The organism is Rhizobacter sp. (assembly GCF_046595475.1).
In the GTDB taxonomy this organism is placed as follows: Bacteria; Pseudomonadota; Gammaproteobacteria; order Burkholderiales; family Burkholderiaceae_C; genus Rhizobacter.
The window spans coordinates 54,422-112,092 of sequence record NZ_JBKJOQ010000090.1; the positions used below are offsets into that span (position 1 = coordinate 54,422).

The window sequence follows — 57,671 nt, forward strand, 5'->3', positions numbered from 1 at the left end:
CCTGGACGCCAGCGCGCTCGAGTGCGGCGTGCACTGGCCCTCAAACGAAGCCGCGGCGCGCGCGCTGGCGGCGCGCGGTGAGGCGCCACATGCGCTGCACAACAACTGCTCAGGCAAGCACGCGGGCTTTGCCTGCATGGCCTGCGCGATGTCGGGCGGTGTAGCCCTGCGCCAGTACCTGCTGGGCTATGTGCAGCCAGACCACCCGGTCATGCGCGAGGTGACGGCAGCACTGCAACGCAGCACCGGCGCCGACCTGTCAGCCGCCCCACGCGGCACCGATGGCTGCGCCATTCCCACCTTCGCGATTCCATTGCGCCAGCTCGCACTGGCCTTTGCGCGCATGGCCACCGGCCAGGGCGTGTCGGCAGACGATGCCCACGCCGCCCGGCGCCTGCGCCAGGCCGTGGCGCGCGAGCCATTCATGGTGGGCGGCACCGGCCGCTTCGACACCCGCGTGATGGAGCGGCTGGGCGAGCGCGCCTTCGTGAAGGTAGGGGCCGAAGGCGTCTACTGCGCGGCCCTGCCCGAACAAGGGCTGGGTGTGGCCCTCAAGATCGACGACGGCAATACAGCACGCGCCGCTGAGGTCGTGATGGCCGCGGTGATCGCAGCGCGCGTGGCGCTCAGCGACGATGAGGCCGGCTTCATGCACCGCCTGAGCCACCCGGTCTTGCGCAACTGGAACGGCACCGAGGTGGGCGGCCTGCGCCCTAGCTTCGCCTCACCTCATGGGTGACGTGCCTCTGCTGCGCCCCCTGTTCGGGCTGAGACTGTCGAAGCCGGCGCCGAGCTTCGCCTACCCTTCATGAACGACCTGGCATTTGACGACCTGAAGCTCTTTGCCCGCGTGGCCGCGCTGGGCACGCTTTCGGCCGTGGCGCGTGAGCGCGACGTGCCGGTGAGCCAGGTGTCGAGGGCGCTCGCCCGCATCGAGAAAAATGCCGGCGTGCGGCTGATCCACCGCTCCACGCACGGCCTGGCGCTCACGGTCGAGGGCGAGACCTTTCTCGACTACTGCCACCGCCTGACGGCCACGCTCGAAGAGCTGGAAGGCGAATTTGCCAGCAAGTCGCGCGAGGCCAGCGGCGTGGTGCGCGTGGCCGCCAGCAGTGTGATCGCGCAGTACCAGCTGCTGCCCAGCCTGGCGGGCCTGAGCCAGCGCCACCCCCTGCTGCGCGTAGACCTGGAAGTGAGCGACCGCCTGGCCGACATTGCGCGCGACGGCATCGACATCGCCATCCGCACCAGCGCCACCCTGCCCGACACCCTGGTGGCCAAGCAGATCGGCACGCTGGGCCGCGGCCTGTATGCAGCGCCAGCTTATCTGGCCACCGCCGGCATGCCCCATCACCCCGACGAGCTGCGCCTGCACCGCCTGGTCACCAACAGCGCAGCCACCCAGCTCAACCTGTGGCCCTTCATCGTGGACGGCAAACCGCTGAAGCTGGCGGCGCAAGGCGACTGGCGCGCCAACGACACCAGCCTCGCTGCCAACATGGTGGTGCAAGGCCTGGGCATAGGCCGCCTGGCCACCATCGCAGCGGAGCCGCTGGTGCAGCGCAAGCTGCTGGTGCCGGTGCTGGCCGAGTTCGTCGACCTGCAACCCTCACCGGTCTACGCGGTGATGGCCGGAGCGCGCCAGCGCCTGCCGAAGATCAAGGCCTGCATCGACTACTGGGCAGCCTGGTTTTCAAGATAAGCGCACACATGAAACAAGCCACCACAATGCTGACCTGGATGCTGGCCTTGCTCGTCACCGGTTGTGGGGGCAGCACCTCATCGCCACCGGCCACGCGGGTGCCCATCAATACCGCCACAGGCTGGTCAGACTCGCCTTTCATCTCGCGCGACGGGCAGCGGCTCTACTTCATGTACTCGCGCTACGACTTCGGGCCGTGGATCCTGAGCGGCGGAACCGTCGAGCCGCAAGCCACCGGGCCCGATCGCCCAGGGCTGCACAAGAGCATGGTGAACGCGTTCGACGAATCCGACATTTACGTGTCCACCAAGAACCCCGATGGCTCGTGGTCGGAGCCGGTCAATTTGGGGTTGAACGGCGCCTACGGCGATTCGAGCGGCATGGAGATCGACAACGGCAACACCTTCGTCTGGCTGCAGGGCAATGGCGTGACCGCGAACGATCTCGTGATGGCCAGCAAGACCGCGGGCGGCGGCTGGAGCGCGCCCGTCGCTTTCGGTGGCGGCATCAACGACCATTCCGCAGGCACCTTCCAGGACAACCCGCACATCTCGCCCGACGGCAACGGTCTGTGGTTCACCTCGAACCGCGCCAACGGATACGGCGGCCGCGACCTTTGGTTCTCGCTCAAGTCGGGCGGCGTGTGGTCAACGCCGGTCAACCTGGGCGCCGACTTCAACGCCCACGGCGATGAAGACCAAATGTGGGTCTCGCCAGTCACACCCGACCTTTACTGGAAAACCGATCGAGGCCTGATGAACTGCACCTGGAACGCCAACACCGGCAGCTGCAGCGCCGCAGCCGTGGTGGTGACGATCCCCGGCTGCTCTTACACCGCCGAGGTGTCCATGCCCGACAGCGGCACCGTCATGTACTTCGGCTGTGGCGACTTCCGCACCGGCCGCGTGCGCATCATGTATTCGGTGAAGCAGCCCAACGGGCAGTGGGGCACCGCAACGCCGGTAGATTGACGCCGCGCATCACTCGAACCACAGCTCGATCTCGTAGCCATCGGGATCGGCGACATAGGCGAACGGAAAGCCTGGCGAGAACTCGCCCTGGCGCAGCAGCGTGCCGCCGGCGCGCTGCACCTCGGCCACGGCGAGCGTGATGTCTTCGGGCTTCTTCAGGCGAAACCCGAAGTGGCCGATGCCACCGGCGACGCCTGCCTTTTCAGGCGCACGCTCGAAAGCCAGCACGTCAAACGGGCCCGGCCCCTGCACCTGAATCTGCTGCTCGTCGCGAAAATACTCGCGCACGCCAAACGCCTGCGAATAGAAATCAAGCGATCTCTGCGGGTCGCGCACCGCGAGGCTGATGTGAGTGAGACCCTGTGTTTCAACCATGCTGCACCTCCACAACCAAGGTGTGAGCCTACGCCAGTGGGCTGAAGTCTGTCTCGAAGAGCTGGGTGTCCGAGCCGTCGTCGTTGTGCCGCAGGCCTGCCTTCTGCATGCCGGCCTTCATCAACACGCGGTGCGAGGCCTTGTTGTCGGGCGCGGTGGTCGCAATCACCTTGTCAAGGCGGAAAGCCGTTGCCCCATAGGCCAGCAGCGCAGTTGCGGCCTCGCTCGCGTACCCCTGGCCCCACGCCTCGCGCCGCAGTGCGTACTTGATCTCGCAAAGCGCCTGCCCATCGGGGTGCACGAGCCCGCAGAAGCCGATCACCTGGCCGGTGGCGCGCTCGACCAGCGCAAACATGCCGTAGCCGCGCGTGGCGTAGTTGCGCTGGGTGACGGCCACCCATTCCTCGCACTGCGTGCGGCCCAGGGGCTGGCCGTTGCCGACCCAGCGCATGGCATCGGCATCGCTGTAAACGGCATACATGGCGTCGACATCGCCAGGCTCGATGCGCCGCACCTGCAGTCGTACGGTCTCGAAGAGGATGGGGGAAGCAGGGGTCGTCATGTGGGGCCTCAAGCTGCCATGCGCAACACGTCGCGCATGGTCACGAACTCTTCTGCGCCGGTGGGGTGTATGCCCAGCGTGCGGTCGAACACCGCCTTCGTGAGCCCGCCCTGGAGGGCCACGGCAAAGCCCTGAATCACATCGCCGGCATCGACCCCCACCATGTGCATGCCCACCACGCGATCTGAGGCGTCATCGACCAGCAGCTTCATCAACGTGCGCTCGGTGCTTTCGGAGAGCGTGTGCTGCAAGGCCTTGAACTCCGCGCGGTACACGCGCACGCGGCCATGCTTTTGCTTCGCCGCCTCTTCGCTCAGGCCCACGGTGCCGATGTTGGGGTGGGTGAAGACAGCCGTGGCCACCAGGTCGTAATCAATCGGCTGGCGCGCGGCCTTGCCAGCGGCCGGGCCGAAGAGCTGATCAACGAGGTACATGGCCTCGGCCAATGCCACCGGCGTGAGCGCCTTGCGGCCGATCAGGTCGCCGAGTGCGTACACCGAGGGAACCTTGGTTTGCAGGTGTTCGTCGACGGGAAGCGAGCCATCGGGGTTGAGCGTGAGGCCCAGCTCGGCCAGGCCCAGGCCGTCGGTGCGGGCGCGGCGGCCGGTGGCGTGCAGCACCGCATCGGCCTCGATCACGCTGCCGTCACTCAGCTGCACGCGCTGCACATCGCCCACTTTTTCGACCCCGGTGACGGTGGTCTGCAAGTGCACGGTGACGCCTTTCTTGCGCATTTCGGCGATGAGGAAGTTAGCCACCTCGGCGTCGAAGCCGCGCAACAGCTGCGGGCCGCGGTGCAGCTGCGTCACCTGCGCGCCCAAGCCCTGGAAGATGGAAGCGAACTCGCACGCGATGTAGCCCGCACCCACCACCACCAGCCGCTTGGGGAAAGGCGACAGGTCGAACATCGCGTCGGAGTTGAGCGCCCATTCGGCGCCGGGCCCCGTGGCCGGCGTCGGGTGTCCGCCCGTGGCCAGCAAGATGTGCTTGGCCGTGAGGCGCTGCCCGCCGCCTTCGCAATCGACCTCGACGGTGTGCTCGTCCACCAGGCGCGCCCAGCCGCGCAGCAGCTGCACGCCAGCGCCGCCCAGCAGGCCTTCATAGACACCGTTGAGCCGCTTGATCTCGGCCGCACGCCGCTGCTTGAGCAGAGCCCAGTCGAACTGTGGCTTCTCGGCCTTCCAGCCGAAGCCATGCGACTGCTCAAACATCTCGCCATAGTGCGCCGCGTAGCTGTACAGCTTCTTCGGAATGCAGCCCACGTTGACGCAAGTGCCGCCCAGCGGGCCGGCTTCGGCCACCACCACGCGGGCACCGCGCTGCGCCGCCATGCGGGCCGCGCGCACACCGCCACTGCCCGCGCCCACCACGAAAAGGTCACAGTCAAAGTTGCTCATCGCCCTCGCCTCGCAAGTTCATCAAAGCCTGCAGTGTCGCCAATGTGTCGGCTTCGTGCAGTGGCTTGTCATTTCGGATGCGCAGCATGCGGGGGAATCGCACCGCAATGCCACTCTTGTGCCGCGGGCTCGCGTTGAGGCCCTCGAACCCCAGCTCGAACACCATGCTGGGCTTGACGCTGCGCACCGGGCCGAATTTTTCCAGCGTGGTGGCGCGTATCACGCGGTCGACGTCACGAAACTCTTCGTCGGTGAGGCCTGAATAAGCCTTGGCAAAGGCCACGAGCTGCAGCGCATCGGGCTGCGCCGGCTCGCGGCGCTCGATGGCGTCGACGACGGCCTGCGCTTCGGCTGCATCTTTCGGCTGACGGCTCCACACCGCAAAGGTGTAGTCGGTGTAGACGCTGGCGCGGCGGCCGTGGCCAGCTTGCGCATAAATCAGCACCGCATCGACGCTGAGTGGGGCAACCTTCCACTTCCACCAGGTGCCGTCTGCCTTGGTTCGGCCGCTGCCGTAGCGCGATGCGCAGTGCTTGAGCATGAAGCCCTCGACACCCCGGGCGCGCGATTCTTCTCGCAGCGCGGCGAGTGCTTGCCAGCTAGAACGCTGCTCCGTGGGCGAGACCTTGAGCGTGCTGGTGCGGGCCAGCTCCAGCAAGACTTCACGGCGCTGCCACTGCGGCTGATCACGCAGGTCAACGCCTTGCCATTCGAGCAGGTCATAGGCCATGAAGGTAACTGGCGCGTCGGCCAGCACGCGTTTGTTGAGTGTCTTGCGGCCTATGCGCTGCTGCAGCAGGTTGAAAGGCGCGGGCCGCCCGTCTTTCCACACCAGGATCTCGCCATCGACCACGGTGCCGTCGGGCCATTGGCCGGCGAGGGTCACCACCTCCGGGAAGCGCTCGGTGACCAGCTCTTCGCCGCGCGACCAGACCCAGATGTTGCCGGCGCGGCGCACCACCTGGGCACGGATGCCGTCGTACTTCCACTCCACCAACCAGTCACTCGGTGGCCCGAGCCGGGTGTCGAAATCGGACAGCGGCAGCTCGATCGCGTGCGCCAGAAAAAAGGGATACGGCTGGCCCGAATCAGCCTGCACAGCGGCGTCGTGCGTCAGCAGGTTGCGATACAGGGCTGCACTGGGGCGCGCCGCCTTGTCGGTGTAGCCCATCATGCGCTGTGCCACCAGCTTGGCGTCGAGCCCGGCGTGGGCGGCCAGGGCGCGCTGCACCAGCAGCTTGCTCACCCCCACGCGAAAGCCACCGCCAATCAACTTGGTGAGCAAGAAGCGGGCGGTGGTGTCGAGCTCGTCCCAGTAGGCGGCGATGCGCTCGGCCTGTTGCTGGGGCGAGGCCTCACGCAAGGGCAGCAGGCGCCGCTCTACCCACTCGGCCAGGCCCACATCGCTGATGCTGGTCGCCGCGGGCAGCACATGCGCGATGGTCTCGGCCAGGTCGCCCACCGCTTGGTAGCACTCATCGAACAACCAGTCGGCAATGCCGGCGCGCTGCTTGGCGAGCGTGCTCAGCACTGAGGTGGGCACCACCTGCCTAGGCTTGCCGCCCGACAAAAAGTACACCGCCCAGGCCGCATCGGCATCGCTGGCTTGCGCAAAGTAGCGCTTGAGCGCGTCGACCTTGGCGGTGGTGGCCGTGCTGGCGTCAAGCTCGTTGAAGAGCTGGCTGAAGCGCTTCATGTGCAGCGCATCACTCGTTGCTCTGCGCGTCGCCCGCAGGCTTCTGCACGTCGGCGCGCTCGTCGTCGTACTCGGTCTCGAACGCACCCGCTTGCAAGCCTTGCTCTTCGAGCCAGCGCACCATGATGGCCTCGTAGCCATGGGTCACGATCACGCGCTGCGCGCCGGTGGCCGTGATGGCGCGTTGCAGGCCGGGCCAGTCGGCGTGGTCGCTGAGCACGAAGCCTCGGTCGACGGCGCGGCGGCGGCGCGCACCGCGCAGCTGCATCCAGCCGCTGGCAAAAGCATCGCTGTAGTCACCAAAGCGCTTGCTCCAGGCCGAGCCCTGCACTGAAGGCGGCGCGATCACCAGCGCCTTCGACAGCGCCGCCTTGTCGAGCTCGTTGATGTTGAGCGTGGCCGGCAGCGCCACGCCGGCCTCCCGATAGGCGCGGTTCAGCGGCTCGACGGCGCCGTGCACCACGATGGGCCCAATGGACGCATCCACCCCCGCCAGGATGCGCTGCGCTTTGCCGAAGCTGTAGCCCATCAAAAGGCTGGCGCGACCGGCCCCGGCGTTGCCGCGCCACCAGGCGTCGATGTCGGCGAACACCTCGCGTTGCGGCTGCCAGCGGTAGATGGGCAGGCCGAAGGTCGACTCGGTGATGAAGCAATGGCAGCGCACCGGCTCGAAGGGCTCGCAGGTGCTGTTGTCTTCTCTGGGGTCACCGTCGGCACCCGAGACGAAGTAGTCGCCAGAGGCCACCCACACCTGGCCGCCGTGCTCGATGCGCACCTGCGCCGAGCCCAACACATGGCCAGCAGGGTGCAGGCTCAGGCGCACGCCGTGGTGGTCTATGGCCTCGCCGTAGCGCAGCGTCTGCAGCGTGATGTCGCCCAGGCGCGAGCGCAACACGCCTTCGGACTTGGTGGTGGCGAGGTAGTGGCCGTGGCCGGTACGGGCGTGGTCACTGTGGGCATGGGTGATGACGGCACGGTCCACCGGGCGCCACGGGTCGATGTAGAAGTCACCGGGCGGGCAGTAGAGGCCTTCGGGGCGTTGGACGATCAGATCCATCTTGCTTAGTCGCGTGGATGTCCGGCGCCGGGCCGCCCCAAGCCAGACGACACCCCTTGGGGGCAGGAGTGAAACGACTGGGGGGCCATCAATAGCGGCCACTCGCGCCGGCAATGCGCAGGTACACATGGGCACACCACGCGACAAAGCCGCGTCGCAGCACGCTTTGCAAAGGCCGCTGACGCGCTTGCGCTGAATCAATTTCGACCGACGCCGCCACCGCAAGATCGAACTGCGCCGCCAAAGCGTTGGTGAACACCGGGTCGCGAATCAAAACGTTGGCTTCGAGGTTGAGCAGCAGCGACAGGGGGTCGATGTTGGAGCTGCCCACCGTGGCCCACTCATCATCGACCAGGCCGATCTTGGCGTGCAAAAAGGCGGGCGTGTACTCGAACACGCGCACGCCGTTGCTGAGCAGGTCGTCGTACAGCGCACGCGCGGCCAGGGCGGCAATGCGGTAGTCGATCTTGCCCTGCAGCAGCAGGCGCACCTGCACGCCGCGCCGGCCCGCCGAGCGCAGCACGCGCATGAAGGCGCGGCCGGGGTAGAAGTAAGGCGAGATCAGGTCGACGCGGGTGCGCGCGTTGCGTATCGCGTCGATGTAGCTGCGCTCGATGGCGCGGCGCTGGCGAAAGTTGTCGCGCATCACGAAGGCGGCGCGCACCGGTTGCAAATCAGACAGCTGCGCCGCCACCTTGCTGCCCTTGGGCATGCGCAGACGGCGCAGCATGCGGCGTGCACGCGCCACCGGCTCGGCGCTGCGGGCCAGCGCTGCCACTTCCTTGCCCAGGTGGCCGCCGAGCTGCGCACGCGCCCACAGCGCGCTGGTGGCCTTCTCTACCGGCGCAACCACGGGGCCGCGCAGCTCGACCGCGTAGTCGAGCCGTGGCTCGTCGCTCCAGCCATGCACCTGGTCAAAGCGGTCGTCGAGCAGGTTGATGCCCCCCACGAAGGCCAGCTCACCATCGACCACGCACATCTTCTGGTGCAGGCGGCGCAGATGGCCAGGCTGAAACCAGCTCCACCAGCGGTGCATGGGCCGAAACACCGTCATCAACACGCCGGCATCGCAGAGCAGCCTGCGCAATTCAGCGAGGCTGGTGCGCGAGCCGAAGCCATCGACCACCAGCTTCACCTGCACGCCACGGCGGGCCGCATCGGCCAGCGCGTGTGTGATGCTGGCCACGCTGCCGCTGTTGTCGTAGATGTAGGTCGCGAGCCAGATCTCGTGACGCGCCTGTTCGATGGCCCGCACCATGGCCGGAAACAAGGCTGCACCCCCCTTGAGCAGCGTGGCCTGGTTACCGCCGCTGTAGACGGCGCGGCGCACCACGCGCATCAGCGAATCGTGCTCGGGGCCCTGCTCGCCTGCCATCAGGTCATCTCGAGGTCGGCCACCAAGGGCAGGTGGTCGGACATGCGCGCCCAGGCCGGCCCGCGCGGCACGAAGGTCGCGTTGCAGCGAAAGCCGCGCGTGTAGATGCGGTCCATCGAAAAAAGCGGCACGCGCGAAGGAAAGGTGCGCTGCGAGGCGCTGCCGGCATGCTCGGCGCGCACCAGGCCCATGGCGCGCATGGGGGCGTCGAGCTTTTCGCCCCAGTCGTTGAAATCACCGGCCAGCACCACCGGCTCATGGTGAGGCACCTTGTGGGCCAGGAAGGCTGCGATGCGCTCCACTTGTCGCACGCGGCTTGCATGCATCAGCCCGAGGTGGGCAACGATGGTGTGCACTGGCGTGCCGTTCCAGTGGGCCAGCACGTGCAGCAGGCCACGCTGCTCGAAGCGGTGGTCAGACACATCGTGGTGGCCGATGTCTTCACCCAGCGGCCAGCGCGAGAGCAGTGCGTTGCCATGCTCGCCGTCGTGGGTGACCGCATTGGTGCGATAGGCCACGTCGTAACCCTCGGGCGCGAGGTGGTTGGCCTGCGGCACGCGGGGCCAGCCGAAATGCGTGTCGGGAAAGCGCGCCGCCTCACCATGGTTGAAATTGCGCACCTCTTGCAGAAAGATCAGGTCGGCGTCGAGTGCTTCCACGCCGAGGCCGATGTTGTGGATTTCGAGCCGCTTGCGCGGGCCGATGCCGCGCACGCCTTTGTGGATGTTGTAGGTGGCCACCCGCAAGATATGGGTGGGGTGCATCGTCGATGAAGCAGCACCGCGTGTCATGCAAACCTTGGAAGTTGAAGAATGGCCTCGGCGTTCGAGGGTGAGAAACATTGGTCGGCTGCTTCACGCCAAGGCAGCCACTGGTAGCGCAAATGCTCGCGTGGCGCCAGGGCAATCGGTGTGCCGGCCGGCACGCACAGGCCGAACACGTGCTCAGTGTTGTGCATCACGCCCGGGGCATAGCGGTGCTGCCACTGCGGGTAGATTTCATAGACGTTGCGCAAGTTCCAGTCGCGCAGGGCCAGCGGCACCTGCGGCGAGCCGATCACGATGCCGGTTTCTTCAACGACCTCGCGGGTGGCGGTCTCGGTGAGCGGCTCGTCGAGTGCGTCTTTGGAGCCGGTCACGCTTTGCCAAAAGCCCGGGTGGTCGGCGCGCTCGATCAGCAGCACTTGAAGGTCGGGTGTGTGGATGACCACGAGCACGGATTCTGGAATCTTGAGAGGCTGGGTCACGGCGCACAAGAAAAAGGGCGCGAAATTCGCGCCCTTTGATTCTGCATCAGCGTTGGTGGCAACCGCTTCAGCTGGCCACCCCCTGCGGGTTGCGCAAGCGAATGTGCAGCTCGCGCAGCTGCTTCTCATCCACCGGGCTGGGTGCATGCGTGAGCAAGTCTTGCGCGCGCTGCGTCTTGGGGAAGGCGATCACGTCGCGGATCGACTCGGCCTTGGTCATCAGCGTGACCAGGCGGTCCAGCCCGAAGGCCAGGCCCCCGTGCGGCGGCGCGCCGTACTGCAGCGCGTCGAGCAAGAAACCAAACTTGAGCTGCGCTTCTTCCGGCCCGATCTTCAGCGCGCTGAAGACCTTGCTCTGCACCTCAGCGCGGTGAATACGGATAGAGCCGCCGCCGAGCTCCCAGCCGTTGAGCACCATGTCGTAGGCTTTGGAAATGCACTTGCTCGGGTCGGTGTCCATGTAGTCTTCGTGGCCGTCTTTCGGTGCGGTGAACGGGTGGTGCACCGCGTTCCAGCGCTGGCCTTCGTCGTCGTACTCGAACATCGGGAAGTCAACCACCCACAGCGGCGCCCACTTGTCTTCGAAGAGGCCGTTCTTCTTGCCGAAATCGCTGTGGCCAACCTTGATGCGCAGGCCGCCGATGGCGTCGTTGACCACTTTGGCGCGGTCGGCACCGAAGAAGATTAGGTCGCCGTTGCATGCGCCGGTGCGAGCGATGATCTCGGCGATGGCCGCGTCGTGAATGTTCTTGACGATGGGCGACTGCAAGCCTTCGCGGCCCTTGCCCGCATCGTTGACCTTGACCCAGGCCAGGCCCTTGGCGCCGTAGATCTTCACGAACTCGGTGTAGGCGTCGATCTCGCCGCGGCTCATTTCGCCGCCGCCCGGCACGCGCAGGGCGACCACACGGCCGTCTTTGGCGTTGGCAGGGCCTGAGAAGACCTTGAAGTCGACGTCTTTCATCACGTCGGTCAGCTCGGTGAATTCGAGCTTCACGCGCAGGTCGGGCTTGTCGGAGCCGTAGCGGAACATGGCGTCGGCATAGGTCATCACCGGGTAGCCCGGCAGGTCGACGCCGATGGTGCTGCGAAAGACCGTGCGGATCATGCCCTCGAACATGCCGCGGATTTCTTCTTCGTTGAGGAAGCTGGTCTCGATGTCGATCTGCGTGAACTCGGGCTGGCGATCAGCGCGCAGGTCTTCGTCGCGGAAGCACTTGGTGATCTGGTAGTAGCGGTCGAAGCCGGCCACCATCAAGAGCTGCTTGAAGAGCTGGGGTGATTGCGGCAGCGCGAAGAACATGCCTTCGTTGACGCGGCTGGGCACCAGGTAGTCGCGCGCGCCTTCGGGCGTGCTCTTGGTGAGCATGGGCGTCTCGATGTCGATGAAGCCATTGGCATCCAAGAACTTGCGCACTTCCATGGCCACGCGGTAGCGCAGGATCATGTTTTTTTGCATCGCGGGGCGGCGCAGGTCAAGCACGCGGTGCGTGAGGCGCGTGGTCTCTGACAGGTTTTCGTCGTCGATCTGGAAGGGTGGCGTGACGCTGGGGTTCAGCACTTCGAGCTCATGGCACAGCACCTCGATCTTGCCGCTGGTGAGGTTGCTGTTTTCGGTGCCGGTGGGGCGCGGGCGCACCTTGCCGATGACCTTGACGCAAAACTCGTTGCGCACGTCTTCGGCCACCTTGAAGGTCTCGGCGCGGTCGGGGTCGCACACGATCTGCACCAGGCCTTCGCGGTCGCGCAGATCGATGAAGATCACGCCACCATGGTCGCGGCGGCGGTGGGCCCAGCCCATCAGGGTCACGGTCTGGCCAAGCAGCTTTTCGCTGACGAGGCCGCAGTAGGTTGTTCTCATGGGGTCACTCCGGGGAATCAGGGAGAAATCGGGGGAGATTGTGCGGCGGCGCCCGCAGGCGCACCAGCACAGTGAGGAAGAAGGCGCTGTGGGCTTTGTTTCAAGCCCTCAGGGCTGGGCGGTTGCCTGGCCGCCTAGCCCAGCTGATTTCGGGCCATGACCGACGGCACATCGTGAACCGGGGGTGCCACGACGCCCATGGAAATCACGTACTTCAAGGCCTCGTCTACGCTCATCTGCAGGGCAATCACGTCGGCGCGGGGCACCATCAGGAAGAAGCCCGAGGTCGGGTTGGGCGTGGTGGGCACGTACAGGCTCACGTAATCGCCCGACAGGTGCACGGCCGCCTCGCCGCCAGGCTTGCCGGTGACAAAAGCGATGGTCCAGGAGCCGGCACGGGGGTATTCCACCAGCACCGCTTCGCGGAAGGCATTGCCGCTGCTGGAAAACAGCGTGTCGGACACCTGCTTGACCGAGCTGTAAATCGACTTGACGATGGGGATGTGCGTGAGCAGCTGGTTGCCCTGGTGCAGCGCCCACTGGCCGACGATGTTGGCGGCAAACATGCCGGTGAGCAGCAGGCCGGCGATCATCACGATCACGCCGAGCCCTGGGATCTTGCGCAGCATTTCGAGCGACTCGCGGGCCGCCTCGGGCAGCACTGCCTGCGAGGCCGAGACCATGCTGCCGAACACGTCGTCCATCAGGCCCAGCACCGAGTGCAAAACCCAGATGGTGATGGCCAGCGGCAACCAGACCAGCAGGCCGGCGATCAGGTATTTCTTCACAAGGTTCCTTGGGTGGGAGCGCGGGCGATCAAGGGGTGCCCGACGAAGAGCCACCGCCAGATGCCGGGGGCGGTGCGGGGGAGCTGGGTGCAGGTGCGGGCGAGGCCGCGGGCGAGCTGCCGGGTTTGCTGCTCTCCGTCTTGGCGCCTTCCGTCTTGCCGCCGTCACTCTTCGAGCTGTCGGCCTTGGGCGCGTCGGCCTTGGCCGATTCGCCCTTGTCGGTGTCTGACTTGGCTGCGTCGCCCGAGGTTTGGGCACCACCGCGGAAGTCAGTCACATACCAACCCGATCCCTTGAGCTGGAAGCCGGCGGCCGTGAGCTGCTTCTTGAAGGCCGGCGCACCGCAGGACGGGCACACGGTCAGCAGGGGGTCCGAGATTTTCTGCAGCACGTCTTTGGCGTGGCCGCAGGCCTCACACCGATAGGCGTAGATGGGCATGGCTAAGCCTTTGATTCAAAACACGAAATTATAAGTTGGCACGCCGGCTCTGCCGCATGCCCCGAAAGGCGGATGTGTGGCCGACTAGGCGTTCGCGCCTTTGATGTGGTGGGTGGGCTCGTGCCGGCTCTTGAGCACCTGTGGTGCCAGCGAGCCGACGACCATGCCGACCAGCGCGGCGATCAGGCCGGCCAATTGCCCGGGGAAGACCTCGCCGAGCTTGGAAAACTGCGGGAAAAACAGCACCCAGGTGACGATGCCGGCCGCCAGGGACACGATGGCGCCCTGGGTGGTCGAGCGCTTCCAGTACAGGCCCATCACCAGCGGCACGAAGGCGCCCACCAGCGTGATCTGGTACGCCGCCGAGACCAGGTCGTAGATCGAGGTGCCCTTCATCGCGATGGCGTAGGCCAGCACCAGTGCCGCAAAGACGACGATGGTGCAACGCATGGCGAACAGCTGCTCACGGTCTTTCATGTGCGGGCGCAGGTTTTTCAGGATGTTCTCGACGAAGCTGGTGCTGGGCGCGAGCAGCGTGGCCGACGAGGTGCTCTTGATGGCCGACAGCAGCGCGCCGAAGAAGATGATCTGCATCAGGAGCGGCATCTTGGTCAGCACAAAGGTGGGCAGCAGGCGCTGGTAGTCGTTCTTGGCCAGCTCAAGTGCGCTGTCGCCCATCACCACCACGGCGCAGGCCACGATGAACATGGGCACGAAGGCAAACAGGATGTAGCTCACACCGCCAATGACGGCGCCATTGCGGGCGGTCTCGGCCGTCTTGGCCGACATGACGCGCTGAAACACGTCTTGCTGCGGGATGCTGCCCAGCATCATGGTCAGGCCTGCACCCACGAACATGGCGATCTCTGTGAAGCTGGGCGGCGGCAGAAACTTCCACAGGTCTTTTTGCTGTGCCAGGGCCAGCACTTTGTCGGGGCCGCCTGCCAGGTCGCTGGCGAACACCGCAATGATCGACAGGCCTATCACCAGCACGATCATCTGGATGAAGTCAGTCCAGGCCACCGCCAAAAAGCCACCGACGACCACGTAGACCAGCACCGCCAGGGTGCCCACGATCATGCCGGTGGTCTCGGACATGGCTCCGTTGGTGAGCACGGTGAACACCAGGCCTAGGGCCGTGATCTGCGCCGCCACCCAGCCCAGGTAACTCAAGATGATGGCCGAAGAGCAGAACACCTCGACGCCCTTGCCGTAGCGCTGGCGGTAGAAGTCACCGATGGTCAGCAGGTTCAGCTTGTAGAGCTTGGTGGCAAAGAACAGGCCCACCAGGATCAGGCAGGTACCAGCGCCAAACGGGTCTTCGACGATGGAGCCCAGGCCGCTCTGCACGAACTTGGCCGGGATGCCCATCACCGTCTCGGCGCCGAACCAGGTGGCGAAGGTGGTGGTCACCACCATGATCAGCGGCAGGCTGCGGCCGGCGATGGCGAAATCGGTGGTGTTCTTGATGCGGGTGCCGGCCCATACGCCTATGGCCAGGGTGCCCACGAGGTACAGCACAACGAAGGTGATCAGGGTGGTGTTCATTCGACCGTGGCTCGAAGATCGGATTGCGGGAAGGGCGATGGGCGCCCTGGGGCGACCGGCCTGCATTATCCGTTCCATAGCACGCAAAAAATCAAGCCCGGGCGCAGGCACCGAACCCGGGTGCGGCCCCCAGAAAAGCCGGTGTCTCCCTGCGCTTCTTCAGCCCCAAAACCCGCGAAGCAGCCCAGCGACCAAGGCCAAGCCGAACCCCAGGCCGCAGCAGATCAACACCCACAGCAGCCGGTTGGTGCGTCGCTGTTCGGCGATCAGCGCCAGCACCGCGCGCTGGTCGGCACCGCCGCGGGGCACTTGCAGCGCATGGTGCAACAGCCGGGGCAACTCAGGTAGCAGCTGAGCGTAGTGCGGCGCCTCTTTCTTCATGCGCTCCCACAGGCCACGCCAGCCCACCTGCTCGTTCATCCAGCGCTCAAGAAACGGCTTGGCGGTGTTCCACAGGTCGAGCTCGGGGTCGAGCTGGCGGCCCAGGCCTTCCACGTTGAGCAGCGTCTTCTGCAGCAGCACGAGCTGCGGCTGGATCTCGACGTTGAAGCGCCGCGAAGTTTGGAACAAGCGCAGCAGCACCTGGCCGAGCGAGATGTCTTTGAGCGGGCGGTCGAAGTGCGGCTCGCACACCGCACGAATGGCGCCTTCGAGCTCATCGATGCGGGTGTTGGGAGGCACCCAGCCCGACTCCACATGCAGCTCGGCCACGCGCTTGTAGTCGCGCCGGAAGAAGGCGATAAAGTTTTGCGCCAGGTATTCCTTGTCGAACTCGGTGAGCGTGCCCACGATGCCGAAATCAAGCGCGATGTAACGCCCGAAGGTGCCCGGCGCAATGCTCACCTGGATGTTGCCGGGGTGCATGTCGGCATGAAAGAAGCCGTCGCGAAACACCTGGGTGAAGAAGATGGTGACGCCGTCGCGAGCGAGCTTGGGAATGTCGACGCCGGCGTCGCGCAGGCGCTGCGTCTGGCTGATGGGCACGCCCTTCATGCGCTCCATCACGATCACGCTCTGGGTGCACAGATCCCAGATCATCTCGGGCACCATCACCAGGTTGAGACCGGCCATGTTGCGGCGCAGCTGGGCGGCGTTGGCGGCTTCGCGCACGAGATCAAGCTCGTCGTGCAGGTAGTTGTCGAACTCGGCCACCACCTCGCGCGGCTTCAGGCGCTTGCCATCGGCCGACAGGCGCTCGACCCAGCGCGCCAGCTGGCGCAGCAGCGACAGGTCGTCATCGATCACCGCCAGCATGCCGGGCCGCAGCACCTTCACCGCCACTTCGCGGCCGTCTTTCAGCACGGCAAAGTGCACTTGTGCAATGGACGCGCTGGCCACCGGCTCGGCGTCAAAACTGGCAAACACTTCTTCGATTGGCCGCTTGAAGGCGCGCTCGACCAGCGCCCGCGCCAGCACAGCGGGAAACGGCGGCACGCTGTCTTGCAGCTTGGCCAGCTCGTCGGCCACTTCAGGTGGCAGCAGGTCACGCCGGGTGGACAGCACCTGGCCAAACTTGACGAAGATCGGGCCCAGCCGCTCCAGCGCTTCGCGCAGGCGGTAGCCGGGCGGTGCATCGAGGTTGCGGCCCAGGGTCATCACCCTCACCAGTGCGCGCACCCAGCGCTGGCGAAACCCAGAGAGCGCCAGCTCGTCCAGGCCGAAGCGCAAGACGGTGAAGACGATGACGGCCAGCCGGGTCAGGTGCCTCATTGGGGGCCGCGCGACACCAAGCCTTGCAGCGCCCGCACCGCTTCGCGCAAGCCGGTGGCCACCGCCGATGCACCGCGCGTCAGCTCGTGCGCAGGGGCCTGCCCGATGATGCGAGCGATGTCGTCTTCGATGTCCCAGCGCAAGTTGTCGATCAGCCAGCTCACGTCGGCGGCGAGTGCCGAATCGCCTTCGATGCCGACCTGAGGGCGCTCGCCCGACAGCCACTGCCTCATCAGGCGCAAGGGGTTGGAAGCATCGAGGGTCACGCGCAGATCGGGTTGTGCAGGCGCTTGCTCGCCCGACCATTCCAGCAGCCCTGCCGGCGTGACGATGAATGCCACCACCGGAGGCGCCGGCAGCAGGCCTGGCCAGCCGGTCCATTGCAGCTGGATGCTGCGGCCGCTGTGCGGGCGCAGCTTCTCTGTAGCCACGGGCTCGGCCGCGATGACGTGGTTGAGCAGCAGGGTGATGCGCTCCATGGCCGCGGAGCCCAGCGCGGCGGTAAGGCCCGGATTGAAGGGGTTTGCCATCTGTGAATTGTAGGCGGCACGACCCTTGATACAGGGGCTGTGTAGGGTCACACGCGCACCCTATGATCCTCGCGCCTCGACACTCGCCTCAGTGCACTCGCCCATGCCCCGCATTCTGCTCACCGGCGCCACCGGCTATATCGCCTCTCACACTTGGCTGGCGCTGCAGCGCTCGGGCTTCGACGTGGTGGGGGTCGACAACTTCGCCAACAGCTCACCCTTGGTGCTGCAGCGGCTGGAGCGTTTGGGCAGTCAAGCTCCGGTGTTCGTACAAGCCGATGTATGCGAAAGAGCCGCCGTGGAGCAGCTATTCGACACCCATGCCATTGACGCCGTGGTGCATTTCGCAGCCCACAAGGCGGTGGGAGAGTCGACGCAAAACCCACTCGAGTACTACCGCAACAACATCGGCGGGCTGATCAACGTGGCTCAGGTGATGCAATCGCGCGGCGTGCAACGTCTGGTGTTCAGTTCATCGGCCACTGTCTACGGTCAACCCGACAAACTGCCCATCACCGAAGACTCGCCCCTCTCGGCCACCAGCCCTTATGGCACCACCAAGCTCATGGGCGAGGAGATGTTGCGCGAGCTTGAGCGTTGCACACCGGGTTGGGCCGTGGCCTACCTGCGCTACTTCAACCCTGTGGGTGCGCACGAAAGCGGCGACATCGGCGAAGACCCGAGCGGCACACCCAACAACCTCATGCCCTACGTGGCGCAAGTGGCCGTGGGCAAGCGGCCGTTCCTGCAAGTGTTTGGCGGCGACTACGACACGCCCGACGGCACCGGCGTGCGCGACTACATCCACGTGATGGACTTGGCCGAAGGCCACGTGGCCGCGGTACGCCATTTGCTGGAGCGGGCAAGTTCGCTCACCCTCAACCTCGGCACCGGCCAGGGTTACAGCGTGCTCGATGTCATTGGTGCCTTCGAGCGAGCGAGCGGCAAGGCCGTGCCCTACCAGATCGTGGCGCGCCGCCCCGGAGACGTGGCAGCTTGCTATGCCGACCCCTCGCTCGCTCACTCGCTGCTGGGCTGGTCAGCCACGCGCGACCTGGCGCAGATGTGCACTGACACCTGGCGTTGGCAGAGCCGCAATCCGCAAGGCTACGCATAAAACTGCGCAGCGCCTTTCTTCGGTCGCTCAAGGCCATGATCAACCGTGAAGCATTCACGCGCGAACGCCCCCTAAGACGCATGCTCCCCCCACACTTGCGGGTCTGAAGTGTCATCTTCCTGAGTGAGAATCCACGCGTTGCATGCCTGTCAAGAGCCGCAGCCAGCAGTCGATACCACCGCGTGTGGCACCGAATTACAGGCTCCTCGCACGCCATGCTCTGCCAGCAAGCAGTCGGCCACACATGGAGGCGGCGCACGTGGATCACCCCTTAGCGATGTTTGAAGACCGCCCTTACAAGAGAACGTTTTACAGCGCTCCCCAGTCGGTGATGTCGCTGATGGCCGCGTTTCTTGAGCCGGCCATCACCGTCATCAGCTTCCTGGCATCCAACCTGTTGCTCGGCGGCTTCGTCGGCCGACCTGAGCTTGTCCTGTGCCTGCTTGTCTTCGCACTCACCTTCCCAGGTCGCAACCGGTTTCGCCAAAACCTGATTGCTGCTGGCGTCGACATCGTGTCGTCATGGGTCGTCTTGATCGGGGTGCTGCTGCTGTGCGGCTACGTTACCCGCAGCATCAGCTACTTCGAAGAAGCCGCGCTCATCGCCTGGGTTCTCATCACACCCTTGGCGCAGTGGCTCGCTGTGTGGCTAGGTCGACGAGTCGTCCTGCGACTTGCCGCGCTCCCGGAAGCGCGCCGCCGCGCCATCGTCGTCGGTGCTGGCCCACTCGGTGTGAAGGTGGCTCGTGCGCTCACCGACAGCGACGACAAAGGCGTCCATTTCTCAGGCTACTTTGACGACCGCGCAGACGCGCGAGTTGACGGGCTCGCCATGGAGCAGGTGCTGGGTGGCCTGAAAGAAGTGGCTGACTACATCAAGCAACAGCAAATTCGCGAGGTCTTCATCACCTTGCCGCTTGGCTCGCAGCCGCGCATCGTTGAGCTGATCGAGCAAATCCAGGACACGACGGCCTCTCTCTTTTTTGTGCCCGACGTGTTTGGCATCAGCATCATTCAGGGTCGCCTGCAAGACATGAACGGCCTGCCCGTGGTGGGCATTTGCGAAACACCGTTCACCGGCACCAACGAGCTCGTCAAGCGGGTCAGCGACGTGGTCTTGGCATCGATCATCCTGACCTTGATCTCGCCCCTGCTGCTGGCACTGGCCATCGGCGTGAAACTCAGCTCTCCCGGGCCGGCGATCTTCAAGCAACGGCGCACCGGGCTGGATGGCGAAGACATCACGGTCTACAAATTCCGCTCGATGACCTCGCAAGACAACGGCTCTGTCGTGGTGCAAGCCACCAAAAATGATGCTCGCGTCACGGCTTTCGGGGCCTTCATCCGCAAGACCTCGCTCGACGAGCTGCCGCAGTTCTTCAACGTGCTGCAAGGCCGCATGAGCATCGTCGGCCCGCGGCCCCACGCGGTGGCCCACAACGAGGAGTACCGGCGCATCGTCAAGGCCTACATGGTGCGCCACAAGGTCAAGCCGGGCATCACCGGTTGGGCCCAAGTGAATGGCCAACGTGGCGAGACCGACACGCTGGCCAAGATGCAGGCGCGGGTCGAATACGACCTCGAATACCTGCGCAACTGGTCTTTGGGGCTCGACCTTCAAATCATTGTGCGTACCATTCGGCTGGTTTTATTCGACCGCAACGCCTACTGAGCCCCGCTCCGGGCGCCCCACACTCACTGCTTCGAGGGCAATCGCATGCCACATCGCCTACGCGCTCATCGCCGCACCGCTACGCCGTTGCTCCTGTCAGCACTCAGCCTGGCCAGTGTTTCTGCCCTGGCGCAAGACGCGGTCACAGAGCGAACCCCCTATTACCTTGGCCTCAGCCAGTCGTTCTCGCGCGACAGCAATGTCTACCGCACGCCGACCAACGAAGTCGCCGAAACCATTTCCAGCACCGGGGTGCTGGCCGGCTTCGACCAGCCCATCGGCCGCCAGCGCTTCTATGGCGATGCCTCGGCTCAGGTCAACCGTTACCGCAACGTCGACGCGCTCAACAACAAGAGCTACGCCGTGAGTGCCGGGCTGGACTGGGAAACGGTCGACTTTCTATCGGGCGTGCTGCGCTACTCCACGCGCGACAGCCTGGCCGACTTCGGCACCCTGAATGACGGGTTGGCCACGCCCACCACCGCGGCTTCTGACCAGACCACGCAGCAGTTCCTGGCATCGCTGCGCTACGGGTTGACATCCAAGCTCGGCTTGGACAGCAGCTACGAACACAGGCGCCTCAAGTACAAGAGCGCGGCTTACACCAACCGCAACTACTCGCAAGATGCCGTGAGCGCTGGCGTGCACTGGGGGACGACCGGCATTCTGGTGTTTGGTGTTGCCGTCAGGGCCACCAAAGGCGTGACTGAAGCCACCCCCACTCAAGACGAGCTGAAGCGCCGTGACGTCGACTTCACCACAGTCTGGACGCCCACCGGCTTCAGCATCCTCAGCACGCGCATCAGCTCGACCAAAGAAACCCACTCGCTTTCCACCAGCGGTGACGTGTCGGCGCTGACCGGCTCCCTGTCGTGGAACTATCGGCCCACGGCCAAGCTGAACTTCACCACCTCGCTCACCCGAGACACCGGCACCGAAACCACCTTCATCACCCCCGCGGGTGCAGGCTCGACCCCCTTGCAGGTCGACAACAACCGCCTGAGCACCAGTGCCGCGCTTGACGCTCGCTATGCGCTGACCAGCAAGATTTCGCTCACCGGCGAGGCCCGCCACCGCAAGGGCACGCTGCCCACCGGCGAAGACGATGCCACCACTCGTTATGGGCTGGGCTTCAGCTACTTGCCCACGCGCAGCATCACCGTGGGTTGCGACCTGGCACGCGACAAACGCGACGCCTCCGTGACCACGACCTACACCGCCACCACGACCAGCTGCTCCGCCCAGATCACCTTGAAATGAGCGGCAGCGACGCCCGCCCACCGACGACCACTTTCATGGCACAGAACCTCAAGCCCTCCATTGCCGTCCAGCCCGTCATCATGGCGGGGGGCAGCGGCACACGACTGTGGCCGCTTTCGCGCGCTCAGTACCCCAAGCAGTTTCTGGTGTTGCAGGGCAACCGCAGCCTCTTTCAGCAGGCCGCAAGCCGCCTGGGGGCCCTGGCAACCGACGGCATGGCCGTCGCCGCGCCCAGCGTTGTGGGGAATGAGGAACACCGCTTCCTGGTGCTCGAACAGTTGCGAGAGCTGAAGATCACTGCCCCGGCCCTGCTGCTGGAGCCCGTCGGGCGCAACACTGCCCCCGCCATGACATTGGCCGCGCTCCACGCCAGTGCGAAGGGCGCCGACCCGGTACTGGTCGTTACCCCGGCCGATCAAACCGTGACCAACGAAGCCGCGTTCACGCTGGCATTGCAAGAAGCCGTTCGCGTCGCGGCCGAAGGTGCCATCGTGATCCTGGGCATCACGCCCGACCGGCCAGAGACAGGCTTTGGCTACATCAGGGCCAGCGCCGCAACCGGCAGCACGTCCGCACAGAAAGTGGCGCAGTTCGTCGAGAAGCCCGACGCGGCCACCGCACAGCGCTATCTGTCCGAAGGCAGCTACTACTGGAACAGCGGCATGTTCGTCGTGCGTGCCTCGGTGTGGCTCAACGCGCTGGGGCGCTTTCGACCCGACATCGCCAGCGCCACGCAAGCGGCCTGGGCTGCTCACGCGGTAGACGCGAGCTTCGTGCGACCTGGCGCCACCGAGTTCGCCGCCATTCCCAGCGAGTCTGTCGACTACGCGGTGATGGAGAAATGCCCTGCCTCCACCGAATTTGACATTCGAATGGTGCCGCTGGACGCCGGCTGGTCTGACCTCGGCGCCTGGGACGCCGTGTGGCAAGTGAGCGAGAAAGACGCCGACGGCAACGCCACTGTGGGCGACACCCTGGTACGCGACAGCCGCGACACCCTGGTGCACGCCACCAGCCGCCTGGTGGGCGTGGTGGGCCTCGACAACGTGATCGTGGTCGAGACCCCTGATGCCGTGCTCGTTGCCGACCGCAGCCGAAGCCAAGACGTGAAGACCATCGTCAACCAGTTGCAGGCGTCAGGCCGAACCGAGCACACCTTGCACCGCCTGGTGCACCGTCCCTGGGGCTGGTACGACAGCATCGACTCGGGCCCGCGCTTCCAGGTGAAACGCATCATGGTCAAGCCCGGCGCAAGCCTGAGCCTGCAAATGCACCACCACCGCGCCGAGCACTGGATCGTGGTCAGCGGCACGGCCGAAGTGACCAATGGCGACAAGGTGCTCCTGCTCACAGAGAACCAGAGCACCTACATCCCGCTGGGGCAAACGCATCGCCTGGCCAACCCGGGCAAGGTGCCGCTCGAAATCATCGAAGTGCAGTCGGGCAGCTACCTGGGTGAAGACGACATCGTGCGCTTCCAAGACACCTACGGCCGCGGCTAACCCGCGCCTCCCTTTTCAAGAAACCAAGTCACTCTCATGAAGATCACAGTCATCGGCTCGGGTTATGTGGGGCTGGTCAGCGGCGCCTGCCTGGCCGAAATGGGTAACCACGTCGTCTGCCTCGACGTCAACGCCGAAAAAATCCGCATCCTCAACGAGGGCGGCCTGCCCATACACGAGCCGGGGCTGCTCGAGATGGTCACGCGCAACCGCAACGCCGGCCGGCTGCAGTTCACCACCGACGTGGTGGCCGCGGTCAACCATGGCACGCTGCAATTCATCGGCGTGGGCACCCCGCCAGACGAAGACGGCTCGGCCGACCTTCAATACGTGCTGGCAGCCGCGCGCAGCGTGGGCCGCCACATGACCGACTACAAGGTCATCATCGACAAGAGCACCGTGCCGGTGGGCACGGGCGAGCGCGTGCGCGCAGCGGTGGCCGAAGAGCTGGCCAAGCGCGACCTGAAGGTCAACTTCGCTGTCGTCTCTAACCCCGAGTTCCTGAAAGAAGGCGCTGCAGTCGAAGACTTCATGCGCCCTGATCGCATCGTGATCGGTGCCGACGACGACCAGGCCATCTTGCTGATGCGCGCGCTGTACTCGCCCTTCATCCGCAACCACGACCGCCTGCTGATCATGGACCTGAAGAGCGCCGAATTCACCAAGTACGCCGCCAACTCCATGCTGGCCACGCGCATCAGCTTCATGAACGAGCTGGCGCTGCTGGCCGAGAAGGTCGGTGCCGACATCGAATCGGTGCGCAAGGGCATAGGCAGCGACCCGCGCATCGGCTACCACTTCCTCTACTCGGGTGCCGGCTACGGCGGCTCCTGCTTCCCGAAAGACGTGAAGGCCCTTATCAGCACGGCGAAACAGGAAGGCATAGACCTCAAGGTGCTGCACGCAGTAGAGGCTGCCAACGAGCGCCAAAAGATGGTGCTGGTCGACAAGGTGGTGGCGCGCTTCGGCGAAGACCTCACCGGCCGCACCTTTGCCATATGGGGCCTGGCCTTCAAGCCCAACACCGATGACATGCGCGAGGCGCCGAGCCGCGTGGTGATCGCCGAGCTCGCGCGCCGCGGAGCCACCCTCAAGGCCTACGACCCGGTAGCCATGCCCGAAGCCAAGCGCGTGCTCGAAGGCGTGGCGGGTTTGAGCTTCGTCGACAACCTCGCGCTGTCACTGGATGGCGCTGATGCCCTGGTCATCATCACCGAGTGGAAAGAATTCAAGAGCCCCGACTTCGACGCCATCAAGACCAAACTCAAGCAAGCGGTGGTAATCGACGGGCGCAACCTGTATGAGCCGGCCATGATGAGCGCGCTCGGCATCGAGTACATCGGCGTGGGCCGAAACAACCGCGGCGCCGGGGCGCCTGCATGAAGCCCTTGAAGCTGGCGTTCTTGATGGCGTGCCTGATGGCTTCGGCTTCGGTCGTGGGCATCGCCGTGCGGCCACCTGCAAAAGCCCTTTCGATCACTCCGAAGTACGTGCTTGAAACAGCGGTGCCGAGAACCTTCGGCAATTGGCGCGAGCTGCCCTTCCAGGGCGCACAAGTGGTCAACCCTCAGACCCAGGAGTTGATCAACAAGCTTTACAGCCAGGTGCTCACGCGCACCTACGTCAATGCCGACGGCTACCGCATCATGTTGTCACTCGCCTATGGCGATGACCAGCGCGGCAGCCTGCAAGCCCACAAGCCCGAGGTCTGCTACCCGGCACAGGGCTTCACCTTGCACAGCACCGCGGCCTCACAGATCGTGACGCCCTACGGCAGCATCGACGCTCAGCAGCTGGTCACCAGCCTGGGCCCACGCAAGGAGCCCGTCACTTACTGGTTCACCATGGGGGAAACTGCCGTCAGAAACAAGCTGCAGCATCGCCTGATCGAACTGCGCTTTGCCTTGACCGGCCAAGTGCCCGATGGCCTGCTGTTTCGCGTGTCTTCCATCGACGACAACACCGCCCGCGCATTCGAGCAGCAGCAGGCATTTGCGAGCGACTTGCTGGCAGCCGTTTCAACCCGAGATCGCACACGCCTCAGCGGCCTGGTCGCGCCAGCCGCCCCATGAGCGCCATGCCACTCGCGAAGCCCAAGGTGGGCCTCGGCGCCCTGCTGGCTGCGGCTCGCAAGATCTACCCCGAACGCAAGCTGGGCACCATCAAAAACCGCTTTCAGCTGGTCTCGGCGGGCCTGAAGGCACAAACCACCTTGCGTGAGATGCTCTCACGCGATGAGCACCGTGCGCTGCGCGAAGAGGTGCAGCAGCACCCCGAAACGCTGGGCTTCGTGGAGTGCCCCTACATCCATGCGGAGTGGCCTCTGCTCAAGCGCTTCGAAGCGCTTTCGCAGCACCGGCAAGCCATGCAAACTGACATGAAGGCACTCGATGTCGGCCACAGCGGCTCGGTGCTCGTGGCCGACCTGTCGTCGGTTTACCCGGGCCTCAAACTGGTGGTGGATCGTGCGCCCTGGTGCCTGCGTGAAGGAAGCCTGGTGTTCAACCAGTTCGTCGGCGACGAACGGCTGATGACGCTCGCGTTCTCGTTCGGCTGGCAAGACGGCGAACGCGTCGTCTATGTGGGCAGCGTGCAAGGCTCGAATGCCGACTCGGCACTGGCCACCTACCGCGACATCGCCAAGGGCCTGCAAGGCATGCGCTCGCGCGACTTTCTGGTGAAGGCGTTTCAACTGCTGATGTTTCACCTGGGCGTGAAGCGTGTGCTGTGCATTGCAGACGAACAGCGCCATCACCGCCACATCTACTTCACGCGCAACAAAGACGAGAAATTCCATCTCAACTACAACGAGATCTGGCAAGAGCACGCGGGCGAGCCCACGAGTGACGGCTTCTATCGCCTCGGCATTCTTCCGGTCGTGCGCCCGATGGAAGAGATTGCGGCCAAGAACCGGGCTTTGTACCGGCGCCGCTACGCCATGATGGACGAGCTCTCGGCCAAGCTGGCCGCGCATTTCTCGACCGCCGGCAAGGCCCAAGATGCAGTTACTTGAAGCAATCAAAGGAGCCGGGCTCAAGACCCGCCTGCTCCACCCCGTCGACGAATTCTGGGACCGCCGCTTCGGCGTGCACACCGTCGGCTTCCTGCCAGAAGTGGGTGACCCGGAGCACCCTGATTTTCGTGCGGCCTATGTGCCGGCTCACTACCGGCGCATCATCGCGTCGCTGCGTCATGTGAACGTCGGCCCCGACGATACGCTGGTCGATCTGGGCTGCGGCCTGGGCCGCTCGGTGTTTGCCGCCAGTTGGCTGGGGGTGCGCCGCTCGGTCGGTGTGGAGATCGACGCCGACCTGGTCGCCAAGGCCCAGCGCAGCCAGCGCAGCAGCCGCCTGAAGGGCCGCGACATCGAGTTTGTCTGCGCCCCGGCGCAGACCTATTCACTCGACGACGTCACGCTCATCTACATGTTCAACCCCTTTGGCTCGGGCATCATGAAAGAAGTGGTGCAGCAACTCGAAACTGCACTGGCCAGGCGCCCGCGCAAACTGCGCATCGTCTATGAGAACCCGATACAAGGCGAGGTTCTCGACGCCTCGCGCCACCTGAAGCGCACCGATGCGTGGCCCTCTGGCAAGGCCGGCAGCCCGCATCCGCTGGCCTTCTGGGAAACGGTCTAGCGCAGAGCCCCGCCCGGTTTCTCGGGCCGCACGAAAGGTGCAAAGGCGCCGCCATTGGCCGCCATCCACACCGGATCGAAATGGCTGTCGTCGATGTAGATCGGGCGTTGCAGCGCCGAGTCATAGACCTGGCACACGCCGCCGAGACAGAGCTTGTCGTTCAGGCTCACGAGATGAAAGCCCGGTCTTGCGCGCATCGCCTCGAACAAAGGGGTGAGCCACCCCGTCATCTCGCCTATGGAACGCTCGTCGATGACGAGCCGCGTTTGGCCATACCAGAACTGCTCGCGCATGATGCGCTCAGGTACTCGTACGCGGGCTTCAGGGGTGGGCATCAACACCACCACGGTCTTGCCTTTGGCCAACAGGTCTTCCATTGCAGATCTGAGCTCATCGCGGATCAGGGCTTGTTTCTCAAGCAGGCCTTGAAACAGGCAGCGCTTGCCGCTCTCTTGCGTGTGGCAGTACGGTGCGCCGTTGAGCCCCACGTTGGCCCAGCGCGCCGCGAGAATCAGCGTGTCGTAGTCGCCTGAGGCGGCCTTCTGCCACGCCGCCTGGGCGTAGTCTGCGCAATGAAAGCCGTTCTGAGCGCGTTCGAAATGCGGCACCGGTGGGCACTCGGCCTGGGTGAAAAAGTCCACCGACACCTGGCTGCGCGCCACGAACCATGGGTACAGGTACTCGGCGTGCGAGTCACCGATGACGAGAATGCGGCGGTGGCTGCCCTTGGCCACCTCGCAGGTCTTCGTCTGCGCCGCGGTTTTCATGAAATTGCTGCAGCGTGCCGGGAAATACGTGGCCTGTACCGACGCCTGATACCCACGGTAGAAACCTGGCTCATTGCCACGCCAACCTAGACCCTCAGTGCCCAAGACCAGCGCGGTCGCGGCAACAGCCATTCCCATGGTCAGCATCGGCTTGCGCAGCTGACGCCAGCCACTCCCTGTTTTCGACTCAACGAAGCGATAGGACAACGCGCCCAACAGCACCGACATCACAGCGACCCCTGCCGCCGCAAGGATCGGGTGGTCGATGAAGGCATCGGTAACACGCAGGCCGACGACGAGCGGCCAGTGCCAGAGATAAATCGAGTACGACCACAGACCCAGTTTCTGCATCAACGGGTTGCCGAGCACGCGGTTGTTGCCGTCATGGGCCCACAAGACCATGGCGGCACCGGCGGCAGGCAAGAGAAGCGGCCCGCTCACGCCCTCCGGTGGCACGTGCCGCATGCCCAACCACAACGCCGCACCCAGCAGCAACGCAACCCCGCCGTAGCCAATGGCGGCCCGAAATGGCCGCCGCACCACGCGCGCCTGCGGCTCGATCAACAAGACCAATGCACCCACCAGCATTTCCCACGCCCGCGCAGGCAACAGGAAGAAGGCGCTTGCCGGGCTAGAAGCACTCAGCATCACCTGGCAAGCGAGCGACAGCCCCAGCAGCGCCGTCACCATTGCCAGAGTCAGCCCCCGCCCGGCTTTCAACCAGGCGGCAGCCAGAAGTACCAGCGGATAGAGCAAATAAAACTGCCATTCCACCGACAACGACCAGGTGTGCAGCAGCCAGTTCGTATCGACTGCCTGCGTGTTGTAGCCCGTGCGGTCGAGAAAAAACTGGTTGGACCAGAAGCCAAGCGCACGCATGGCCTGCTCCGACACGATCTTGAGGTCGGAAGGCGGCAACACAAGCGCACCTGCGCAGAGAAGCAACAACACCATGACGGCCATAGCAGGCCAGATGCGAGCGGCTCGGGCAGCGAGAAAGCGCCAGTAGCTGAAATCTCCTCGGCTCAACCCACCGCCGATGATCTGGGTCATCAGGTAGCCTGAGATCACGAAGAAGACATCGACGCCCACAAAGCCGCCTCCTGCGCCCCGCAGCTGCAGATGGAAGGCCACGACCAAGGCAACGCTGAGCCCGCGCAGCCCATTGATGTCGGGGCGAAAAACCCCTCGATCAACCATGCGGGCGTTCACCTGCGCTTGAACTCGCCCAGCACGCGCGCTTCCAGCAGCGCCACGAGGCGCTCACGCGCCACGATGCGGGTGAAGGTATGGTCAGCGTCAGCCACGAAATCAAGCGTCGCCTGCTGGCGCTCGACCAGCCGGTGAATCGCCCCGCCGCCCTGCTTCACCAAGAGGTCGAAGCCCGGCGCGTTCTCCGCAAACACAAACTTGAGGCGCACGCCTTTCTTCGTCGCGCGAGCCAGGTCGCGTGCCAGGTCGTTTCTGAAAGGGATGCGCAGGGCGCGTGCAGCGGTGAGCGCATGCGGCGCGATGAAGCCCAGCAACCGCCGCTGGGCCACCTGGGCGACGATGCCAACGTCTACCTTGCCGAGAACGAGCTTCTTCCAGGATCGAGTCGTGAACAGCTGGCTGCGGAATTTGCTCGCCAGACCCTTGACCTCGTAGTCCTTGAGGTCGCTCATCTCGGTGCCCTCTTTCCAGTAGTAGGTCAGTGGGTTGACCATCAACGCGCTCGTGACGTCCTGGACGGCCATGGCTGCCTTGAGCGCGTGGTACCCACCGGAACACAGGCCCATGACAAGCGACTCGGTCACGCCGGCCTGCTGCCGCAGGTAAGTGAGCGCGGCAGCAATGTCGGAAACAGCCTGCGATGAATAGACAATGTTTTCCTCGGCGCCCGGCCGCGGCGGGCTGTCGGCAATGCCCGAGATGTCGAGCCGCAGCACTGTGATCCCTCGCGCGGCCCATCGTCGGGCCAGCTGAACCCAGAGGCGGTTCGGGCCGACGTGGTGGACCGAACCCGAATTGAGCATCAGCACCGCAGGCTGAGGGCCGGTGGCGTCTTGGCGGGTGAGGATGCCGAACAACGGTGAAGCGCCACTGCTGATGTGAACGGCCGTCTCTCGTACCGACGCAGTGAGCAGCGATTCGGCGCCCACCGGCTGGGAGATGCCGGGCGCGATGGGCAGCTCGGAGCGCCAGGCCGTCAGGCAAGCCACCACACCGTCGACGATCTGCTGCGGCACTTGTGCGCGTTGGGGGTCACGCATCATGGCGGCATAGCCAGGCCAGTTCACTGTGCGCACACGCGCACCCTGTTTCTGAAGGTCCGGCGCCCAGTTGACGGCGACCGCCATGTCGTCGCGCTCCACGATCACAACCCGGGGCGCTGGAGACCGCGGCAGGCTGCGCAAGTCGATGGCGCCTACTGCGGCGCTGGTCTCGGCCGTCATCACGAAGCCGGCCGATTCCAGCAGGCCGTCATGGCCAGCCGATGGCTGCACGCTCGCAGCACTCGCTTCGCCAAGGATGGTGAGTTCACGCATGTAAGCGCGCCCCCTCACGATTGGCGCTACGGCCACGAGCCCAGCCACATCAACACGATCAACCGCTGCCAGCGCCGCCAGCGCAGCCCCCAGGCGAACACCCAGCAGACACACCTGTGTCACGCCACTGGCCAGTTTGAGCGCGTCGATTGCCGCATGAACCGAGCGCACCCAATGCCCCAGCTGATCGGGCTGAAATTCGTCACCTTCAGAGTTGCCCGACCCTCTGTAGTCGAAGCGCAGCGTCGGCACACCCGCCGCAGCCGCTGCTTGAGCCACATGCCGCAGGCTGCGATGCGCGCACACCTCCTCGAAGCCAAAGGGATTGCAGATCACCAGCCCCAGGCCTGACGTCAGATCCATCGTGGGCCGGTGCAGCCACCCGAAGAGTCCTTCGCCAGGCTGACCGAAGTAGAAGGGTTGGGGATTGGGGGGCATCACGTCAGTTGCCGAATGGTGGTGCTCCGGTCCGAGTTCAGCGCCGTGATGTGGCCTTTGACCGGTGAGCCACTGGTGCTTCGAAGCGCAATGCGACGCTGCGAACCCGGTGCCAGATGAAAATAATTGTCGGCCGGGGCGTGATGCTCCAGGTCGAGATGAACGGTGTGCGCGAAACGCGTGCTGGCCACGACCAACTGCGCCTGGCCACCGGCACCGCTCTCAACGACGGCCGTCAAGCCGATGTCGTGCGGCACGTCGGGCGCGAGGCCGCAGGGCAAGAAGAAAGCCTCGCTCGTCACCGCCCCCGCGGTGCACAGCTGCACCTGTACCAAGACGACGGGCGGTGGGCCGAAGCGGTAGGCATACGACAAGTCTAAGAAGTGCTCCAGCCCTTCGGCCAATGCCAGCGACACATGGCCTCGTGGCGCAACCTGCACCGGCCCCTTGTGCTGCGACACGACAGCACCGGAGGGGGCATAGAGATTCACCTGCAGATCGGCTGACAAAACCTCGGCGCGCTCATTGACCACATGCGCCACCAGGCCGTTGCCGCCCTCGTCGCTGATCGACACCGACACCGCCTGCAGTGCCCGCGCCAGGTGGAAGAAGCAAGGCTTGGGCGCACCGGTTTCGTCGAGCAGGCCCCAGCCGGCACCGGCCCACAGGTCGCGCAAGAACAGCACCAGCGCGCCCCCGCAGCGCGACCTGGGCCGCCGCCATTCGCTGAAGGCGCCGCTCATGAGTTCGCCCGTGACCGCGCGGCTGAGTGAGAGGTAGCGATCGTGGTCGGCGTAGCGGCACTTGAGCACGTCGACGCCAAACACCTCGGTGAGGTAGTGGTCGCGCACGTCTTCGAAATCCCAGCCCGCGCCCAGGTCACGCGGCGTGCGGGCCTTCCATGCAGGGTGATGCACGCGCATGGAAAGACCGCCCGGCATGCGGGCGATGGTGCTCTCGTCGGGCACGTTGGCAAAGGCCAGGCACTCGGTAGCGAAGCGCACGTTGGCGAGGCGCGCGTCGGTCGTTGGCCGCAGGTAGGCGCCCACGCCGTAGTAAGAGCTGGAGCCCACGTCCGATTGATGCGGGAAAGCCCCGCCGTGCGCACTGGAAGGCCAGTACGGCACGTCAGGCAAGGCCTCGTGCGACCACCGCGCCAGGGTTTCGTGGAACAGAGCAGGTTGCCACAGCTCGCGCGCGGCACCCCACATCGCCGCCTGCTGCTCGACTTCGCTGTTGCCGCATATGACGGCGATCGACGGCCGTGCCTGCCAGAGCGCGAGTTGTTGCTCGGCCTCGGCGCGCACGCTGGCCATGAACTCGGTGTCGCTTTCGGGGTAGTCCATGTTGGCGAACATGAATTCCTGCCACACGAGCACGCCGAGTTCGTCGCAGGCATCGAAGAAGGCCGCGTCTTCGTACACCATGGTGCCGCTGACCCGCAGCATGTTCATGCCGGCGTCGCGCACCTGCGCCACGGCCGCACGGTAGGCCTGGGGCGTGGCGCGCAGCGAGACCACATCAAGCGGCGTCCAGCAGGCCCCGCGGCAGAAGACGGGCTCGCCGTTGACTCGCAGCAAGAAACCACCCTCGGCTGTCTCGGCTTCAATCGACCTGAAGCCTATGGCGTCGAGTGCCTGCACATGGGGCTCTCGCGCGTCTTCCAGATGAACCAACAGGCGCGCCGAATACAAGGTCGGTTCGCCATGGGTGTGTGGCCACCACAGCACAGGGTGGGTCACTTGCGCCGATGCGCTGAAAGTGGTGCTGTCGGCAGTGTTTGCGGTGAGGCTCGTGTGCTGAACACAGCCACCCTGGGCCAGCTCCAGCGTCACACCGGTGATGCGCTGGCCGGCGGGCAAACGCCACGAGCAGGCCACGTCAACCCGGCCGACGCCCTGCTTGAGCGACGCCTTCAGGTCGAGAGCGTCGAGTGCCAACCCAGAGCGAGGCTCGATCCAGATGTCTTTCCAGAGACCGACCGCGGCGGCCGGCGGCGACCAGCCGGGTGTGCGGCCGAGCAAGGTGCCGCGTACCCACCGCAACTGTTGATGCTCGACCATCGGTGCACGCCAGCGAGGTCGGGGCCGCCGCTGTGCGAGCAGCGTGTCGAGCGCCTGAAACCGCAGGTACAGCGTGTTGATGCCCGCTCGCACGAGGCTGTTGATCTGGTGCTCGCTCGCGACGAACATGTTGGTCGAGATCGGCAATGGCTCGCCATTCAGCCATGCGTTGGCCACACCCGCCAAGCCGTCGAAACCCAGCCACATTGCCTTGCCTTGGTCATGTCCGGTGGCATTGAACTCAACCCGATACCACCAGTCTTCAGCATCGAAACGCCGCGCCTGCCCATCGAGCGACCAGCGGCCGGTCGCGCGCAGCGCCGCCGCAGCGAGTGCCGGCTCGGACAAAGCAATCCAACCCGCATCGGCGTTCAGCTGATCGGGTGACGAGAACTGACCCGGAGGTGTGGCACAGACCTGCCAGCCTGAGACGATGCGCTGCCGCTCAGCGCAGGCGTGGCGACGGGCGGGGGTCATCGCATGGTTCAAGCCTGAGTGAGCTCGGCCACGGCGTCGCGGATTGCGGCCACGCTGCTGAACACACTGCGTTTGAGCATGTGGTCGGCAAACTCGATGTCGAAAGCGCTCTCGAGGGCCAGCATCACGTTGACGCTGGCATGCGACGTCATGCCGGCTTGGTAAAGGTCTGCAGCGGTATCAAGCTGATCGATCGGCTTGTTCAAGCGGCCATGGTCTTGCAGCACCGTTCTGATCTGGGCTTCAAGGGGGTCGGGGGTGCTCATGAAATACCTCAGGAATGAACTGTGGTGGCCGCAGCAGGCGCCAGCAAAGCGGTGACAACCGCAGCTGCGTAGTCACCATCGTGGCTGAGGCTGAGCGCGATGTCGCACACCCCCAGCTTCGCCACTTGCGACGCTGCCTTGCCATGCAGTGCGAGCTGGCAAGCCCCACTGGGAAGTCGACGCACCTCGATGTCACGCCAACTGATGCCGGCTTCGCCCAGGTCGAAGGCCTTGATCGCCGCTTCTTTGGCGGCAAACCTGGCGGCCAGTCGCTCCGCCGTCTGCCCCTGCCCGGCCTGCGCATAGGAAATCTCGTCTTCGCTGAATAGGCGCTGAACGAAGCGCGAACCGAAACGATCAAGAGACTCGCCGATGCGGCTGATCTCGACCACATCAAGGCCTGTGCGCACACGCTGGTTCCCTGGCACAGGAACACGAAGCTCGGGAAGGATGGGACGCATGAATGTTGAGCTCGGTTAAACGGGCAGTGTGCCCCGGAAGAATCGTTGATATTGCCTTCAAACGGCATCCCCTTCTTAGAGGGGGATAAGTCCTGATCTCTGCTGTGCGCTGGGGGGTGTGCACTATTTCTCAGAAGCTAAGTCTGCGGCCACGCGCGCCTGTGCATTCGCGGGATGCAGCGGGTCGGGTTACGGCGCTATGCTCTTCCCGTCATTTCCACGCGGAGTTTTGCAAGTCTTCGCATGCACTCCATGAACGCTCCCACCGCCCGCCCCGGCCAGACCTTTACCGCCTTGCTGGGCGCCACCCGCGAAATCGCCACTGGCATTGCCGCGCAACATGCCGCGGCAGTCGACAAAGACGCGCGCTTCCCCATCGAGACCCTGACCGCGTTGCGCGCTGCCGGCGTGTTATCGGCGCCAGTGCCCGCAGCGCTGGGCGGCGCGGGCTGCAACATGCAACAACTGACCCAGCTGTGCTCCACGCTGTCGCAAAACTGCGGCTCCAGCGGCATGGTGCTGGCGATGCACTTCATACAGGTCGCGTGCATTGCGCGCCATGCCACAGGCAGCCCGTTCTTCACCGGTTACTTGCGCGAGATCGTGGCGCAACAGCATCTGCTCGCATCGATCACCTCCGAGGTGGGAACCTTCGGCGAGACACGCACCAGCGTCTGCGCAGTCGAGCGCCGCGAGGGGCGCTTCGTGCTCAACAAAGACGCCACCACCGGCTCGTACTGCGCGCACGCCGATGCGCTGCTCGTCACGTGTCGCCGCGACGCCGATGCGCCGGCCAACGACCAGGTGCTCGTGCTGGTCAAACGAGACGACACCACGCTCACGCAAACCACCACCTGGGACACCCTCGGCATGCGTGGCACCTGCAGCCCCGGCTTCAAGCTCGAATCGTCGGGGCCGGTCGAGCAGATTTTGCCCGGCGCGTTTGCCGACAGCTCGGCGCAGACCATGGTGCCGTACTCGCACATCCTGTGGGCCTCGCTGTGGTGGGGCATTGCCGCCGATGCCGTCAGCCGAGCCGCCACCTACGTGCGCAGTGAAGCGCGCAAACAGCCAGGCACGGTGCCGCCCACAGCCACGCGTTTGGCCGAAGTGTCGGCGCAATTGCAGGTGATGCGGCAGCAGTGGCAATCGACCGCGCAGGCCTTCGATGAAGCTGCTCAGAGCGCCACCGGCGAACAAGAGCTGCAAGGCATGGGCTGGGCGCTGCGGCTCAACAACCTGAAGATCAGCTGCTCCGAGGCAGCGCCTCAGATCGTGCACCGCGCGCTGCAGATTTTGGGCGTGCTCGGCTACAAGAACGACTCGCCTTTCAGTCTCGGCCGCCACTACCGCGACACGCTGTCGGCCTCGCTGATGGTTTCCAACGAGCGCATCGCCTCGAAGAGCGCGACCATGCTGCTGGTATTCAAAGACGCCCCATGACGGTCACCTACGACATCGAAGGCTTCTACAACGGGCTGGTCGCGCATGGCTTGATCATTCCGTCGGGCGCCCTCGGCGCTTTCGGCCGCGGCCCGGTGTTCGAGCAAGTGCTGGAAGGCTTCAATGCCAGCGTGAGCCGGCTGTCACGTCACGACGGCGCCGAGCTGCAGAGCCACCCGCCCATCATTGACCGTGCTCTGCTCGAGAAGGTGAACTACCTGGATTCGTTTCCGCATCTGTGCGGTGCCATCCACAGCTTTTCGGGCAATGCGCTGCAGGCCCTGGCGCTGGCCGAGCGCGCCGCCAGCGGTCAACCCTGGGGCGAATTGCTCACGCCGACCGGCGTGACGCTGAACCCAGCCGCCTGCTACCCCATCTACCCCAGTCTCACCGGCACGCTGCCGCCGCAAGGCCGGCTGGTCACGCTGCAAGCGGCATGGGTCTACCGCAACGAACCCTCGCGCGAGCCCACGCGCATGCAGGCCTTTCGCGTGCGCGAGTACGTGCGTGCGGGCAGTGCCGACCAGGTGGTGGCCTGGCGTGACATGTGGCTGCAACGCGGGCTGGACCTGCTCACCTCGCTTGGCCTGCCTGCGCGCGCTGACCTTGCATCCGACCCCTTCTTCGGGCGCACCGGCAAGATGCTGGCCACGAGCCAGATCGAGCAAAAGCTGAAGTTCGAAGTCCTGGTGCCCGTGATCTCGCTCGAAGCGCCCACGGCGGTGTGCTCGTTCAACTACCACCAGCAAAATTTCGGCAGCAAGTTTGACGTCCGCACGCACGATGGCGAAGTGGCCAGCACCGCGTGCCTGGGCTTCGGCCTGGAACGGGTGGCGCTAGCCCTCTTCAAGCACCACGGGTTTGACACCCAGGCCTGGCCGCAGGCGGTGCGGGAGCAGTTGGCACTGTGAGCACGACGCAGACACGCACGGGTCATCACGCGGCGCTGACCGGGCTGAGCAGCGAGACCTACCGGCCTCACAGCATGCATGCCGAGCAGAGCGTGTGGCTGGAGAAGAACTGCTACATCGACGTCTGGATCGAGCTGCTCAGCGCGCTGGAGCTGGAGCCGGCCGCCGCCATGGGCTTCACGCTCGCTGTCGACTTCGAAGGCGACCACTGGACCTTCTTCAAACCGCCCCACGCCGACCTGCGCAAGCTTTACGGCATCGACGTGCAGGAGCTCAATGTCTGGCGCCCGCTGCTTGACCACGCCGCCGAGCACTTGGCTTCAGGCCGGCTGATCAGCACTGAGGCCAACTCGTTTTGGCTGCCCGACACCGCCGGCACCGACTACCGCCGCCAGCACGTAAAGACCACGATCGTGCTGAACGATCTGGATGTGGACCATGAGCGCCTGGGCTACTTCCATGGTGCCAGCTACTACAGCCTCGAAGGCGAAGATTTCCGCCAGCTGTTCGGCTTGGACGGTCCGGGCGAGGGGCAAGGGTTGCCGCTGTATGCCGAGCTGATCCGCATCGACCGGCTGGCCCGCAAGTCACCTGCAGAGCTGGCGCAGGCCGCTGGCCTGCTGCTGCGAGACCATCTTGCGTGGCGCCCGTCGAGCAACCCTGTAAGGCGCTTTGCCACGCGCTTCAACGCCGAGCTGCCTGTGCTGCATGAACGTGGCCTGGCGCACTACCACGCCTGGGCATTCACCACCTTGCGCCAACTGGGCGCGGCCTTCGAGTTGGCCTCGCTGCACCTGCGCTGGCTGGCACCTCACGTGGACGCAAGCCTGGTGAATGCCGCCGAGCGCTTCGACCTGATCGCGCAAGACAGCAAGTCGCTTATCTTGAAAATAGCCCGGGTGGTGAACGCCAAGCGTGAGTTTGATGCCACTGCAGCCTTGGCGCCGATGGCCCAGGCCTGGGACGACGGCATGGGCCTGCTAGAGCACCAAACCCGACTACTTTGAGGCCGCAGAGGCCGGCGCACTCACGGCGCCGGGCGCCTGCTTCAAGGCCGCATCCACGGCCTCGGCGATGGCACGGTGACCCAGCGCCGTCGGGTGCCCATCCGAAGTCGGTGGGTAGATTTGCACATGCTTGGCAGCCTGCGCCTCCAACGCACCAACGGCGTCGACGTAGCGTATGCCTTTGGCATTCAACGACTGCACGAGCGCGGCCTTGGCCGCCTCTTCGAACTCGCACACCTTCAGGTGCGAGGCCGGCAGCTTGGCGCCACTGGCCTTGAGGTAGGGGCAGTACACACGCTCACGCGTGGGGATCAGCACGACCAGTAGCTCAACGCCCTGCTTGTCAGCCTCGTCTTTCAGCGCAGCAAATGCACGCTGCGTGATCTGCATGCCTTCGCGCACATTCGGCTGCGAGAGGTCTTGCACCCACACACGATCGAAAGCAGTGAACACGGTCTTGATCTCGGGCGCTGCCGGGTCTGACCAATTCATGCGGTGGTCGAGGTCCATTTGGTCGGCCATCTTCTTCTGCTCGGCAATCGCAAAGGGCGCAAACACCGTGGCCCGCAGCAAGCCATACAGCAGGCTGTGATGTGACAACCAATCGCGCAGCGCGCCGAAGCGCCGCTTGGGTTCAGTCACGCCATCGGGTGACACAGTCGACGGCGGGGCCTCGCCCGTGCGCCACGAATGCCAATACGGCAGAGCATTGGCAATGATGTGAGCGTCAAGCAGGTCATTGCCGAAATAGAAGCCCACCACCAGCCGGCGCGGGTTGAAGGTCTTGGCAAGCCCGCCTGCGAGGTGCAGATACTGCAGTGGCCCGTAGCCGCCGAGCCCCATGTTGTAGACGGTCTCTTGGCGCAGCACGCCGAGTTGCTGCGGCCAGGCACTCTCACGCGCCGCACCCGAACCGTAGGTCATCGAGTCGCCGATGACGACGGTGTCAGCCTGCTTCGGCACTTCACGGTTGCGAAAGCCCAGTGCGTCGTGGCCGCTGGCGCCGGGCGGGAGCTTGTGGCCCAGCACTTCATCTTTCACCGGATCGACGTTGAGGAAGTCGACCGGGTCAACGAACAGACGCGCCATACCTTCTGCCAGCAAAACCGACACGGCGATGGCGACGAGAGCGACCGCCGCAGACTGCAGCGTGGCCTTGATGCGATTGCTCATCGCGCTTCCTTGTCAGTCGAGCTCGAAAGCTGTTTCGTAGTTTTGCTTAAGCGCCGGGTCCTGGTCTTCCTTGCGCAGGTAGCAGTTGCCCACTGCCAGTACATCGAGGTCAGTGCCCATGAAGCAGCGGAAAGCGTCTTCGGGTGTGCCGACGATGGGCTCGCCGCGCACGTTGAAGCTGGTGTTGACCAGCACGGGGCAACCCGACTTGCCCTCGAAGGCCGACAGCAGTGCGTGGTAACGCGCGTTGACGTTCGCCTCCACCGTCTGGATGCGCGCCGAATAGTCGACGTGCGTCACGGCCGGAATGTCAGAGCGCGGCACGTTGAGCTTTTCGATGCCGAAGAGCTTCTCTTGCTCTTCAGTCATGGCCAAGCGGCGTGACTTCACCACGTCGGCCACCATCAGCATGTAGGGGCTGTCGCCATCGAGCTCGAACCACTCGCTGACCTTCTCGCGCAACACTGAAGGCGCGAAGGGGCGGAAAGACTCGCGGTACTTGACCTTGAGGTTGAGCGTCTTTTGCATCGAAGGCGAGCGCGGGTCACCCAGGATGGATCGGTTGCCCAGCGCACGCGGGCCGAATTCCATGCGGCCCTGGAACCAACCCAGCGCCTTGCCTTGCGACAGGTCTTCGGCAGCGCCATTGACCAGCCCCGCATCGTCGCGCGTCTCGAAGCGCGCACCGGCTGCCTTCAGGCGGGCTTCGATGTCGGCCTGCTCGAACTTCGGGCCGAGGTAGGAGCCCTGCATGGCATCGCCATTCACCACACGCTTCTGGTCAAGCTGCATGTGATAGCCGACGAGTGCCGCGCCGAGCGCACCACCGGCATCGCCGGCGGCGGGCTGCACGTAGATCTTGTCGAAAGCGCCGTCGCGCAGGATCTTGCCGTTGGCCACGCAATTGAGCGCCACGCCACCGGCGAGGCACAGGTTCTTGATGCCCGTTTCTTGGCGCAGCGAGCGTGTGAGGCGCAACACAATCTCTTCGGTCACCACTTGCAGCGAGGCGGCCAAGTCCATGTGGTGCTGGGTCAGCGGCTCGCCGGCCTTGCGTGCCGGCCCGCCGAACAAGGCGGCGAACTTGGCGTTCGTCATCGTGAGGCCGGTGGCGTAATCAAAGTAGCGCATGTCCATGCGGAACGAGCCATCGGGCTTCACGTCGATCAGGTTCTTGTAAAACAGGTCGACGTACTTCGGCACGCCATAGGGCGCGAGGCCCATGACCTTGTACTCACCCGAGTTCACCTTGAAGCCCGTGTAATACGTCATGGCCGAATACAGCAGGCCAAGCGAGTGCGGAAAGTGGATTTCTTTCTGCACCTCAAGCTTGTGACCACGCCCTACGGCAACCGAAGTGGTGGCCCATTCGCCCACGCCGTCCATCGTCAAGACCACGGCCTCTTCGAAGGGTGACGGGAAGAACACGCTGGCCGCATGGCTCAGGTGATGCTCGCTGAACAGCAACTCGCCGTTCCAGCCACCTTGGGTGTCCATCTTCTTGACGGCCTTGAGCAGCAGGTCTTTCAGGAACAGCTTCTCTCTCAGCCACAAGGGAATCGACATGCGGAACGACTTGAACCCACGCGGTGCAAACGCGAGGTAGGTCTCGAGCAGCCGCTCGAACTTCAGGAAAGGCTTGTCGTAGAACACCACGCGGTCGATGCCGCTCATGCCAACCCCGGCCTCGGCCAAGCAGTACTCGATGGCGTGCTTGGGGAAGGCAGAGTCGTGCTTCTTGCGCGTGAAGCGCTCCTCCTGAGCCGCCGCCACGATCACACCGTCTTCGACCAAAGCCGCGGCACTGTCGTGGTAGTAGGCCGATATGCCGAGTATGCGCATCTGTGGTCTGGCTCAGAAAAGCGTGTAGATGAACGGTGCCACGGCAGAGCCCTTGGCGAGAACGATCAACAGGCCGAGCAGCGCCATCATCGCGAAGATGGGCCACATCCACACTTTCTTGCGCACACGCAGAAAGGCCCAGAGTTCCTTGATCATCGACATGGTTAATTCCTAAAACTGGTTGGTCATGGAGGTCGGCTCAGGGCCGGGTGGATCGCGCGGGATCCAGTAAGACTTCGCCTCGGGGTCAAACTTCAAGCGCAGCGGGTCTTTGCCCGACAGGCGCATCACCAAGCCAACCGGCATGAACACGAGATAGAAGAGGATGCCGAGAGCAATCGGGCTCACGACCTTGGCCATCAGCAGGCCGAGTTTCATCCAGAGCTTGTTGGGCACGGCCAGCACGCCAGGCACTGTGAACGCGACCAAGCCAAATGCAGCCGCAATGCCTGCTGCCCACCAGCGCGGTGTGTGCGAATGCAGCAGCGGCAAGAACGCGACGAGGAGAAAAAACACCGCAAACACGATGCCGAACGAACGATCGGAAGACCCCTCGATTTCGTCTTCTCTTGTCAGATCTTCATGCGACATGAACTCTTTCCTTGGGCGGTGTTTGAAGCGGAGCGAGTTTATCCCGGTCAGGATTGGGTTTGACCCGCAGCGCTCTTGGAAACTCGGGGGTTCCCCCCCGAATGGATGCCTGATTTATCGGCAGTATTCACGCACTTCAAGCACTCTGTCACAGCAGCTTCAAAGCGCGTTTCACTTGTATTCGATGAGCCGTGCGCGCCCGCCGGTGAAACGCAGGCGAACGAACTTGAGCTGGCCCGTGACCTCGGCAAACTTGCCCAGCACCGAGAACGCCGCGCGTGCCCACCTCGCCTTGGTCGTACCGTCGAAGCCCCGGTATAGCCTGAGCATCTGCACCGGATACACGAGCAAGACGACAAGACACCACGGGCTCCAGAATACGGCGCCGAGAACGGCCAACAGTGGAATGCCCAGGCCCCACAACCAGGCGCGGCGAGCCGCGCGCACGCAGTGCCGCTCGGGCGGCGCCCCATGCAGGTGAGCGCCTTCGGCATAGGCATAGCCGGCACGCATCGAGCGCTTCCACCACTGGCCTATGCGCATCATGGCAGCGTCGTGCAGCGTCATCTCGGCGTCGAGCCGCCACACGCGGCCGCCTTTTGCACGCAGGCGCACGCACAGCTCGGGCTCTTCGCCGGCGATCAGGCTGTCGCGGTAGCCGCCCACCGCCTGCAGAGCGGCGGCGCGCATCATCACGTCACCGCCACAAGACTTGGCTTCTCCTATCGGTGAAGCCCACTCGACGTCGCACAGCTGGTTGTAGATCGAGCGCTCGGGATAGCGCTCACGGCGGCGGCCACACACGGCCACCACATCAGGGTGGGTCAACAGAAAGTCTTGCGCCCGTGGCATCCAGCCCTCGACCACAGCGCAGTCGCCGTCGACGAACTGGATGAACTCGACCTGCGGTGCGCTCTCGAGTGCACGGCGCCAGCCAGCGTTGCGCGCCAGCGCTGCAGTGAAGGCCACGTTTGGTGGGAGCACGATCACATCGACGCCCAAAGCCTTGGCCATGGCCACGGAATCGTCGGTCGAGTTGGAGTCGACATACACCACGAGGCTTGCAAAGCGCAGCACTGAGGTGAGGCAGGCGCGCAGGCGCTCACCTTCGTTACGGCCGATGGCCACGACGGCAATGCCGCCGGCTGCAGCCTCTGGCATTACTGCGCCTGCTCGGTCGGTGCGGGGCGCTGCAGCTTCCAGAGCGTGTCGTCGAAAAGCTTCCAAGCGTCCATGCCGCCACGACACAGCAGCTTGAACATCCACGGCGGCTCACCACCCTCAACCTTCACGCGCGGCAGGCGCGCCAGGTCGGCACCCGGCCGCAGCGTGCCGTGCTGGGCGATGAAGACCGAGGTGTAGCCACATTCGGTGAGCATCTTGGCGGTGGCTTCGCTCTCGTCGGTGCGCATGCCGAAGGGGTAGGCGAAGGACCGCACCGGCGCTTCCAGGTGCTGCTCCAGCAGTTGCTTGGAGCGCTCGCCCTCTTCCAGAGCCACCATCGGGCTGAGCTTGGCCACCGAGCGGTGCGTGTGCGCATGCGAGCCCACGGTGACACCGGCGGCCGGCAGGCGCGTCACTTCGTCCCAGGTGAGGTAGCGCTCGCCCGAGATGCTGGTGGTGCCCATGAAACTCGTGGTCACGTAGGCCACTGAAGGGATGCGGTAGCGCCGCATGATGGGCGCGGCAATGTGCAGCACGCTGCTGAAGCCGTCGTCCATGGTGACGAGCACGGCACCGTCGGGCAGCTCGATCTCGCCGCGCACAAAGCGCTCCACGTCGTCTAGCGACACCGCGAGCTTGCGCTCGGCCAGCCAACGCATCTGTTCCTCGAACACTGCAGCGCTCACGCACCACGGGTCACGCACAGCGTCGCCAAAGCGGTGGTAGGTGAGCACGCGTATGGTCGGGCCACGGCGGCCCAGCTTGCGCAACGCGAGCGAGCCGGTGACAAAGCTGCCCAGCACCATGGCAGTACGCGCCGCCTTCTTGATCAACCAGCGAGGCACCGACACGGTCATGAATAGGTCTTTCTGTCTTGCTTCGTCAGCATGCTGCGCATCACGCGCAGAAGGAATTTTGGGTTTCCGATGAGGTAGCGGCCTGCCTTGTGGGGCTGGCGAATCAAGAGGCTCAGCCACTCGAAGCCGATGCGGCGCACCCACTTGGGCGCACGGATCAGGTCGCCCACCCAGTAATCGAACAGCCCGCCCGTGGCCAGACACAGCGGCACCTTCAGCTGCGGCAGGTGGTCGTGTATCCACTGCTCTTGCTTGGGGTTGCCCATGCCCACCAGCAGCATGTGCGCGCCCGAGGCGTTGATCTTTTCGATCACGGCGTCGTGGTCGTTGGGGCCGAGGAAACCATGGTGGCAACCGGCCAGCTCCCAGCCTGGGAACGTGCGACGTGCGTAAGCCGCTGCTTGCTCGATGCGTTCGGGTGTGTTGCCCAGCAGGTAGTAGCGCAGGCCGCGATCGGCCCAACGCGAGAACATCAGGGGCACGAGATCGGTGCCGTTGACGTTGTCTTTCAGTGCCACGCCATGCAGCAGGCGTGCAGCCCAACGCACGCCGGTGCCATCGCCGAAGATGCGGTCCGCCGAACGCAACACAGCCCGATAGGCCGGGCGGTCGCAGGCGTTGTTGAGCGTGTGGGCGTTGACGAAGTAGATGCCGTGCGCGCGCCGCGGTTGCGCGTGCAGCAGGGTTTGCAAGAGACTTAATGCATGCTCCATCGTGACGTCGGTCACCGGCACGCCGAGCACTGACACGATGTTGCCGTCACTGCCCGGTGCCGAAGGGGGTGCAGGAATCGCAATCGGGCCGCCCAGGGCGCCCGGTACGGTGATGTTGGGAGGGCTCATGGCGTTCATTCGACCGCTACCGCCTGCTGCGCCAGCGTGGCGAGCAAGGCTTTGCGATCGACCTTTCCGTTCGCGTTGAGGGGGAACTCGCCGACGAGCCTCAGCTCACTTGGGTGCATGTAGGGCGGCAGGCGTGCGATCACCCGCTCACGAACGGCTGCGGTGTCGGCCGTGTCGGCGCCGATAAACCCAACGATGCCGTCGGCACCGCTGGCGGTGACGGGCCAGCCCACGGCGATGGCCACATCAACACCAGCCTCTTCGCGCAAGATGGCTTCGACTTCGCCCAACTCGACGCGGTACCCCTGGATCTTGATCTGGTTGTCGACGCGGCCCAGGTAGACCATGGGCTCACCGGCTGCGGGGCGGCGCACGCGGTCGCCGGTACGGTAGTACACCTCGCTGCAGCCCGAAGGCGTGATGAACGCCGCCGCGGTGCGCTGCGCATCTTTGTAGTAGCCGAGCGTGAGCTGCGGGCCGGTCATGAGCAACTCACCCGACTCACCCACTGCCACTTCGCGTTGCTGCTCGTCGGCCACCAGCACCTTCATGCCGGGATAAGGCTCACCGATGGGGACCACGCCGAAAGCGCTTTGCGCTGGCGACACTTCATTGTTCCAACGGTAGAGCGTGCAGGCGATGGTCAGCTCGGTCGGGCCGTACAAGTTCTCGACAATGGACTGCGGCGCGGCCTCGGCCCACTTCTGCACGATCTCGACCGGCAGCGCCTCGCCGCAAAACAGGCTGAAGCGCAGGTTCGGGTACTTGCCGGGTTTGAGCATCTTCAGCCGGCTCATCAGCACCGCGGTCGACGGCACCGAGAACCACATGGTGATGCCGCAGTCGGTGATGTACTTGCCGGGGAACATCTTCTGGCCGCTGGTGGGCGCGCACACGCAGGCGCCGCGCTCCCAGGCGACGAACATGTCGTGCACCGACAGGTCGAAGGTGAGGTCAAAGGTCTGGGAGAAACGGTCTTGCTCGGTCACTGCGTAGCGCTCGACCATGGCGTCGACATAGGGCACGGCATTGCGGTGCGCCACCATCACGCCTTTGGGCTGGCCGGTGCTGCCCGAGGTGAACAGAAGATAGGCGATGCTGTTCGCATCAACCGGGCCCGCCGACCAGCCGGTCGCGTCCGCTAAATCGCGTACGCCCAAAAAGCGATGCTGGGGCCACTGCGCGGCGAGTTCGCTCACGTCGTCGTGGTCGGGCAGCAGCAAGACGAGCGATGTCTCCACGCCGTGCAACACCTCGCCGAGCTGGCTCGCGCCATGGGCGTCGACGATCAGGCTGCGGCACTCCGAACGCACCAGCATGCTGTGCGTGCGGTCAGCAGGGAACCCAGGGTTCAGCGGCACATAGCCATGGCCGCGCAACAGGCCGGCCAGCACGCCGGCATAGGCGGTGATCGAGCGGTGCGCAAACACCGCGGTCAACGAAGGCTCGCCGGCAGGGGCATGCGCCGACAGGGTCTGCGCCAGCGCAGCCGCGCGCGCCATCAGCTGCGCATAGCTCAGCACCGCGCCATCCAGCTGCAAGGCTGGGCGGTCGGGGTACTGCTCCGCTGAGCGGAGAAAGCCGGTGCGAAGGCTGCGCGCTTGCGGCATGTCAGGTCACCTGAGCGAAGAAGGCTGCATAGAGCGTGTTGATGCTGGTGAAGACTTCGGGCTCGATGTCGTCGGTGTCTACGTCTTCGCCGCGCAGGCTTTCAATGAAGAGCACGAACTCGACGATGTCGAGCGAAGACAAGATGCCCTCTTCGAGAATGCGTGTTTCATCGGTGAACGCGGCGGCTTTGGCGGGCGCTTTGGTGTGCTTGATGATCCAGGTGCGCAGCTTGGTTCTGACTTCACTCTCTTGCATGTTGCTCACTCACCTCGCTCAGAGCGAGGGCTCCTCGGCCAGCAGGCCTGTCTTGATGAAATAGCTCACGACCTTGGCCGACGCCTTCTGGCGTTGCTCGGCGCAGACCGGGTGGGCCATCGCCATCTGCCGCACTTCGTACGAATCGGCCAGGCCGGCATCGCGGTACATGGCGGGGTTGTAGTAGTCGCCCCAAGAGGCACGCAAATAGGCCACCAACCACTCGCGAAAGCTCGCAAGCGTTTCGGCTGACCAGTCGGGCGAAAACTTGGCGAAGAGCTCGGCCAGCTGCAAGCGGCCGAAGGCCAGGTGGCGGGCTTCGTCGATGTGGTGCACCTTGTTGACTTCGCGCACCAGCGCATCAACGCGCGCGTCTTTCTCAATGGCCAGGTTGTAGTAGTCGCCCAGCTCCTCGACGACCATCACCTTGCAGTAGAACGCCACTTCTTCCTCACCCTTGGCGTAGGTCTTGGGCAGCGAGATTTTCTTCTCGGGATACACCTTGCCGATGTAACGGTTGCAGAACTCGCCGAACATCACCATGTGCTTGTTCTCTTCGTCGACGAAGTGGTGCAGGTATTCGTTGACCGAGGTGGTGTTGCCCTTGGAGTAGAGGCGGTCGACCAGGCCTGCCACCAGCGGGCGCTCGCCTTGCAGCACCAGGCTGAAGAAGTTGCCCAGCTCGTACAGGCTCAGCTTCTTTTGCTGTTCTTCGGTGAGGGCTTCATATGCCGGCGTGCCGTAGATCGAGATCAGCTCGGGCGGCATGTACCAGACGTTTTGCTCAAGCGCCTCGGGCCAGTTGAAGGTGTTGTAAACGTCCCAGGTTTTCTTGCGCGAAGCCTTGGTCAGGCGCGTGGCGAGTTCGGATGCGGATTCCATGGACAACTTCCTGTCGGGCATAGCGTGGGGAAGCGAAAGTATCGCCATGAAATGCAAGCCTTTGCAATCCCGCAGGCCGGCGAAATCACAGGGCCATGGGGCCGTGACCGTCCATATTTGTCAGATGAAGGCCCTGTGACACCTGATCGAAGGGGGACAGTGCTTCTTGTAGCGCCGCAGAGGCCGCAAACAGCCGCTTGTCGGGCAGCACGGCATAGCCGTTTTGCGCGAAGCCGCGGGCCCAGCCGGGGTGGGCTTGGTTGGACACCACGATGTCGACACCGCGCTCGGTGAGGAAGCGCGTGGCCGCGGCCACCACCTCCCCCGCATCTGCGGGGTCGGCCAGGCAGTCGACGATGGAACCAACGCGCAGGTCACCGAATCGGTGCTCGCCTTTCATCTGCGTGTCCATGGTCAATGCCCACCCGATGGTCTGGCCGGCACGGTCGACACGCAGGCGCGTGACAGGCGGCCAGGCACCTTGCGGCGCCAGCGCATTCATCGATGCCGCGTCACGCACTGCGATGGCCGTGTAGCGGCCTTTGCAACGGCTCCAGAGCTCATCGGCCCAGGGACCGAAGCTGGGCACTTCAGTGGCACTCGCGCTGAATCGGCCACCAGGCGACTTGAGCTTGAGCACCGCATGCATGGCACGCAGGGCCAGCCACCCGAGGCCGCTGTAGGCCAACAAATCGAGCACGCCTCGGCGCAGTGGCGACTTGCGCAGCTGTGCATTGAGCCTGAGAAAGCGCGCCGGCTTGGCCACGAACAGGCAGAACGGCGTGGGGTGCAGCAGCCAGTTCATCTTGCGCAGCATCTGCACCACCGGCTGGTCGTCACCGCCATGGCCCCAGCTGTAAAGCAGCGGCCGCTTCTTCAGCATGTCGCGGATCATGCGCAGGCCCAGCGTGCCGTGGCGCACGTCGATCGCGCCTTCGGAAAACGGGCCCTGCCAGTCGGTCACCACCTGCACCTGGCCGTTGATGAGCCAGTCTTGTGGCTTGAGTGCAAAGGCGCCACGCACGGCGGAGTCGTCTTCCACAGCCAGGTAGTACTCGCGCCATACGTTCTGGCCGTCGCGCTTGGGGATCCAGTCGGGCTCGGGGTCAACATAGAACGACCAGGGCGAGCCGCCCTGCTTCATGCGCTGGTTGAACTCCTGCACGGCAAAGCGCCGGTCAACGCTGTGCGGGACGATTTGTATGGCCATGGGAGCTTTGTGAGGCGGCAGTGCTGGTGGGCAGGCCGCTGTGGAACAGGGCGGAATTGCGCAGCAGATCGCGGAAGAAATACGGCGGGTACTCGGCCGGCTTGCGCTGCACCAGGTTGCGCAGCTTCCAGGTGCTGTAGGCCAGCGCCCAGACCACGTCGACGGCGGCCGCGTATGCGCGGCCATGGTTCTTGACCCAATAGCGGCGACGCGAGTCGAACCAGTATTGCGGGCGCCGCTTGACGGCCGCGTGGTGGCCGCTCACCCCGGTGCTTTGCCCAACGAAGTGCTTGACGCAGCTTTGTGGCACGTACCAGGTCTGCCACCCGCCGCGGCGCGCGGCGAGGCTGAAGTCGGTTTCTTCGAAATAGAGAAAGTAGCCTTGGTCCATCAGGCCAACCGTCTCGAAGACTTCGCGCCGCACCAGCATGCTGGCACCGGGCAACCAGTCGACCTGCTCAGGCTCACTGCCCATGAGGCGCAGGCCGACGTGCTCTTTCAGCAGCCTCGCGACAACACCCAGGCGCAAGCCGCTCGCCAGTTCACTCCAGATGGTGGGGAAGTGAAAGGTGTAGGGCCACGGCTGGTCGTTGCCCAGCAGGTAGCTGCTGCCGGCGATGCCCGCGCGCGGCTGGGTCTGCATGAAGTCGACCAAGGCGCGCAAAGCCCCGGGGAACACACGGGTGTCGGGGTTGAGCAGCCAGTAGTAGCAAGGGGCGTCGGGCTGCTGCAGCGTCAAGCGCACCACCTCGTTGTTGCCATACGAAAAACCACCGTTCACCGGCGACGCCAGCAATTGCGCCCAGCCCGACCAGCCGTTTTCGGCAATGGCCCGCGCGATGAGCTCGGCAGAGCCGTCGCCTGAAGCGTTGTCGACCACGGTGACGCGGCTGCCGGGGAAGGCAGCCACCTCATCCACCAGCGAGCGCAGGCAGTCGATCGCCAAGCCGCCGGTGCGGTAGTTGACGATCGCCACATGCACGGGCATCGGGGTGCTCATGCCCTCTTTTGCCGCACCAGAGGCGGCCCGCTGTCACCGCTGAACAGGGCACTGTGGCGGATGAAGTCGGCTAGAAAATGCGGCGCGCCTTGCGCCGGTTTGCGCCGCAGCCAGCGGATGAATCGCCCGACCGGGTAGGCCAGCATCACCAGCAGGTCGGTCATGGCCGCGTAGAGGCGGCCATGCTGGGTGACGAAATAACGCCGCCGCGACTCGAACCAATAGCGGGGCAAACGTTTCGGCGCGCGGTCACGCACGGTCACACCGCTGCTCTGCCCTACCAAGTGCACGACGCGGCTCTGCGGCACATGCCAGCAGCCCCAGCCGGCCAACTGCGCGCGCCTAAGAAAATCGGTTTCTTCGAAGTAGAGAAAATAACCCTCGTCCATCAGGCCGACATCGTCGATCACGGCTTTGCGAAACATCACGAAAGCACCCGACACCCAGTCGACCTGGCGCGGCTCTTCCGGAATGCCCAGGCGTGTGAGGCGCCGCTTGAACAGGCGGTCAAGCACGCCCACGCCCAGATAGCCCAGGGCTTCGCTGAAAACGCTGGGGAAGCGGAAGCAGCACATCTGCGGCGTGGCATCAAGGTCTTCGCTGCGGCCCCCTGCCATGCCCACCTTGGGGTGGGCGACGAGGAAGTCGAGCATGATGCGCAGCGCCCCTGGGCGCACCAGGGTGTCAGGGTTCAACAGCAGCAGGAACTCTGCCGGCTGCTGCTCGGCCAGCATGGCGCGTATGGCCACGTTGTTGCCCGCGGCAAAGCCGTGGTTGCCAGCTGCGCGCATCAGCGTTGCCCAGCGGCCCCAGCCGTTCTCGGCGATGGCTTGTTCCACACGGATGTCAGAGCCGTCAGGTGAGGCGTTGTCGACCACGATCACGCGCGTGCCCGGCACCGAGGCGAGCTCCGGCTCAATTGACCGCAGGCAATCGATGGTGAGGTCGGCCCCTTTCCACGCGACGATGGAAATCAACAGGCGCGTGGGGGCCGGTGCCGGGTTCATGCGACCGCGTTGACCCGAATCGCAAGGTTGCCCGGCGGGTGGGTGTTCTCGTGCAGCAGCTGGTGCGCCGTGCCCACCTGATCGAAGGAGAAGGTGCGCGCCAATGCAGGGTGGACGTCACCGGATATCACCATGTCGTTCAGCGCACGGCACTGCTCGGCGTTGGCGAAGTGCGAGCCTTGCAGGCGCTTCTGGCGCATCCACAGGTAACGCAGGTCAATGTCGGCGTTGTAGCCGGTGGTGCCGGCGCAGATGACGATCATGCCGGCGTTGTCGCAGACCAGCACCGAGGTCGGAATGGTCGACTCGCCCGGGTGCTCAAGCACGATGCGCGGGCCTTGCCGCGAGCCCAGCACTTCAGACCACTTCTTGCGGAAGGCGTTGGCCCCTTGCATCCATTTGGCATAGCCCTCGGCATCACTGGTGTCGGGCAAGCGACCCCAGTGCGTAAAGGCCGGGTCTGTGCGGTTGATCACGCCCTTGGCGCCGAGCTTGTAGCAGTGCTCCATGCGGCCCTCGGACGAGACCACGGCAATCGGAATACCGCCCTTGGCCTTGACGATCTGGATGGCCATGGAGCCGAGCCCACCCGAGCCGCCCCAGATCAGCACCGGGTCGCCTTCTTTCACGATGTTGGGTGCCCAGCCCATCAGCTGGCGGTAAGCGGTGGCACCCACCAGCATGTAGGCGGCCGCGGCCTCCCACGACAGCTTGGGCGGCTTGGGGTGGCACTGGTAATCGTCAACGCGGGTGAACTGCGCAAACGAGCCCCAGTTCTCTTCGTAGCCCCAGATCTTGGCGCTGATCGAGGTGATGGGGTCGGCGCCAGCTTGAATGTCGGGGGCGTTTTCGTCCCACATTGCACATGACAGCACCACCTCGTCGCCCACCTTCACGCTGCGCACCTCCGAGCCCACGGCCCAGACGATGCCCGAGGCGTCGGAGCCCCCAATGTGGAACGCCGGCTCGGCGGGGTTGCCCTTGCGGCGCGCGGCGATCACGTCGACCGGCGTGCCCAGCGCGGCCCACACATTGTTGTAGTTGATGCCCGCGGCCATCACCCAGACCAGCACCTGGCGTGGCCCCGGCTTGGGCACGTCGACCACCTCGACCTGGAAGGCGTCGCGCGGCTGGCCGTAGCGCTCACTGCGGATGACGCTCGCGTACATCTTCGCGGGCACGTGGCCCAGCGGCGGCGTCTCGCCGAGTTCGTAGAGTTGCTTGCTTTCGTTCACTTCGCTTCCCCCTTACCTATCCCGTCGATCACTCGTCTGAGCAAGGACACCAGCACGCGCACATTGGGCTCCAGGACCATGTTGTCGTGGGTGCCGGGCACCTCGAAGACTTGCAGCTGGCCCACGTGTGGCTCCCAGAAGTTGTCGGCTCGCACGTAGTTGCGGAACGAGTCGACCAGGCGGTCGCGACTCAGCCGGAACTTCACGTCGAGCTTGGGCCGGAACACGGCCACCGGCACAGGCACCGCGGGAATCTTGTACTTCACCAGGCTGCGGAAGAAGGCATCGCCGATGCGTTTGGATTGAAAGTTGGGCGAGTTGTCGTTCGCGGTCGTCGCAGGCTCCTGGCGGCGGCTGCGCTTTTCCAGCTCCCACTGGATGCGCGCTTTGACCTTGTTGGCCACGATGCTCACGCCTTCGCGCTGCGCGGTCTGGGTGAACATCGAGATGCGATCGGCCAGGCTGAAGCTGGGGATCTCGCGTGCCGGCGTGTCGAGCATCAGCACGCCCAGCACTTGTTCGCCACGGGCCAGCAGCTGCCGCGCCATCTCGAAGGCGATCAGGCCACCGCCCGAGAAACCGCCCAACAGGTAGGGGCCTTGCGGCTGCACCTGCACCACTTCGGCGAGGTAGTCGGTGGCCGCCTCTTCGAAGCTTTCATGCGGCGGTGTGTCGCCATAGAGGCCGCGGGCCTGCAAGGCATAGAACGGCCGGTCTTCGCCCAGCAGGTGTGCCAGGTGGCTGAGGTTGAGCACGTTGCCAAACATGCCGGCCACCACGAAGAGCGGCGTGCGCCCGGCAACAGGCGCCGCATGCATAGGCACCACGTGCTGATAGCGCAGCGCCGGTTTGGCACGCGCACCACTCTCGCCATCGCTGGCCAGCTGGTCAACGGCCGCGGCGTCTTCGCTGTACGGCCCGCCGCGCACCAGCGTGGCCAGGGCTTCGATGGTCGGCGACTGCATCAGCACCGACATCGGCAGGTCAACATCGAACTTGTCGGCGATCTCGTTGAACAGGCGCACGGCGATCAGCGAGTGCCCGCCCAGGTCGAAGAAGCTGTCTTGAATGCCGACGCCTTCAACACCCAGCAGCTTGCCCCACAGCTCGGCGAGGCCCTTCTCGAAAGCATCTCGCGGCGGCGCGAAATCGCTGTCGAGCTCGGGGCGCGAGAAGCGCGCCTCGTTGCTCGCCACCGACGCACGACTGAGCGACTCGGCCTGCACTATCAGCTCATCGACCTTCATCGAGCTGACGATCAGCTCGGCGGGCATCTCGCCGTTGAGCAAGCGGGCCAAGGCCTGCAAGCCTTCGGGCGGCGTAATGCCCTGGCTCACGTTGTGCCGCAGGGCGATCTCGCCAGGCGACAAGGGCTTGGCGCGCGTGGCCGCCGGCTCTGCTGCACCTTCGCCGCCAGCCATGGCAGTTTCGGCTTTCGGTGCATGCCAAGGGCCGTTGAGGCGTCGCAAGGTGAGTCGCTCCACCTCCACCAGCACCTTGCCTTGGGCGTCGGTGAGCGTCACGTCGAAGGTCGCAAAATCGCTGGCCGCCGAGCCGTCGCTGGACAGGCGTATCCAGCTGAACACGTCGGCACCAATCGGTGCGTGGTAACGCAGGCCGCGGTAGGAGATGGGCGCCCACAGGCTTTGCGCCACGTCCTGGTCGGCGTAGCCGGGGATCAAGTCCATGGCGCAGCCGGTGGCGATGTCGACCAGGCCGGGGTGCAGGCCGTCGGTCGTGAAGTCGGATGCAAACTCGGCCGGCATGTGCAACTGGGCCAGCGCTTCCTTGTGGCCCAGGCTCAGGCGCTTCAGCACCCGCCAGCGCGGGCCAAACTTCAGATGGGCTTCTTGGCGCGTGCGCAAGGCACTGGCGCCGGCAGCGGCGCTGGTCGACACCGTGCACCGCGCCTCCACATCGGCCAGCACCACAGGCGTGGGCGCCGTGGTCTCGGCCGGTGTGACACGTGCCGCGGCGCAGCGCACAAAGCTGCCGGGGGTCTCGCCTTCGGCAGAAATCTCTACGTCCCAACGCTTCTCGTCACCGCGCAGGCTGACACGGAAGGCGCGCGAGGCGCCGTCTGCCACGAAGAGCGGCGACTCGAAGACCAGGTTGCTCAGCTGCCATGGGCCGTTGTTGCCTAGCTCGGCCAATGCGGCACGCACCAGTTCCAGATAGCCCGTGCCCGGCAGCAGCGCTTCGCCGCTGCCCAGCCGGTGCTCGTCAATCACCCAGTCGCTGCACGACAGCGTGCCAGTGAGCACCTGCAACTGCGCCAGACCATCACGCGAGGCGTGACGGTGGTCGAAGTGCGGGCTGGTGACCGGCAGGGTTTCAGCCTGCGTGTCTTGCGATGGCGCGGCAAGTTGGCCCACCATGCCCACGTCTTTCCAGATGCCCCAAGACACTGCTGTGACGGGGTACTTGCGCTGCCCGCGGCACGATTCGGCAAAGGCGTTGACGAAGGAGCTTGCACCCACGTAGTCGACCTGGCCGGTGGGCGCCACGTAGGCGCTGGTCGACGAGAACAGCAGCATGAAGTCGAGCGCCGTGTCGCGGAAGATCTCGTCCAGCACCTGGGTGCCGTAGACCTTGGCCGAGAACACGTCTTCGATGTCGCGCGGGCTCTTCAGTTGAATCAGGTTGTCGCGGATCACCCCGGCCACATGGAACACGCCATGGATGTCGCGGAAGGCGGCGCGTGCTTCGGCCACCACTTCTTTCATGCGCTCCGCCACGGCCACATCGCCGGCCACCGGCAGCACGGTTGCGCCCAGCGCTTCGAGCTGGCGCACCTTCTGGATGGCCTGGCTGATGGAGTCGCCGGCTTCGTGCGTACTCAACCATTCGTCCCAGTCGCTGCGCTGCGGCAGCGGTGTGCGGCCCACCAGCACGAGCTTGGCGCGGTACTCGCGTGCCAGCCATTCGGCAATCACGCCACCGATGCCACCCAGGCCACCGGTCAACAGGTAGACGCCCCCTTGGCGCAGGCGCGGTGCGCCTTCGGCGCCCTTGGAGGCGCGGAAGGCACCCAGGTGCCGCTGCCAGCGCACGCCATTGCGCCACGCGATCACGCGCGTGCCGGGTTGGGCGAACAACTCGCCGGCCAGGTCGCCTGATACGCGCAACGCCGCGGCGTCGCTCTGTGCATTGCGCTTGGCATTGCTGCGTGCGGCATCGAGGTCGACATCGATGAAGGCGCAGGTGACGTTCGGGAACTCGCGCGGGATGACCGCGCAGGGGCCGAGTGCAGTCGCCTTGTCGGGGAAAGGCAAGGCCTCGTCACCCACGCGCTGGGCGCCGTTGGCCACCACCGTCATGTGCAGGCCCCGGTCGGTGATGCCGGCCTTGGCCAGCGCACGCGCCAGATGGAACAGCGAATAGAAGCCGTGCTCCTGATTGCGGTGGAAGAAGGTGGAGCCGGCGCGGAAGGCGCGGTCCACCGTCACCAGCCAGGTGTGCAAGATGCGGTCGGGGAAGATCTCGCGCGCCACCAGCGCATCTATCAGCTCCTGGTAGCCAACGCCGCCCGCTTCTGCGGCCAGCGTGTAGGTGCTGTCGTCGACCTGCGCAAAGGTGTCGCCCGGCAGCACCGAGACAACCTGGTGGCCCGCCTCTTTCAGGTTGGCCACGGCGGCAAGCGACACCGGCTCGCGCCCGTGGAATGCCAGCCAGGTGCGTGGCTCTTCAGACGATTCAAGAATGCCCTGCTGCACCCAGCGCGGCTTGCGGAACCAGTCGCTCAACTCCGGCTGGCGCAGCGGCCGCTCGGCGTCGGCCCGCGTCGGGCCCGAAGCACCCACGCCGGGCTCGATCCAGTAGCGTGCGTGCTGGAAGGGGTAGGTGGGCAGCGGCGTGCGGCGGCGATCCTTGCCCCACAAGCGCTCGACGTCGAAGTCGATGCCCAGAGCCCACAACCGGCCCATCACGGTGCGGAAATAGACGTGGTCGGGGATTGGGTCTTGCGGGTGCCGCATTGACGACAGTACGCGCTGCGATGGCGAGCGCGGGTTCTGGCGCACGAAAGAGCCGAGCATGTTGCCCGGGCCCACTTCAAGGTACACGTGGTTGTCGGATTCGAGCAGAGTCTCCACGCCATCGGCGAAGAGAATGGAATTGCGAAAGTGCTGCACCCAGTATTCGGGGTCTAGCGCACGCGCCGGGTCCAGCCACTTGCCGGTGAGGTTGGAAACAATGGGGAGCTTGGGCTCGTTGAGCTTGATGCTCTGCAAGTAGGCGCGAAAGCGCGGCAAGATGCCGTCGAGCAGGCGCGAATGCCCCGCCACATTGACCTTCACCTGCTGCGTGTCTATGCCCTGCTCTTTCAGACGGGTGGCCAGCGCCTCCAGCGGTGCGAATGGGCCCGACATCACCGAGAGCTGGGGGCTGTTGGCCGAAGCCAGGTCGAGCTCTTCGCCCAGCAAAGGCACGAGCTCCTTGGCGGCCATGGGCACGCTGATCATGGTGCCGGGAGGTGATTGTTCGACCAGTTGCCCACGCAGCAGCAGCAGGCCCAGCGCATCTTCGAACGAGAACACGCCAGCGATGCAGGCCGCGCTGTTCTCGCCCATGCTGTGGCCGATCACCACGTCAGGCTTGATGCCGTACGACTCCCACAGGCGCGTGAGCGCAATCTCAACCAGGAAGGTCAGCGGCAGCTGAGCCGACGGCTTCGCCAGTGCGTCGGCCAGCTCAGTGCTCACCTCTTTGGCGAGCAGCACCGGCGCCAGGTCGGCGCCGAAGCGGTTCTTCAATATGGCCAGGCCCTTGTCGATGTGCTCGCGGAACACCGGCTCATGCTCATAGAGGCCCATGCCCATGCGCACGTACTGCGCGCCACCACCGGGGAACATGAACACCAACGCGGGGTGATCCAGGTCCTTGGTGTGGGTGAAAACACGCTTGGCGTCGTTGCTTTCGAGCAGGCTTGCCGCCTCTTCGTGGCTCGCGCAGGCCAACACACGGCGCTGCTCAAATCCGCGGCGCCCGACTCGCAGCGAGTAAGCCACGTCGGCAAGTGGCGCCTTGGGGTTTTGGCGCAGCCAGGCGGCCAAGCGCTTGCCGTTGTCGTCGAGTGCCTTGCGGTTGCGGGCCGATAGCACCAGCAGCTGCGTCGAGTCGTCGATCGGCGTGGGCGCGCGCGCGGGGGGCTCTTCCAGCACCACGAAAGCGTTGGTGCCACCGACGCCTAGCGAATTGACACCCGCGCGGCGCGGCGTGTCGCCGGCCTTCCAGTCGGTCAGCTTGGAGACCACCGTGAACGGGCTGCCTTCGAAGCCAATGCGTGGGTTGGGCGACTCGAAATTGAGCGAAGGCGGAATCTGCTTGTGCTCGAGCGCGAGCGCGGTCTTGATCAGGCTGGCCACGCCGGCAGCGGTGTCCAGGTGGCCGATGTTGGTCTTTACCGAGCCAACCAGGCAGTAGCCCACCCGATCGGTGGTGTCGCGAAAGGCTTGCGTAAGTGCAGCAATCTCGATCGGGTCGCCCACGGGCGTAGCCGTGCCGTGGCATTCGATGTAGCTCACGGTATCGGCGCTGCAATCGGCAACGGCCAGGGCTTCGGTGACGCAGGCGGCTTGGCCGTCGACGCTCGGAGCGAGGTAGCCGACCTTGCGTGAGCCGTCGTTGTTGACGGCAGTGCCCTTGATGACTGCGTGCACGTGGTCGCCATCGCGCAGCGCATCGGCCAGACGGCGCATCACCACCACGCCGGCACCGCTGCCAAACACCGTGCCCTTGGAGCGGTGGTCAAACGTGCGGCAGTGGCCGTCGGGCGACAGCACTTCGCCTTCCTTGTAGTGGTAGCCCACGCCATGCGGCACTTCGATGGTCACGCCGCCAGCCAATGCCATGTCGCACTCGCCTGACAGCAGGCTCTGCACCGCGAGGTGGGTGGCGACCAGCGAGGTGGAACAAGCGGTCTGCACGTTGACGCAGGGGCCGTTCAGATTGAACGCATACGAGACGCGTGTGGACAGAAAGTCTTTGTCGTTGCCGGTGTGGCGCAGCAAAAAGAGGCCGACGGAGTCGACGAGCTCGGGGTTGGACAGCAGGTTGAAGGCGAAGTACGCGCCCATGCCGCAGCCGGCAAACAAACCGACGGCGCCATCGAAGGCTTCGGGCGGGTGGCCGGCCCGCTCGAGCGCTTCCCAGCAGACTTCATAGAACTGCCGGTGTTGTGGGTCAAGGATGGCGGCTTCTTTCTGGCTGAACCCGAAGAACTCGGGGTCGAAGGCATCCATGTCTTGCAGCGTGATGCCCGCCTTGACGTAGTTCGGATCAGACAGCGTGCTCTGCGAAACGCCCTTGGCGATCAACTCTTCATCGGTGTACGTGTGCGTGGCCTCGATGCCCGCCGTCAGGTTGGCCCAGTACTGCTCCGGGGTCGATGCGCCAGGAACCCGGATCGCCATGCCCACGATGGCGATGTCAGTCTCGTTCACCTCGCTCATGCTCTCTTTCCTGCGGCGGGAGCCTCGGTTGAGACAGGGGTGGCGGCCATCGTCACGTAACTCATCGTCTAGTCAATCTTTAATATCTGAGCAGGTGGAAGTCTCGGGCGCTCGCACATGCGAATGGCGAGTTTGGCGCCTTGCCGAGACCGTGCAGCGGGATGTTGTCCGACCGCAATACTCGCGCAATGCAGGGTCTGCAAGCACCGCTGACGACGCGGAAAGCCCGGGAATTATGTGCGCCATTGAAGGGCCTCTAGACCCCCTAGATAGGCGTATGGCGCCCACGGGGACGCAGTCAAAACTCAGTCAGTGAAATATTGCGCACCGCATGAAGCGGCGGGCACTTGCGCGCAGGGTCGTAGCTCGAACTACGCGCGTCAAAGCGCTTTCGAATACAACGTGCCGCCGTCAGCATCCCGTTCGGAAGACGAGACCAAGTGAAGCGGCGAAGTGCAGCTCACGATCAAGACTCGGCTGCATACTGCCGCGAACCGCGTCAGGCCCCGGCCTGTGGAGCTAGGGCGCTCGGACTTCCGCTGGTGTGGCGATGCTCGTCAGAGCAATGGGCCTAGACCGACTACCGAGCGCAGGCTCCGGTGGTGGCTTCAGCGCCGGTGAGGTACACCGTACCCGACACCAAGCCACCTGCCACACGCACGGCAACTGGAGCACTGCTCGTGTTGGGTTGCGTGAAGCACACGGTGTTGTTGAGCACCGTCGGGCTCAGGCCGGCGTCATCG

The 57,671-nt window shown here is 64.9% G+C and carries 49 protein-coding genes (2 of these 49 running past the window's edge); 14 read left to right on the plus strand and 35 right to left on the minus strand.

From position 1 onward, the window contains the following. The 3 genes from AC30QB_RS15820 to AC30QB_RS15830 form a co-directional block, all read left to right on the plus strand. Positions 1 to 739 carry the 3' portion of an asparaginase gene (locus AC30QB_RS15820; protein ID WP_489547203.1) on the plus strand. The gene continues 290 nt to the left of window position 1, outside the view, so only the last 739 of its 1,029 coding nucleotides appear in the window; its start codon lies beyond the left edge, outside the window; it ends in the stop codon at positions 737 to 739. A gap of 69 nt (positions 740 to 808) precedes the next feature. Next, positions 809 to 1,702, plus strand: a complete 894-nt coding sequence (locus tag AC30QB_RS15825; RefSeq protein ID WP_489547204.1) for a LysR family transcriptional regulator — start codon at positions 809 to 811, stop codon at positions 1,700 to 1,702. An 8-nt stretch (positions 1,703 to 1,710) separates the two neighbouring features. Continuing rightward, positions 1,711 to 2,673 (plus strand): hypothetical protein, encoded by a 963-nt coding sequence (locus tag AC30QB_RS15830; RefSeq protein WP_489547205.1) that lies wholly within the window; start codon positions 1,711 to 1,713, stop codon positions 2,671 to 2,673. A 9-nt stretch (positions 2,674 to 2,682) separates the two neighbouring features. Here the strand turns inward: AC30QB_RS15830 and AC30QB_RS15835 are convergent, their stop codons facing one another. From AC30QB_RS15835 to AC30QB_RS15900, 14 genes are all read right to left on the minus strand, one after another. After that, positions 2,683 to 3,048 carry a VOC family protein gene (locus tag AC30QB_RS15835; protein ID WP_489547206.1) on the minus strand — a complete coding sequence of 122 codons (366 nt, stop codon included), beginning with the start codon at positions 3,046 to 3,048 and terminating at the stop codon, positions 2,683 to 2,685. 28 nt (positions 3,049 to 3,076) lie between these two features. Then, on the minus strand, positions 3,077 to 3,610 hold the full coding sequence (locus AC30QB_RS15840; protein WP_489547207.1) for a GNAT family N-acetyltransferase: 534 nt from the start codon (positions 3,608 to 3,610) through the stop codon (positions 3,077 to 3,079). 8 nt (positions 3,611 to 3,618) lie between these two features. Continuing rightward, positions 3,619 to 5,007 carry a glutathione-disulfide reductase gene (gorA, locus tag AC30QB_RS15845; protein WP_489547208.1) on the minus strand — a complete coding sequence of 463 codons (1,389 nt, stop codon included), beginning with the start codon at positions 5,005 to 5,007 and terminating at the stop codon, positions 3,619 to 3,621. After that, positions 4,994 to 6,703 carry an ATP-dependent DNA ligase gene (locus AC30QB_RS15850; protein WP_489547209.1) on the minus strand — a complete coding sequence of 570 codons (1,710 nt, stop codon included), beginning with the start codon at positions 6,701 to 6,703 and terminating at the stop codon, positions 4,994 to 4,996. Before AC30QB_RS15850 ends, gorA begins: the two co-directional genes overlap by 14 nt. Positions 6,704 to 6,713: 10 nt before the next feature. Beyond that, positions 6,714 to 7,760, minus strand: a complete 1,047-nt coding sequence (locus tag AC30QB_RS15855) for a ligase-associated DNA damage response exonuclease (RefSeq protein ID WP_489547210.1) — start codon at positions 7,758 to 7,760, stop codon at positions 6,714 to 6,716. Between the two features lie 88 nt (positions 7,761 to 7,848). Beyond that, positions 7,849 to 9,135, minus strand: a complete 1,287-nt coding sequence (clsB, locus tag AC30QB_RS15860; protein WP_489547211.1) for a cardiolipin synthase ClsB — start codon at positions 9,133 to 9,135, stop codon at positions 7,849 to 7,851. Further along, the gene (locus AC30QB_RS15865; protein WP_489547212.1) at positions 9,135 to 9,899 is read right to left on the minus strand and encodes an endonuclease/exonuclease/phosphatase family protein; all 765 of its coding nucleotides are present in this window, start codon (positions 9,897 to 9,899) and stop codon (positions 9,135 to 9,137) included. Before AC30QB_RS15865 ends, clsB begins: the two co-directional genes overlap by 1 nt. 23 nt (positions 9,900 to 9,922) lie before the next feature. After that, positions 9,923 to 10,381 carry a dihydroneopterin triphosphate diphosphatase gene (nudB, locus tag AC30QB_RS15870; RefSeq protein ID WP_489547213.1) on the minus strand — a complete coding sequence of 153 codons (459 nt, stop codon included), beginning with the start codon at positions 10,379 to 10,381 and terminating at the stop codon, positions 9,923 to 9,925. 67 nt (positions 10,382 to 10,448) lie between these two features. Further along, on the minus strand, positions 10,449 to 12,242 hold the full coding sequence (aspS, locus tag AC30QB_RS15875; protein ID WP_489547214.1) for an aspartate--tRNA ligase: 1,794 nt from the start codon (positions 12,240 to 12,242) through the stop codon (positions 10,449 to 10,451). Positions 12,243 to 12,376: 134 nt separating this feature from the next. Further along, the gene (locus tag AC30QB_RS15880; RefSeq protein ID WP_489547215.1) at positions 12,377 to 13,030 is read right to left on the minus strand and encodes a DUF502 domain-containing protein; all 654 of its coding nucleotides are present in this window, start codon (positions 13,028 to 13,030) and stop codon (positions 12,377 to 12,379) included. Between the two features lie 28 nt (positions 13,031 to 13,058). Next, positions 13,059 to 13,469, minus strand: a complete 411-nt coding sequence (locus tag AC30QB_RS15885; protein WP_489547216.1) for an FmdB family zinc ribbon protein — start codon at positions 13,467 to 13,469, stop codon at positions 13,059 to 13,061. 84 nt (positions 13,470 to 13,553) lie between these two features. Continuing rightward, the gene (locus tag AC30QB_RS15890; RefSeq protein ID WP_489547217.1) at positions 13,554 to 15,017 is read right to left on the minus strand and encodes a high affinity choline transporter 1; all 1,464 of its coding nucleotides are present in this window, start codon (positions 15,015 to 15,017) and stop codon (positions 13,554 to 13,556) included. A gap of 159 nt (positions 15,018 to 15,176) precedes the next feature. Continuing rightward, positions 15,177 to 16,727 (minus strand): ubiquinone biosynthesis regulatory protein kinase UbiB, encoded by a 1,551-nt coding sequence (gene ubiB, locus AC30QB_RS15895; protein WP_489547218.1) that lies wholly within the window; start codon positions 16,725 to 16,727, stop codon positions 15,177 to 15,179. After that, complete coding sequence (locus AC30QB_RS15900; RefSeq protein ID WP_489547219.1) at positions 16,724 to 17,257, minus strand: hypothetical protein; 534 nt, start codon at positions 17,255 to 17,257, stop codon at positions 16,724 to 16,726. The genes ubiB and AC30QB_RS15900 overlap by 4 nt, the downstream gene beginning before the upstream one ends. Positions 17,258 to 17,360: 103 nt before the next feature. Between AC30QB_RS15900 and galE the strand changes: the two genes are divergently transcribed. From galE to AC30QB_RS15940, 8 genes are all read left to right on the plus strand, one after another. Further along, positions 17,361 to 18,374 (plus strand): UDP-glucose 4-epimerase GalE, encoded by a 1,014-nt coding sequence (galE, locus tag AC30QB_RS15905; protein WP_489547220.1) that lies wholly within the window; start codon positions 17,361 to 17,363, stop codon positions 18,372 to 18,374. A gap of 259 nt (positions 18,375 to 18,633) precedes the next feature. Beyond that, on the plus strand, positions 18,634 to 20,046 hold the full coding sequence (locus AC30QB_RS15910) for an undecaprenyl-phosphate glucose phosphotransferase (RefSeq protein WP_489547221.1): 1,413 nt from the start codon (positions 18,634 to 18,636) through the stop codon (positions 20,044 to 20,046). A gap of 45 nt (positions 20,047 to 20,091) precedes the next feature. Then, a complete protein-coding gene (locus tag AC30QB_RS15915) occupies positions 20,092 to 21,306 on the plus strand; it encodes a porin family protein (protein ID WP_489547222.1) in 1,215 nt (404 codons plus the stop codon). A 35-nt stretch (positions 21,307 to 21,341) separates the two neighbouring features. Next, complete coding sequence (locus AC30QB_RS15920) at positions 21,342 to 22,808, plus strand: mannose-1-phosphate guanylyltransferase/mannose-6-phosphate isomerase (protein ID WP_489547223.1); 1,467 nt, start codon at positions 21,342 to 21,344, stop codon at positions 22,806 to 22,808. A 36-nt stretch (positions 22,809 to 22,844) separates the two neighbouring features. Then, the gene (locus AC30QB_RS15925; RefSeq protein WP_489547224.1) at positions 22,845 to 24,191 is read left to right on the plus strand and encodes a UDP-glucose dehydrogenase family protein; all 1,347 of its coding nucleotides are present in this window, start codon (positions 22,845 to 22,847) and stop codon (positions 24,189 to 24,191) included. After that, positions 24,188 to 24,880: an exosortase-associated protein EpsI, B-type gene (epsI, locus tag AC30QB_RS15930; protein WP_489547225.1), complete on the plus strand. Its 693-nt coding sequence runs from the start codon at positions 24,188 to 24,190 to the stop codon at positions 24,878 to 24,880. The genes AC30QB_RS15925 and epsI overlap by 4 nt, the downstream gene beginning before the upstream one ends. Continuing rightward, complete coding sequence (locus tag AC30QB_RS15935) at positions 24,877 to 25,821, plus strand: DUF535 family protein (RefSeq protein WP_489547226.1); 945 nt, start codon at positions 24,877 to 24,879, stop codon at positions 25,819 to 25,821. The genes epsI and AC30QB_RS15935 overlap by 4 nt, the downstream gene beginning before the upstream one ends. Next, positions 25,808 to 26,446, plus strand: a complete 639-nt coding sequence (locus AC30QB_RS15940; RefSeq protein ID WP_489547227.1) for a methyltransferase domain-containing protein — start codon at positions 25,808 to 25,810, stop codon at positions 26,444 to 26,446. The genes AC30QB_RS15935 and AC30QB_RS15940 overlap by 14 nt, the downstream gene beginning before the upstream one ends. Here AC30QB_RS15940 and AC30QB_RS15945 read toward each other — a convergent pair. The 5 genes from AC30QB_RS15945 to acpS all read right to left on the minus strand — a co-directional run bounded on the left by AC30QB_RS15945 (position 26,443) and on the right by acpS (position 33,395). Then, the gene (locus AC30QB_RS15945) at positions 26,443 to 28,413 is read right to left on the minus strand and encodes an acyltransferase family protein (protein WP_489547228.1); all 1,971 of its coding nucleotides are present in this window, start codon (positions 28,411 to 28,413) and stop codon (positions 26,443 to 26,445) included. The two genes, AC30QB_RS15940 and AC30QB_RS15945, sit on opposite strands and share 4 nt — an antisense overlap. Positions 28,414 to 28,421: 8 nt before the next feature. After that, the gene (locus AC30QB_RS15950) at positions 28,422 to 30,104 is read right to left on the minus strand and encodes an alpha/beta fold hydrolase (protein ID WP_489547229.1); all 1,683 of its coding nucleotides are present in this window, start codon (positions 30,102 to 30,104) and stop codon (positions 28,422 to 28,424) included. A 74-nt stretch (positions 30,105 to 30,178) separates the two neighbouring features. Next, entirely contained in the window at positions 30,179 to 32,719 is a 2,541-nt protein-coding gene (locus AC30QB_RS15955) for a glycoside hydrolase family 2 protein (RefSeq protein ID WP_489547230.1), read from the minus strand. 8 nt (positions 32,720 to 32,727) lie between these two features. Next, entirely contained in the window at positions 32,728 to 32,985 is a 258-nt protein-coding gene (locus AC30QB_RS15960) for an acyl carrier protein (protein ID WP_489547231.1), read from the minus strand. 8 nt (positions 32,986 to 32,993) lie between these two features. Next, the gene (gene acpS, locus AC30QB_RS15965; protein WP_489547232.1) at positions 32,994 to 33,395 is read right to left on the minus strand and encodes a holo-ACP synthase; all 402 of its coding nucleotides are present in this window, start codon (positions 33,393 to 33,395) and stop codon (positions 32,994 to 32,996) included. Positions 33,396 to 33,698: 303 nt separating this feature from the next. Between acpS and AC30QB_RS15970 the strand changes: the two genes are divergently transcribed. Genes AC30QB_RS15970 through AC30QB_RS15980 form a run of 3 tightly spaced genes read left to right on the plus strand, consistent with a single transcriptional unit; the run spans position 33,699 to position 36,807 of the window. Beyond that, a complete protein-coding gene (locus AC30QB_RS15970; RefSeq protein ID WP_489547233.1) occupies positions 33,699 to 34,889 on the plus strand; it encodes an acyl-CoA dehydrogenase family protein in 1,191 nt (396 codons plus the stop codon). Continuing rightward, on the plus strand, positions 34,886 to 35,800 hold the full coding sequence (locus AC30QB_RS15975) for an amino acid--[acyl-carrier-protein] ligase (protein ID WP_489547234.1): 915 nt from the start codon (positions 34,886 to 34,888) through the stop codon (positions 35,798 to 35,800). The genes AC30QB_RS15970 and AC30QB_RS15975 overlap by 4 nt, the downstream gene beginning before the upstream one ends. Next, positions 35,797 to 36,807 (plus strand): DUF1839 family protein, encoded by a 1,011-nt coding sequence (locus AC30QB_RS15980; protein ID WP_489547235.1) that lies wholly within the window; start codon positions 35,797 to 35,799, stop codon positions 36,805 to 36,807. The genes AC30QB_RS15975 and AC30QB_RS15980 overlap by 4 nt, the downstream gene beginning before the upstream one ends. On the opposite strand, the gene AC30QB_RS15985 is transcribed toward AC30QB_RS15980, so the two are convergent. The 16 genes from AC30QB_RS15985 to AC30QB_RS16060 all read right to left on the minus strand — a co-directional run. Then, positions 36,799 to 37,980 (minus strand): alginate O-acetyltransferase AlgX-related protein, encoded by a 1,182-nt coding sequence (locus tag AC30QB_RS15985; protein WP_489547236.1) that lies wholly within the window; start codon positions 37,978 to 37,980, stop codon positions 36,799 to 36,801. The two genes, AC30QB_RS15980 and AC30QB_RS15985, sit on opposite strands and share 9 nt — an antisense overlap. 12 nt (positions 37,981 to 37,992) lie before the next feature. Beyond that, complete coding sequence (locus tag AC30QB_RS15990) at positions 37,993 to 39,822, minus strand: carbamoyltransferase family protein (RefSeq protein ID WP_489547237.1); 1,830 nt, start codon at positions 39,820 to 39,822, stop codon at positions 37,993 to 37,995. A gap of 12 nt (positions 39,823 to 39,834) precedes the next feature. Beyond that, complete coding sequence (locus AC30QB_RS15995; protein WP_489547238.1) at positions 39,835 to 39,984, minus strand: DUF5989 family protein; 150 nt, start codon at positions 39,982 to 39,984, stop codon at positions 39,835 to 39,837. A gap of 9 nt (positions 39,985 to 39,993) precedes the next feature. Next, positions 39,994 to 40,413, minus strand: a complete 420-nt coding sequence (locus tag AC30QB_RS16000; RefSeq protein WP_489547239.1) for an SxtJ family membrane protein — start codon at positions 40,411 to 40,413, stop codon at positions 39,994 to 39,996. A 171-nt stretch (positions 40,414 to 40,584) separates the two neighbouring features. Then, on the minus strand, positions 40,585 to 41,574 hold the full coding sequence (locus tag AC30QB_RS16005; protein ID WP_489547240.1) for a glycosyltransferase family 2 protein: 990 nt from the start codon (positions 41,572 to 41,574) through the stop codon (positions 40,585 to 40,587). Next, a complete protein-coding gene (locus AC30QB_RS16010; RefSeq protein WP_489547241.1) occupies positions 41,574 to 42,434 on the minus strand; it encodes a polysaccharide deacetylase family protein in 861 nt (286 codons plus the stop codon). The genes AC30QB_RS16005 and AC30QB_RS16010 overlap by 1 nt, the downstream gene beginning before the upstream one ends. Continuing rightward, positions 42,431 to 43,276, minus strand: coding sequence for a WecB/TagA/CpsF family glycosyltransferase (locus tag AC30QB_RS16015; protein WP_489547242.1), 846 nt, complete (start codon positions 43,274 to 43,276; stop codon positions 42,431 to 42,433). Before AC30QB_RS16015 ends, AC30QB_RS16010 begins: the two co-directional genes overlap by 4 nt. A 5-nt stretch (positions 43,277 to 43,281) precedes the next feature. Further along, positions 43,282 to 44,886, minus strand: coding sequence for an amino acid adenylation domain-containing protein (locus AC30QB_RS16020; RefSeq protein ID WP_489547243.1), 1,605 nt, complete (start codon positions 44,884 to 44,886; stop codon positions 43,282 to 43,284). Position 44,887: 1 nt separating this feature from the next. Then, positions 44,888 to 45,142: a hypothetical protein gene (locus tag AC30QB_RS16025; protein ID WP_489547244.1), complete on the minus strand. Its 255-nt coding sequence runs from the start codon at positions 45,140 to 45,142 to the stop codon at positions 44,888 to 44,890. An 18-nt stretch (positions 45,143 to 45,160) separates the two neighbouring features. Then, a complete protein-coding gene (locus AC30QB_RS16030; protein ID WP_489547245.1) occupies positions 45,161 to 46,024 on the minus strand; it encodes a diiron oxygenase in 864 nt (287 codons plus the stop codon). Between the two features lie 85 nt (positions 46,025 to 46,109). Next, a complete protein-coding gene (locus tag AC30QB_RS16035; protein WP_489547246.1) occupies positions 46,110 to 47,234 on the minus strand; it encodes a hypothetical protein in 1,125 nt (374 codons plus the stop codon). Beyond that, complete coding sequence (locus AC30QB_RS16040; RefSeq protein ID WP_489547247.1) at positions 47,203 to 48,234, minus strand: glycosyltransferase family 2 protein; 1,032 nt, start codon at positions 48,232 to 48,234, stop codon at positions 47,203 to 47,205. The genes AC30QB_RS16035 and AC30QB_RS16040 overlap by 32 nt, the downstream gene beginning before the upstream one ends. After that, the gene (locus AC30QB_RS16045; RefSeq protein WP_489547248.1) at positions 48,231 to 49,241 is read right to left on the minus strand and encodes a glycosyltransferase family 2 protein; all 1,011 of its coding nucleotides are present in this window, start codon (positions 49,239 to 49,241) and stop codon (positions 48,231 to 48,233) included. Before AC30QB_RS16045 ends, AC30QB_RS16040 begins: the two co-directional genes overlap by 4 nt. Then, a complete protein-coding gene (ccrA, locus tag AC30QB_RS16050) occupies positions 49,238 to 50,476 on the minus strand; it encodes a crotonyl-CoA carboxylase/reductase (RefSeq protein ID WP_489547249.1) in 1,239 nt (412 codons plus the stop codon). The genes AC30QB_RS16045 and ccrA overlap by 4 nt, the downstream gene beginning before the upstream one ends. Further along, a complete protein-coding gene (locus tag AC30QB_RS16055) occupies positions 50,473 to 56,928 on the minus strand; it encodes a type I polyketide synthase (protein ID WP_489547250.1) in 6,456 nt (2,151 codons plus the stop codon). Before AC30QB_RS16055 ends, ccrA begins: the two co-directional genes overlap by 4 nt. A 580-nt stretch (positions 56,929 to 57,508) precedes the next feature. Further along, the coding region annotated (locus tag AC30QB_RS16060) for a hypothetical protein (RefSeq protein WP_489547251.1) crosses the window boundary (this coding region is incomplete at its 5' end): on the minus strand, positions 57,509 to 57,671 show 163 of its 502 nt. Its footprint extends 339 nt past the window's final position.

Coding starts and splice junctions, on each gene's coding strand:
- AC30QB_RS15995 (WP_489547238.1), bottom strand. CDS start 39,984: ATGTCGATGATCAAGGAACTCTGGGCCTTTCTGCGTGTGCGCAAGAAA.
- AC30QB_RS15915 (WP_489547222.1), top strand. CDS start 20,092: ATGCCACATCGCCTACGCGCTCATCGCCGCACCGCTACGCCGTTGCTC.
- AC30QB_RS15865 (WP_489547212.1), bottom strand. CDS start 9,899: ATGCACCCCACCCATATCTTGCGGGTGGCCACCTACAACATCCACAAA.
- AC30QB_RS15975 (WP_489547234.1), top strand. CDS start 34,886: ATGACGGTCACCTACGACATCGAAGGCTTCTACAACGGGCTGGTCGCG.
- AC30QB_RS16055 (WP_489547250.1), bottom strand. CDS start 56,928: ATGAGCGAGGTGAACGAGACTGACATCGCCATCGTGGGCATGGCGATC.
- aspS (WP_489547214.1), bottom strand. CDS start 12,242: ATGAGAACAACCTACTGCGGCCTCGTCAGCGAAAAGCTGCTTGGCCAG.
- clsB (WP_489547211.1), bottom strand. CDS start 9,135: ATGGCAGGCGAGCAGGGCCCCGAGCACGATTCGCTGATGCGCGTGGTG.
- AC30QB_RS16005 (WP_489547240.1), bottom strand. CDS start 41,574: ATGCCAGAGGCTGCAGCCGGCGGCATTGCCGTCGTGGCCATCGGCCGT.
- AC30QB_RS15990 (WP_489547237.1), bottom strand. CDS start 39,822: ATGCGCATACTCGGCATATCGGCCTACTACCACGACAGTGCCGCGGCT.
- AC30QB_RS16015 (WP_489547242.1), bottom strand. CDS start 43,276: ATGAGCCCTCCCAACATCACCGTACCGGGCGCCCTGGGCGGCCCGATT.
- galE (WP_489547220.1), top strand. CDS start 17,361: ATGCCCCGCATTCTGCTCACCGGCGCCACCGGCTATATCGCCTCTCAC.
- AC30QB_RS15955 (WP_489547230.1), bottom strand. CDS start 32,719: ATGACCCCCGCCCGTCGCCACGCCTGCGCTGAGCGGCAGCGCATCGTC.
- AC30QB_RS15830 (WP_489547205.1), top strand. CDS start 1,711: ATGAAACAAGCCACCACAATGCTGACCTGGATGCTGGCCTTGCTCGTC.
- AC30QB_RS16045 (WP_489547248.1), bottom strand. CDS start 49,241: ATGAACCCGGCACCGGCCCCCACGCGCCTGTTGATTTCCATCGTCGCG.
- AC30QB_RS15920 (WP_489547223.1), top strand. CDS start 21,342: ATGGCACAGAACCTCAAGCCCTCCATTGCCGTCCAGCCCGTCATCATG.
- AC30QB_RS15855 (WP_489547210.1), bottom strand. CDS start 7,760: ATGGATCTGATCGTCCAACGCCCCGAAGGCCTCTACTGCCCGCCCGGT.
- ubiB (WP_489547218.1), bottom strand. CDS start 16,727: ATGAGGCACCTGACCCGGCTGGCCGTCATCGTCTTCACCGTCTTGCGC.
- AC30QB_RS15985 (WP_489547236.1), bottom strand. CDS start 37,980: ATGAGCAATCGCATCAAGGCCACGCTGCAGTCTGCGGCGGTCGCTCTC.
- AC30QB_RS15850 (WP_489547209.1), bottom strand. CDS start 6,703: ATGAAGCGCTTCAGCCAGCTCTTCAACGAGCTTGACGCCAGCACGGCC.
- AC30QB_RS16040 (WP_489547247.1), bottom strand. CDS start 48,234: ATGAGCACCCCGATGCCCGTGCATGTGGCGATCGTCAACTACCGCACC.
- AC30QB_RS15945 (WP_489547228.1), bottom strand. CDS start 28,413: ATGGTTGATCGAGGGGTTTTTCGCCCCGACATCAATGGGCTGCGCGGG.
- AC30QB_RS15825 (WP_489547204.1), top strand. CDS start 809: ATGAACGACCTGGCATTTGACGACCTGAAGCTCTTTGCCCGCGTGGCC.
- AC30QB_RS15925 (WP_489547224.1), top strand. CDS start 22,845: ATGAAGATCACAGTCATCGGCTCGGGTTATGTGGGGCTGGTCAGCGGC.
- AC30QB_RS15890 (WP_489547217.1), bottom strand. CDS start 15,017: ATGAACACCACCCTGATCACCTTCGTTGTGCTGTACCTCGTGGGCACC.
- AC30QB_RS15950 (WP_489547229.1), bottom strand. CDS start 30,104: ATGGATCTGACGTCAGGCCTGGGGCTGGTGATCTGCAATCCCTTTGGC.
- AC30QB_RS15960 (WP_489547231.1), bottom strand. CDS start 32,985: ATGAGCACCCCCGACCCCCTTGAAGCCCAGATCAGAACGGTGCTGCAA.
- AC30QB_RS16010 (WP_489547241.1), bottom strand. CDS start 42,434: ATGACCGTGTCGGTGCCTCGCTGGTTGATCAAGAAGGCGGCGCGTACT.
- AC30QB_RS15940 (WP_489547227.1), top strand. CDS start 25,808: ATGCAGTTACTTGAAGCAATCAAAGGAGCCGGGCTCAAGACCCGCCTG.
- AC30QB_RS16035 (WP_489547246.1), bottom strand. CDS start 47,234: ATGGCCATACAAATCGTCCCGCACAGCGTTGACCGGCGCTTTGCCGTG.
- AC30QB_RS16030 (WP_489547245.1), bottom strand. CDS start 46,024: ATGGAATCCGCATCCGAACTCGCCACGCGCCTGACCAAGGCTTCGCGC.
- AC30QB_RS15970 (WP_489547233.1), top strand. CDS start 33,699: ATGAACGCTCCCACCGCCCGCCCCGGCCAGACCTTTACCGCCTTGCTG.
- AC30QB_RS16000 (WP_489547239.1), bottom strand. CDS start 40,413: ATGTCGCATGAAGATCTGACAAGAGAAGACGAAATCGAGGGGTCTTCC.
- gorA (WP_489547208.1), bottom strand. CDS start 5,007: ATGAGCAACTTTGACTGTGACCTTTTCGTGGTGGGCGCGGGCAGTGGC.
- AC30QB_RS15885 (WP_489547216.1), bottom strand. CDS start 13,469: ATGCCCATCTACGCCTATCGGTGTGAGGCCTGCGGCCACGCCAAAGAC.
- AC30QB_RS15900 (WP_489547219.1), bottom strand. CDS start 17,257: ATGGCAAACCCCTTCAATCCGGGCCTTACCGCCGCGCTGGGCTCCGCG.
- AC30QB_RS16020 (WP_489547243.1), bottom strand. CDS start 44,886: ATGCCGCAAGCGCGCAGCCTTCGCACCGGCTTTCTCCGCTCAGCGGAG.
- AC30QB_RS16025 (WP_489547244.1), bottom strand. CDS start 45,142: ATGCAAGAGAGTGAAGTCAGAACCAAGCTGCGCACCTGGATCATCAAG.
- AC30QB_RS15935 (WP_489547226.1), top strand. CDS start 24,877: ATGAGCGCCATGCCACTCGCGAAGCCCAAGGTGGGCCTCGGCGCCCTG.
- AC30QB_RS15835 (WP_489547206.1), bottom strand. CDS start 3,048: ATGGTTGAAACACAGGGTCTCACTCACATCAGCCTCGCGGTGCGCGAC.
- epsI (WP_489547225.1), top strand. CDS start 24,188: ATGAAGCCCTTGAAGCTGGCGTTCTTGATGGCGTGCCTGATGGCTTCG.
- AC30QB_RS15840 (WP_489547207.1), bottom strand. CDS start 3,610: ATGACGACCCCTGCTTCCCCCATCCTCTTCGAGACCGTACGACTGCAG.